This is a genomic window from Pseudanabaena sp. FACHB-1998, from assembly GCF_014696355.1.
Lineage (GTDB): Bacteria > Cyanobacteriota > Cyanobacteriia > Pseudanabaenales > Pseudanabaenaceae > Pseudanabaena.
On the sequence record NZ_JACJQA010000045.1, the window covers coordinates 1 to 57,671 of the forward strand.

Annotated in this window: 50 protein-coding genes and 1 pseudogene (1 of these 51 running past the window's edge); 33 read left to right on the plus strand and 18 right to left on the minus strand. The window is 42.3% G+C overall.

Annotated features, from left to right (window positions below; genetic code table 11):
• Positions 1–88 precede the first annotated feature (88 nt).
• Complete coding sequence (locus H6F42_RS22365) at positions 89–244, plus strand: YdeI/OmpD-associated family protein (RefSeq protein WP_347272329.1); 156 nt, start codon at positions 89–91, stop codon at positions 242–244.
• A 93-nt stretch (positions 245–337) separates the two neighbouring features.
• A complete protein-coding gene (locus H6F42_RS17750; RefSeq protein ID WP_190400872.1) occupies positions 338–661 on the plus strand; it encodes a hypothetical protein in 324 nt (107 codons plus the stop codon).
• Positions 662–694: 33 nt separating this feature from the next.
• Here H6F42_RS17750 and H6F42_RS17755 read toward each other — a convergent pair whose 3' ends face one another.
• Together H6F42_RS17755 and H6F42_RS17760 are read right to left on the minus strand one after the other, a co-directional pair.
• Positions 695–1,114, minus strand: coding sequence for an HNH endonuclease signature motif containing protein (locus H6F42_RS17755; protein WP_190400709.1), 420 nt, complete (start codon positions 1,112–1,114; stop codon positions 695–697).
• Positions 1,111–1,467, minus strand: a complete 357-nt coding sequence (locus tag H6F42_RS17760) for a hypothetical protein (protein ID WP_190400710.1) — start codon at positions 1,465–1,467, stop codon at positions 1,111–1,113. The genes H6F42_RS17755 and H6F42_RS17760 overlap by 4 nt, the downstream gene beginning before the upstream one ends.
• A gap of 227 nt (positions 1,468–1,694) precedes the next feature.
• Between H6F42_RS17760 and H6F42_RS17765 the strand changes: the two genes are divergently transcribed.
• The gene (locus H6F42_RS17765; protein ID WP_190400711.1) at positions 1,695–5,186 is read left to right on the plus strand and encodes a tetratricopeptide repeat protein; all 3,492 of its coding nucleotides are present in this window, start codon (positions 1,695–1,697) and stop codon (positions 5,184–5,186) included.
• Between the two features lie 284 nt (positions 5,187–5,470).
• Here H6F42_RS17765 and H6F42_RS17770 read toward each other — a convergent pair whose 3' ends face one another.
• From H6F42_RS17770 to H6F42_RS17780, 3 genes are all read right to left on the minus strand, one after another.
• Complete coding sequence (locus H6F42_RS17770; protein ID WP_199289142.1) at positions 5,471–7,123, minus strand: 5'-nucleotidase C-terminal domain-containing protein; 1,653 nt, start codon at positions 7,121–7,123, stop codon at positions 5,471–5,473.
• A 134-nt stretch (positions 7,124–7,257) separates the two neighbouring features.
• A complete protein-coding gene (locus H6F42_RS17775) occupies positions 7,258–8,490 on the minus strand; it encodes an LL-diaminopimelate aminotransferase (RefSeq protein ID WP_190400713.1) in 1,233 nt (410 codons plus the stop codon).
• Between the two features lie 417 nt (positions 8,491–8,907).
• Positions 8,908–9,441, minus strand: a complete 534-nt coding sequence (locus tag H6F42_RS17780; protein WP_190400714.1) for a DUF2808 domain-containing protein — start codon at positions 9,439–9,441, stop codon at positions 8,908–8,910.
• A 203-nt stretch (positions 9,442–9,644) separates the two neighbouring features.
• Here H6F42_RS17780 and H6F42_RS17785 point away from each other — a divergent pair, with 203 nt between their 5' ends.
• The 3 genes from H6F42_RS17785 (at position 9,645) to H6F42_RS17795 (ending at position 12,826) form a co-directional block, all read left to right on the plus strand.
• A complete protein-coding gene (locus H6F42_RS17785) occupies positions 9,645–10,496 on the plus strand; it encodes a helix-turn-helix domain-containing protein (protein WP_190400715.1) in 852 nt (283 codons plus the stop codon).
• 71 nt (positions 10,497–10,567) lie between these two features.
• A complete protein-coding gene (locus H6F42_RS17790) occupies positions 10,568–11,404 on the plus strand; it encodes a tetratricopeptide repeat protein (protein WP_347272327.1) in 837 nt (278 codons plus the stop codon).
• A 543-nt stretch (positions 11,405–11,947) separates the two neighbouring features.
• Complete coding sequence (locus H6F42_RS17795) at positions 11,948–12,826, plus strand: hypothetical protein (RefSeq protein WP_190400716.1); 879 nt, start codon at positions 11,948–11,950, stop codon at positions 12,824–12,826.
• 53 nt (positions 12,827–12,879) lie between these two features.
• Here the strand turns inward: H6F42_RS17795 and H6F42_RS17800 are convergent, their stop codons facing one another.
• From H6F42_RS17800 to H6F42_RS17810, 3 genes are all read right to left on the minus strand, one after another.
• Positions 12,880–13,782 carry an alpha/beta fold hydrolase gene (locus H6F42_RS17800; protein ID WP_190400717.1) on the minus strand — a complete coding sequence of 301 codons (903 nt, stop codon included), beginning with the start codon at positions 13,780–13,782 and terminating at the stop codon, positions 12,880–12,882.
• 9 nt (positions 13,783–13,791) lie between these two features.
• The gene (locus tag H6F42_RS17805) at positions 13,792–14,403 is read right to left on the minus strand and encodes a hypothetical protein (protein WP_190400718.1); all 612 of its coding nucleotides are present in this window, start codon (positions 14,401–14,403) and stop codon (positions 13,792–13,794) included.
• Between the two features lie 131 nt (positions 14,404–14,534).
• Positions 14,535–15,101, minus strand: a complete 567-nt coding sequence (locus H6F42_RS17810; protein WP_190400719.1) for a peroxiredoxin — start codon at positions 15,099–15,101, stop codon at positions 14,535–14,537.
• A 159-nt stretch (positions 15,102–15,260) separates the two neighbouring features.
• Here H6F42_RS17810 and H6F42_RS17815 point away from each other — a divergent pair, with 159 nt between their 5' ends.
• From H6F42_RS17815 to H6F42_RS17875, 13 genes are all read left to right on the plus strand, one after another.
• Positions 15,261–15,677, plus strand: coding sequence for a phosphomannose isomerase type II C-terminal cupin domain (locus H6F42_RS17815; RefSeq protein ID WP_190400720.1), 417 nt, complete (start codon positions 15,261–15,263; stop codon positions 15,675–15,677).
• 190 nt (positions 15,678–15,867) lie between these two features.
• Positions 15,868–16,980 carry an aminotransferase class I/II-fold pyridoxal phosphate-dependent enzyme gene (locus tag H6F42_RS17820; RefSeq protein WP_190400721.1) on the plus strand — a complete coding sequence of 371 codons (1,113 nt, stop codon included), beginning with the start codon at positions 15,868–15,870 and terminating at the stop codon, positions 16,978–16,980.
• Between the two features lie 78 nt (positions 16,981–17,058).
• Positions 17,059–19,008, plus strand: a complete 1,950-nt coding sequence (locus H6F42_RS17825; protein ID WP_190400722.1) for a cation transporting ATPase C-terminal domain-containing protein — start codon at positions 17,059–17,061, stop codon at positions 19,006–19,008.
• 297 nt (positions 19,009–19,305) lie between these two features.
• Positions 19,306–20,181, plus strand: a complete 876-nt coding sequence (locus tag H6F42_RS17830; protein WP_190400723.1) for an RnfABCDGE type electron transport complex subunit D — start codon at positions 19,306–19,308, stop codon at positions 20,179–20,181.
• A gap of 39 nt (positions 20,182–20,220) precedes the next feature.
• Positions 20,221–21,606 (plus strand): DUF2330 domain-containing protein, encoded by a 1,386-nt coding sequence (locus H6F42_RS17835; RefSeq protein ID WP_190400724.1) that lies wholly within the window; start codon positions 20,221–20,223, stop codon positions 21,604–21,606.
• 210 nt (positions 21,607–21,816) lie between these two features.
• Positions 21,817–23,175: a ribosome biogenesis GTPase Der gene (gene der / locus H6F42_RS17840; protein WP_190400725.1), complete on the plus strand. Its 1,359-nt coding sequence runs from the start codon at positions 21,817–21,819 to the stop codon at positions 23,173–23,175.
• A 151-nt stretch (positions 23,176–23,326) separates the two neighbouring features.
• Entirely contained in the window at positions 23,327–24,769 is a 1,443-nt protein-coding gene (locus H6F42_RS17845; protein ID WP_190400726.1) for an adenylate/guanylate cyclase domain-containing protein, read from the plus strand.
• A 59-nt stretch (positions 24,770–24,828) separates the two neighbouring features.
• Positions 24,829–25,194 (plus strand): hypothetical protein, encoded by a 366-nt coding sequence (locus tag H6F42_RS17850; RefSeq protein WP_242018505.1) that lies wholly within the window; start codon positions 24,829–24,831, stop codon positions 25,192–25,194.
• A gap of 30 nt (positions 25,195–25,224) precedes the next feature.
• A complete protein-coding gene (locus tag H6F42_RS17855) occupies positions 25,225–25,680 on the plus strand; it encodes a DUF29 domain-containing protein (RefSeq protein ID WP_190400728.1) in 456 nt (151 codons plus the stop codon).
• Positions 25,681–25,960: 280 nt separating this feature from the next.
• Complete coding sequence (locus H6F42_RS17860; RefSeq protein WP_190400729.1) at positions 25,961–27,325, plus strand: NAD-dependent succinate-semialdehyde dehydrogenase; 1,365 nt, start codon at positions 25,961–25,963, stop codon at positions 27,323–27,325.
• A gap of 232 nt (positions 27,326–27,557) precedes the next feature.
• Positions 27,558–29,198, plus strand: a complete 1,641-nt coding sequence (locus tag H6F42_RS17865) for an acetolactate synthase large subunit (protein WP_190400730.1) — start codon at positions 27,558–27,560, stop codon at positions 29,196–29,198.
• A gap of 22 nt (positions 29,199–29,220) precedes the next feature.
• Positions 29,221–30,135, plus strand: a complete 915-nt coding sequence (locus H6F42_RS17870; RefSeq protein WP_190400731.1) for a pentapeptide repeat-containing protein — start codon at positions 29,221–29,223, stop codon at positions 30,133–30,135.
• Positions 30,136–30,216: 81 nt separating this feature from the next.
• The gene (locus H6F42_RS17875) at positions 30,217–30,984 is read left to right on the plus strand and encodes a sterol desaturase family protein (protein WP_190400732.1); all 768 of its coding nucleotides are present in this window, start codon (positions 30,217–30,219) and stop codon (positions 30,982–30,984) included.
• Positions 30,985–31,058: 74 nt separating this feature from the next.
• On the opposite strand, the gene H6F42_RS17880 is transcribed toward H6F42_RS17875, so the two are convergent.
• Positions 31,059–31,751: a HEAT repeat domain-containing protein gene (locus H6F42_RS17880; protein ID WP_190400733.1), complete on the minus strand. Its 693-nt coding sequence runs from the start codon at positions 31,749–31,751 to the stop codon at positions 31,059–31,061.
• A gap of 347 nt (positions 31,752–32,098) precedes the next feature.
• On the opposite strand from H6F42_RS17880, the gene H6F42_RS17885 reads away from it, so the two are divergent.
• Entirely contained in the window at positions 32,099–33,712 is a 1,614-nt protein-coding gene (locus H6F42_RS17885) for an iron uptake porin (RefSeq protein ID WP_190400734.1), read from the plus strand.
• A 54-nt stretch (positions 33,713–33,766) separates the two neighbouring features.
• Here H6F42_RS17885 and H6F42_RS17890 read toward each other — a convergent pair whose 3' ends face one another.
• On the minus strand, positions 33,767–34,177 hold the full coding sequence (locus H6F42_RS17890) for a hypothetical protein (protein WP_242018506.1): 411 nt from the start codon (positions 34,175–34,177) through the stop codon (positions 33,767–33,769).
• Positions 34,178–34,414: 237 nt separating this feature from the next.
• Between H6F42_RS17890 and H6F42_RS17895 the strand changes: the two genes are divergently transcribed.
• On the plus strand, positions 34,415–39,979 hold the full coding sequence (locus tag H6F42_RS17895; RefSeq protein ID WP_190400735.1) for a hypothetical protein: 5,565 nt from the start codon (positions 34,415–34,417) through the stop codon (positions 39,977–39,979).
• A gap of 158 nt (positions 39,980–40,137) precedes the next feature.
• On the opposite strand, the gene H6F42_RS17900 is transcribed toward H6F42_RS17895, so the two are convergent.
• The 5 genes from H6F42_RS17900 to H6F42_RS17920 all read right to left on the minus strand — a co-directional run bounded on the left by H6F42_RS17900 (position 40,138) and on the right by H6F42_RS17920 (position 44,074).
• Entirely contained in the window at positions 40,138–41,484 is a 1,347-nt protein-coding gene (locus H6F42_RS17900; protein ID WP_190400736.1) for a cytosine deaminase, read from the minus strand.
• A gap of 168 nt (positions 41,485–41,652) precedes the next feature.
• Positions 41,653–42,084 carry a type II 3-dehydroquinate dehydratase gene (gene aroQ / locus H6F42_RS17905; RefSeq protein WP_190400737.1) on the minus strand — a complete coding sequence of 144 codons (432 nt, stop codon included), beginning with the start codon at positions 42,082–42,084 and terminating at the stop codon, positions 41,653–41,655.
• A gap of 121 nt (positions 42,085–42,205) precedes the next feature.
• Positions 42,206–42,532, minus strand: a complete 327-nt coding sequence (locus H6F42_RS17910) for a carbon dioxide-concentrating mechanism protein CcmK (protein ID WP_190400738.1) — start codon at positions 42,530–42,532, stop codon at positions 42,206–42,208.
• A gap of 294 nt (positions 42,533–42,826) precedes the next feature.
• A complete protein-coding gene (locus H6F42_RS17915; protein ID WP_347272330.1) occupies positions 42,827–43,225 on the minus strand; it encodes a DUF1499 domain-containing protein in 399 nt (132 codons plus the stop codon).
• Between the two features lie 441 nt (positions 43,226–43,666).
• Positions 43,667–44,074: an MAPEG family protein gene (locus H6F42_RS17920; RefSeq protein ID WP_190400740.1), complete on the minus strand. Its 408-nt coding sequence runs from the start codon at positions 44,072–44,074 to the stop codon at positions 43,667–43,669.
• Between the two features lie 45 nt (positions 44,075–44,119).
• Between H6F42_RS17920 and H6F42_RS17925 the strand changes: the two genes are divergently transcribed.
• A complete protein-coding gene (locus H6F42_RS17925) occupies positions 44,120–44,989 on the plus strand; it encodes a hypothetical protein (protein ID WP_190400741.1) in 870 nt (289 codons plus the stop codon).
• A 35-nt stretch (positions 44,990–45,024) separates the two neighbouring features.
• On the opposite strand, the gene H6F42_RS17930 is transcribed toward H6F42_RS17925, so the two are convergent.
• The 3 genes from H6F42_RS17930 to H6F42_RS17940 all read right to left on the minus strand — a co-directional run bounded on the left by H6F42_RS17930 (position 45,025) and on the right by H6F42_RS17940 (position 48,629).
• Positions 45,025–45,579: a glutathione S-transferase family protein gene (locus tag H6F42_RS17930; protein ID WP_190400742.1), complete on the minus strand. Its 555-nt coding sequence runs from the start codon at positions 45,577–45,579 to the stop codon at positions 45,025–45,027.
• Between the two features lie 143 nt (positions 45,580–45,722).
• Positions 45,723–47,180 carry a Rieske 2Fe-2S domain-containing protein gene (locus H6F42_RS17935; protein ID WP_190400743.1) on the minus strand — a complete coding sequence of 486 codons (1,458 nt, stop codon included), beginning with the start codon at positions 47,178–47,180 and terminating at the stop codon, positions 45,723–45,725.
• A 117-nt stretch (positions 47,181–47,297) separates the two neighbouring features.
• The gene (locus tag H6F42_RS17940; RefSeq protein WP_190400744.1) at positions 47,298–48,629 is read right to left on the minus strand and encodes an FAD-binding oxidoreductase; all 1,332 of its coding nucleotides are present in this window, start codon (positions 48,627–48,629) and stop codon (positions 47,298–47,300) included.
• Between the two features lie 270 nt (positions 48,630–48,899).
• Here H6F42_RS17940 and H6F42_RS21985 point away from each other — a divergent pair.
• The 11 genes and pseudogenes from H6F42_RS21985 to H6F42_RS18000 all read left to right on the plus strand — a co-directional run.
• Positions 48,900–49,279 (plus strand): annotated as a pseudogene (locus tag H6F42_RS21985) (DUF29 domain-containing protein).
• 19 nt (positions 49,280–49,298) lie between these two features.
• Complete coding sequence (locus tag H6F42_RS17955; protein WP_242018507.1) at positions 49,299–49,622, plus strand: nucleotidyltransferase domain-containing protein; 324 nt, start codon at positions 49,299–49,301, stop codon at positions 49,620–49,622.
• Positions 49,615–50,016, plus strand: coding sequence for a HEPN domain-containing protein (locus tag H6F42_RS17960; protein WP_190400746.1), 402 nt, complete (start codon positions 49,615–49,617; stop codon positions 50,014–50,016). The genes H6F42_RS17955 and H6F42_RS17960 overlap by 8 nt, the downstream gene beginning before the upstream one ends.
• A 6-nt stretch (positions 50,017–50,022) precedes the next feature.
• Complete coding sequence (locus H6F42_RS17965; RefSeq protein WP_199289144.1) at positions 50,023–51,297, plus strand: ABC transporter ATP-binding protein; 1,275 nt, start codon at positions 50,023–50,025, stop codon at positions 51,295–51,297.
• A 5-nt stretch (positions 51,298–51,302) separates the two neighbouring features.
• Positions 51,303–52,397 carry a DegT/DnrJ/EryC1/StrS aminotransferase family protein gene (locus tag H6F42_RS17970; protein WP_190400747.1) on the plus strand — a complete coding sequence of 365 codons (1,095 nt, stop codon included), beginning with the start codon at positions 51,303–51,305 and terminating at the stop codon, positions 52,395–52,397.
• Complete coding sequence (locus tag H6F42_RS17975; RefSeq protein ID WP_190400748.1) at positions 52,397–53,011, plus strand: acyltransferase; 615 nt, start codon at positions 52,397–52,399, stop codon at positions 53,009–53,011. The genes H6F42_RS17970 and H6F42_RS17975 overlap by 1 nt, the downstream gene beginning before the upstream one ends.
• A gap of 12 nt (positions 53,012–53,023) precedes the next feature.
• Positions 53,024–54,217, plus strand: a complete 1,194-nt coding sequence (locus H6F42_RS17980) for a glycosyltransferase family 1 protein (protein ID WP_190400749.1) — start codon at positions 53,024–53,026, stop codon at positions 54,215–54,217.
• A 166-nt stretch (positions 54,218–54,383) separates the two neighbouring features.
• Positions 54,384–55,214 carry a glycosyltransferase gene (locus H6F42_RS17985; RefSeq protein WP_190400750.1) on the plus strand — a complete coding sequence of 277 codons (831 nt, stop codon included), beginning with the start codon at positions 54,384–54,386 and terminating at the stop codon, positions 55,212–55,214.
• A gap of 24 nt (positions 55,215–55,238) precedes the next feature.
• On the plus strand, positions 55,239–56,471 hold the full coding sequence (locus H6F42_RS17990) for a glycosyltransferase (RefSeq protein ID WP_190400751.1): 1,233 nt from the start codon (positions 55,239–55,241) through the stop codon (positions 56,469–56,471).
• An 87-nt stretch (positions 56,472–56,558) separates the two neighbouring features.
• Positions 56,559–57,425: an SDR family oxidoreductase gene (locus H6F42_RS17995; RefSeq protein ID WP_190400752.1), complete on the plus strand. Its 867-nt coding sequence runs from the start codon at positions 56,559–56,561 to the stop codon at positions 57,423–57,425.
• A gap of 25 nt (positions 57,426–57,450) precedes the next feature.
• Positions 57,451–57,671: the beginning of a polysaccharide biosynthesis protein gene (locus H6F42_RS18000; RefSeq protein ID WP_190400753.1), read on the plus strand. The gene runs 838 nt beyond the window's last position; the window shows 221 of its 1,059 coding nt (coding positions 1–221); the start codon lies at positions 57,451–57,453; its stop codon lies off the right edge, out of view.

Consider the following 57,671-nt stretch of genomic DNA (forward strand, 5'->3'; position numbering starts at 1 on the left):
AAACTACTGATTAGGTAATCTGAGTATAGGTCTAAGAACTTTCTGTCCATACCTTTCAACCTCTGTCGGAGTCTATCTTTACTCTACTCTGTTTTCCTTCCACGTAACATCAGATTTAAGTCGAACTGACAAGCGCAATCTTTTGCAATGGATAACCTTGGCGAAAAGGGAAGAGACGAGGCAAAAACGCATTAGAGAAATTGTATTTTCCGCAGAAAATAAAAGAAAGCCCAAGCAGTTTTGAGAGTAAACACCAGTAAAATATCACTTGTGTATCAAACATAGCCTAAAATTTTAATCACATTCGCAATTGGTTATCTCGCTCATGTCAGAAATCATTTCAGAAATTAAATTCGCGATCGAAGGTGATGGCGCGATCGCAGCGACAGAAGAATTATTAGCAATGGAGGGAATTGAAGGTTCCTATAATGTGGATGAAGAGATTCAGCGCGAAGGTGTATTGGCGGTAATCGCTTCGATTGTCGGGATTGCGTCTGGAGCTTTGGCGATTGCTGAACAAATCCGTAAGTGGTATCAGGAATATAAACAGGGTAAGTCGGGCAAGAAAATCGCGAAGGTTTTGATTGTCGGGCGTAATGGCGATCGCCTCTTGTTAGAAAATGCGACAATCGAACAAATACGTAAGGTTTTGGAGAGTTAACTTTATGGCTCACAGTGTTGAGATTGCATTGACTCAAAGATTTTGGGAATAGCGAGCAAAAAGTTGACGTGAATGTAAAGATGCTAATCGATTCATTCGCAATAAATTCACGGTGACGCGCCCGATCTCTGACAATGGTTGAATTGCACCACTTTCCGAGTCAAGATAAAAATGTTCTTGCCAGATATCTTGTCTAGGGTTGTAAAGCCTCACGGTATAACCAGTCTCAGGATCGATGGAGGCAATATCGCTACCTTTTGCTTGATTGCAGAGTGAGCAGGAGAGAGCCAGATTTTCCTCTATAGTTTTCCCGCCATGCTTTTCAGCAATTACATGATCAACTTGATGGGAAACTAACACTAATATTTCTGGAATCAAGCAATATTCACAACAATTTTTAGCCCGATCGCTAACTATTCGACGCAAATTTGTCGAAATATAAGTTCTACTCATGCACTTTGTTGGAGTTTGAGTAGAGCCTGTGCCTTGGCAATGCGGACTAGATGTTCGACAAATTCATAGTGTTGCCATAGACGGCGATCTCTTTCATTAAGTCCTTCGGTGCGGTTTTTATCTAAAAGATTTTCAATCTCAGTTTGGAGGTTAGGAGCAGGGCGGAGGGCAAGAATTTCTTGAGGGGATGGCAGTTTTGCAAAAAATTCTAAGACTTCGGTGAGTCCAGAAAAGCCTGTGGTAGGGTTAGCTGTGATTTCTTGTAAGCCTAGAGCCAGAATTTGCGGAAGTTTGTCTTTGAGAGGTTCTAAACGCTGGGCGATATCATCGGGTATTTCTACAGTAATTTGCATGGTTCAGCACTATTTTTAACTGTATTGTATCCATAATTAATTAAATATAGCTTGTTCTACCCTGTCGCCTTCTGCTCGACAATCGAACAAATCCGTAAGGTCTTAGAGATTTAGTTGTAGGGTGCTGTTAGCGATAGCGTAACTCACCAATAGGTAAGGTTTGAATGCGTTACGCTGGCGCTAACACATCCTACGAAAAAATTTTGTAATCAACTTGGGAGTAGTTTGTGCAAATCCTGTATGTCGAGTTACATCCTCGCAGTGAGACTAAGGTTGAGTTGCGATATCAAAAGCTGAATGGTCAGGGCTATGAAAAGCAGATCTTGCAGATTAGCGCGATCGCTGATCTGATCGCTTTGGCGGAAAGGGATATTTATGTATCTATGCCTGATCCTGTGGCGATGGGGAAGAAATTATTTGGCTGGTTGGATGGGGATGGGCGCTGGTTGAGTCGTGCTTTGGCGGATTGTCAGGGGGAGTTATTGGTATTGGCGATCGCCAATCTTGCGAAGCTACCGCATTTGCCTTGGGAGGTACTGCACGATCGCGAGGGATTTTTGATCGATCGCACTTTTCCTAAAGTTGTGCCTGTGCGCTGGACTAAGGGAGAAGTGGCAGCAAGTGAGCCAGCCGATCGCCCTTTGCGGGTGATGTTTATGGCTACCGATCCTGAAGGGGTAGAGCCACGCTTGAATTTTGAGGGGGAAGAGGGGCGGATCTTGGATGCGACTCGTGGGGTGGCGCTGACTTTGCGGGTGGAGGAGAGTGGCTGTGTGAGTGAGTTAAAAAAGACTTGGCGGCGCTATGGGGCTAATCATTTTGATGTGTTTCATTTGACGGGTCATGCTTCGATAAATGATAAGGGCGAGCCGTTTTTTATTACGGAAACGGAGACGGGCGATCGCTTTGATGCGAAGGCGGGTGAGATTGTTGATGCTTTGCGGTATCGATTCCCGCGTTTAGTATTTTTGTCGGGCTGTCGCACGGGTCAGGCGGGATCGCAGGGAGCAACGCCATCGATGGCGGAGGCTTTGTTAAATTTGGGACTGGCGGCGGTGTTGGGTTGGGGTCGTCCGATTGGGGATAATGTGGCGACTCAGGCGGCGGCTTGTTTGTATGAATCGTTGGCAACGGGTTCAAATCTGGTAGAGGCGATCGCGGCGACCTATCAGAAATTGCGAGAGGAAAATATTCCCAATTGGTATTTGTTGCGGTTGTATGGGCGCGGCAAGTTGGATGTGAGTTTGGCGGCGTTGGTGTTGCCGATGGGCGATCGCCTGTTGCCCTTGAGTTCGGAGATCGAGCAGTTATTTCTCGATCCTGATGATGCGACTACGCCGAGGGTGGTGCGGCGCGAGGATTTTGTGGGACGGCGGCGGATCTTGCAATCAAGTTTGCGGCGATTGCAGGGGAGCGATCTGGGTGTGTTGTTGCATGGGATGGGTGGTTTGGGTAAGACGACGGTGGCGAAGCGGTTGTTGGAACGGATGGCTGATCCGCAAAACTCGAACTATGACACGATTTTTAATTACAAGCAGTTTGATGAAGGGAAGCTGTTGCAGGATTTGGCGAGAAATTGCATTTCTGAGGCGGGGCATGAGGTTCTTAATGGTAAGTTACCGCTCATGCAGAAGTTGACGAAGTTTCTCAAGGAGGGTATGAACGATAAGGATCGCTGTTTGATGTTTGTGTTGGATGATTTTGAGGAGAATCTGGAAGAGAATGCGTTTGGGGCATGGGTGCTGAAGTATGAGGTGGTGGAGCCTTTGATGGCTTTAGTGAGTGCGATCGCCCGTTCTGGTTTGCGCCATCGGTTGATTGTGACCTGTCGCTATGATTTTAATTTGCCAGACGTTGCCCTAAATGCAAGGCTGTTTCGTGTCCCGTTGTTTTCGTTGCGGGGTGTGGATCTCAAGAAGAAGTGCGAGCGCCTTGCGGGGTTTAAGTTGCCAATGTTGTCGCGTGAGGATGCGGAGCCTTTGGTGGCGTTGCAAAAACAGGCGATCGCGGTGGCGGATGGGAATCCGAGGTTGTTGGAGTGGTTGGCGGCGATTTTGCCGAATGATGTGTTGACGGAGGCACAAAAGCAGGAAGTTTTGGATCGGATGATAGCGAAGCAAATTGAGTTTCGCGAACATATTCTCGCGGAGACGTTACTGGCTCAGCAAAGTCCAGATTTGCGGGAAATGTTAAGGCTGGGTTTGGTGTTCGATTTGCCTGTGCCTGAGTTGGTGTTTGGGAAGGTATGTGAGGGAGTTGAGAATCTCAAGGTGCATCAAGTTCGGGCAAAGGCGATCGGTTTGTTAGAAGTAAATGGCGATCTTTATCGTGTGCCGAAGATTTTGGTGGAGTTGTTAAGTCCAGAGTTTACGCAGGAGATTTATGCGACAGCAGCAAGGGAACTCTATCGAGTTTGGTGGGAAGAATCTAAGTCTTCTACTGAGGAGCAAAGATTAGAAATTCATCGGTTGGCTTTGTTGGGTGATGAGAAAGAGATAGCGGTTACTATCAATCAATCTTTAGCACCTAATTGGAATGATAAAAGTCGTTATCGAGAAGTTGTAAATATCTGCAAATCAACCCTTTCCATTACAGAAAATTATCAAACATTACACAGCATTGCTATAGCTGAAGATCCTCTTGGCATTATGGAAGATTGTCTTCAGCACTATCAAAGAGCTTTGGAATTATGTCCTGAAGAAGATGAAGAAAAAGCGACAATCCTTCATAACTTGGCAACTGTGAAAGCAAAACAAGGTCAAGTTGAAGAAGCACTCGACCTTTACACACAAGCAAAAGAAATTTACAAAGGAACTGGAAATACTGGATTCAAAGCCGCGACCTTACATCAAATGGCGGTTATCTATGCCCAACAGGGACAGGTAGAGCAAGCGATCGCCCTCTATCAGCAGTCCTTGGAAATCAAAGAACGCATCGGTGACGTGCAGGGCAAAGCCGCGACCTTGCATTGTATGGCGGGTATCTATGCCCAAAAGGGACAGGTAGAGCAAGCGATCGCCCTCTATCAGCAAGTCGCAGAAATCGATGAACGCACTGGCAACGTGCAGGGCAAAGCCACGACCTTGCATCAAATGGCGGGTATCTATGCCCAAAAGGGACAGGTAGAGCAAGCGATCGTCCTCTATCAGCAGTCCTTAGAAATCACAGATCGCATCGGTGATGTGCAGACCAAAGCCGCGACCTTGCATTGTATGGCGGGTATCTACGCCCAACAGGGACAGGTAGAGCAAGCGATCGCCCTCTATCAGCAGTCTTTAGAAATCAAAGAAAGCATCGGCAACGTGCAGGGCAAAGCCGCCACTTTGCATCAAATGGCAGGAATCTATGCCGATCAGGGACAGGTAGAGCAAGCGATCGCCCTCTATCAGCAGTCCTTTGAAATCCAAGAACGCATCGGCAACGCGCAGGGCAAAGCCGCGACCTTGCATCAAATAGCGGTTATCTATGCCCAACATGGACAGGTAGACCAAGCGATCAATCTCTTTAATCAGTCTTTGGAAATACAAGAACGTATAGGAGATGTTCATGGTAAAGCAATGACGCTCTGGTGGTTAGGCGGTCTTGCAAACGAGCAAGGAGATTTTCAAACGGCGATTTCCTATCTCCAAGAATCTCTCACCATCCTGCAACACCTCAAATCCCCCGATGCAGCCAAAGTTCAGAGTTTGTTAGAACAAGTGAGAGCGATGGCGGGGTAAGGAAAAAGGAAAAAATTCTGGTAGGGGCAAAGCATTCCCGCAGAGATTTATAAAATTTGCAATTCCCTCAATACGGGAATGCTCTGCCCTAAACCTTGTCATCCGCCCCAATCCCCAAACCGCAGGGATAATTTATTGGTAAAAGCACAGAGGGCGCAGCATTTGCGTATATAGATTTCTGTGATGGGTTTAAAAATTGTCGCGCAAATGCAACGCCCCTACGAGCCATTTGCGATCGCTTGCTGCGAACTCAAAATATGGCTCTTGCGATCATTGGGTTACATTTACTGACGCACAATGCGATTCTCGATTTTTATCTGCAACGGCGAACTAGCACTGATATATTCAGCGATCGCATCCGATAGAAGATAGCCAGTTTCCAACAGATTTTTGCCTTCAGCAAAAACGCGATAACCGTCACCACCAGAGGCAAGAAAGTTATTTGTTGCTACCTTGTAAACTTGATTAGAATTTAACAATTGGAACTTGCCTGAAGCGTCTTTTACTTCTACTTTCGTAACGCGCTTACCTGCGGGAAGTTTGCTATCCCAGACAAAGCGAATTCCTGCCACTTGCGGAAATCTCCCTTCCCCTTGCTCTGCCATACTCACACCACTCTCTAAGGCTTCTGTTAACTGCTTGCCAGTTAACTCCACCCGCGTAATCGTATTGCCGAAGGGAAGCGCTTCTAACACATTCCCCATCGTGATATCACCTAAAGGGAATCCATTGCGAATGCCACCTGCATTAATTAGAACGACTTGAACTTGATCCACCTTTGTTTTTGCCAAGATTGCATCGGCAATCAAGTTACCTAGAGCCGTTTCGCTAGTTCGTAGTTTAACGCGATCGCCATCTAGAGCTACCAAAGATTTTCCGATAATCTTCTGGCGCAATGCTTCAATTGGTGCGGCATAGGCTTTGAGCTTATCCGCAAATTCTTGATTGGGTTTGATACTTGCATCAAGGACATGGGGTTTTCCTGCCCAAGCAATTAACTTACCTGTGCGATCAAAGCTCACGGACAAATCACCCAAATATTTACCCCATTCCCAATCTGTTACTACTAGCACAGGTTCCTTGGTTCCATTCTTCTCCACTAATGGATAGGGATGATTAGCATTGGGAATATTGCCGACAGATGTATGGCTATGACCACCGATGATGATATCAATGTCAGGGACTTTTCGCGCTAGGGTGACATCATTCTCAAAGCCAATGTGGGTTAGCGCTACAATTTTATTAATTCCCTGTTGCTTGAGAGCCGATACTGAGGCTTTTGCTGCTGCGATCGGGTCAGTAAACTTCACACCATCACCAACGCTAGCTAAAATTGCGGTATCGGGAGTCGTCAAACCAAACATCCCAATCTTTTCGCCTTGCATATCCAGCACCTGCCAAGGACGAACTTTGCCATAGAGAGGAGATTCGGGCGCAATGTCGATATTTGCAGAAATGATGGGGAATTTGGCTTTAGTGATGAAGTCGGCGAGTACCTGCTGACCGCGATCAAACTCATGATTACCAATCGTACTAGCATCGTAGTTAAGGGCGTTATAAAAATCCAGATCCGCTTGTCCCAGATATTGATTGAAATAGAGAGTCCCTTGAAAAATATCCCCTGCATCCAATAGCAGCAAAGGTTCCTGATTAGCCTTGTTCTCTGCACGAATTTGATCGATGAGCGTGCGGCGACGGGCTATTCCACCCAGCAAGCGATCGCCATATTTGGTAGGTTCCAAATGGGCGTGATGATCGTTGGTATGCAAAATCCTTAGTGAGAAGCGACTTTCCTGTGCGACGACATTTAACAGCGCGGGAGAAACGGCGAGCAGAAATGTAACTATGAAAGCTATGAATATCTGAAAAGACCGCAAAATCTGAGGTTTCAGTTTTAAGTAATTGGCGATCGCTTTAAAATTATTCTTCGCTTTCACAATCATCACCCTCAAATTCACAGGTTTTTCTATGACAGTTTAACGCTTGGTTTTAGCAATAGTCTACTTGCTCAATTGATTGTCACATTTGCGATCGGTAAACAAAAAAGCGGCACGAAGTGCCGCTTTTTTGTTTACTTGAACTTGTCGAGAATGCGGCGCATTGCTTCATTCACGTTATCGCGACTGTTGAAAGCCGAAATACGGAAGTAACCTTCACCTGCTGCACCAAAACCAGAGCCGGGGGTTCCCACGACATTACAGGTTTGCAAGAGCTTATCAAAGAAATCCCAACTGGTTAGCCCTGCGGGAGTCTGCACCCATACATAGGGAGCATTCTCACCACCATAAACTGCTAAACCAGCTTCGGTTAGCTTCTCACGAATGATCTTGGCATTTTCCATGTAGAAGTCAATCAAGGCTCTAGTTTGCGCTTTTCCTTCTTCAGAATAGACTGCCTCTGCACCACGTTGAACGATGTAGGAAACACCATTAAACTTGGTAGACTGACGACGATTCCATAGCTTCCATAATTCTACATCAGAGCCATCTTTCGCCTTGCCAATCAAGTTCTTAGGAACTACGGTTAACGCGCAACGAGTACCTGTAAATCCTGCATTCTTCGAGAAAGAACGGAACTCGATCGCACATTCCTTAGCGCCTTCGATTTCATAAATAGAATGAGGAAGACTCGGATCGGTGATAAATGCTTCGTAGGCGGCATCAAAGAAGATGATCGAACCATTGGCACGGGCATAATCGACCCATGCTTGCAGATGTTCCTTGGTAGCAGTTGCGCCTGTGGGATTGTTGGGGAAGCAGAGATAAATCAGATCGACTTTTTGAGTAGGAATCTCGGCTGTGAAGTTGTTTTCCGCAGTCACAGGCAAATAAACTAAGCCCTCGTATTCGCCTTTCTCGTTGATGTCGCCTGTGTGTCCTGCCATCACGTTAGTATCCACATACACGGGATAGACAGGATCGGTGACAGCAATAATATTATCATCGCCAAAAATATCGAGAATGTTGCCGCAGTCGCACTTGGAGCCATCAGAAATAAAAATCTCGGAAGCGTCAATATCGCAGCCTCTCGCTTGAAAATCATTTGCCGCAATCTTTTCACGCAACCATGCGTAGCCTTGTTCGGGGCCATATCCCTTAAATGAATTGCGATCGCCCATATCTTCAACGGCTTTGATCATGGCATCACGACAGGCTTGGGGCAAGGGTTCGGTGACATCGCCAATGCCAAGACGGATCACTTTTGAGTCAGGGTTTGCCTCGATAAAGGCGTTTACCCGTCTTGCAATTTCGGGAAACAGGTAGCCTGCCTTGAGTTTGAGATAGTTGTCGTTAACGGTAGCCATGATGGATGAGTTAATCTTTTTTGATTTTTGTATAGTTTTATATTATGCCTTGGTGAAGTTGCTAAAGCGACCAATCAATATGCGACAAGTTTGATTATTGTCAAATGTAATAATTTATAGCAAAGCAAGAATTAGCCAGTACAAACCAAAACCCAAAAAGCGAGTGGCGGCGCTTCGCGCCGCCACTCGCTTTTTGGGTTTTATGTCCTAAGCAAAACTTACATTGCTATCTATATTGAGCTTTAGAGGTATAGCTAAGTACTTGTGCAAAATAAATTACCAAAAGCCATAAAGTTGCGCCCCTACGGAGCGAAACTTTATGGCTTTTGGTTTGTAATTTTAAAAGTTTGGCTGCAATGGCTAAACCTGATGCTAATCCCTTCCCAAGGATTAGTGGGAAGGGATTAAGAAAAATATTTAGTTAATATTTACTAGCCACTGACCAATAAATTGAAATAAGGGATTCGCCTCAGTACCAAGCGCTTGCAAATCAATGCGATACATCCCTGACTGCGAAGGATTGCTTACACCTGAGGAAATAATTTCGATTTCCCGATTGTTGCTAGAGGGAATCGGCTCCTTAAACAGAAATCGCACCGTACCCACCTCGCGATCGATGGAAGCTTCTTTAATTTCGACTTCCTTCCGATTATTGCGATCGATGACTCTGATATTGTCTGGACTAAAAACATTGCCAAAGCCTTGAGGATACTGAATTTGTATTTCCGCGATCGCCTTACTTTTAGGCAGCTTTACAAAAAAATTAATCGTATTTAAACGGGCATTAGCCCGATTAGTGCGAATTGTGTAACCAAGTGCCGCTTCTTTCCCCGAACCTAATAAAACAAAATTATTCTGAGATTTTACTGATTGTGGCGCAAAAGTAATACTGCCTAAAAATGCCATAGGCAACAAAGATAACAGCACCGCCGAAAAGTAGTTAGTTCTCATAGAATTCTGATAAATATTTAGCAGTATAGCTCTCAAACCGAGATCCCCATAAATTCTTTGAAAGTGCGGCAAAGTAGCACCTTCAAAAAACTGATTTTAGCTAGCGCCAAGCGCCTCAGTCGCTAAAATAAATTCTAACCCATACGTTCAAGCGTTAAGATATTGATTGGTTCGTAGATGCGGTTTCGGGGTATCCCAAATCAATGGCTGTTAAACTTGCGCTGGATGATAAACAAGAAATACTTCGCCTATATCGTGAGTCGGATGCGACCACGACCCAACTGGCTAAGCAGTTTGGCATTAGTACGAGTACAGTTTTACGACTGCTACAAGAACTAATACCTGTTGAGGAATATCGACAACTGGTAATCCAAAAACAGGCTAAGGGTAAACGAGGCTCCAAAAATAATGACGTTGGCAACTATCAAATAAATCAGCTTGCGCTGATTGCTGATGATTTGTCATTGTCTGTTGCTAGTAATAGTTTTGATGAAGGTGAAGAAACGGCGATCGCAATGGATGACAATCTAAATACTTTGGGCAATAGCATTGAAGAAGAAGATATCGAACTAGAGGATCTTGCCGAAGATCTTGATGACGATAGCCTCGATGACGAGGATGAGGACGATCTTGTTGACGAAGATAACCTTGAACTAGATGAAGATGAATTAGATTTTGTTGATGAAGATCTAGATTCTAGTTTGTCTATATTTGCCGATCTCCATAGCGGTCATGCGGCAAGCGATCGCCTTGAGATATTGCCCCTAAACGATGCAGAATTGCCATCGATCTGTTATATCGTTGTTGATCGCATTGCCGAAATCATCACTCGCCCGCTTAAAGATTTTAAAGATCTCGGAGTCATCCCTCCCGAAGAGTTGCTATCCAAAACCATTCCCATTTTTGATAACCACCGAGTGGCGCGACGGTTTTCTCACCACAACCAACGAGTTATCAAGTTCCCCAGTGACTTAATCCATGTCACTCGTCCTAACCTAGTCCAGAAGGGGATTACGCGCATTCTTTTTAGCGGACAGGTATATACATTAAACTAAAAGAATGGGGCGGCGCTTAGCGCCGCCCCATTCTTACCTATTTAGCACTACCAAAATTAATCAGGACTATTGTGTTAAGTCTTTCTCCAGCGAGACAAAAATTCTGGCAAGTTGCTCATACACCCGATTCTAAAATGTCCATCGACCATTTAATTGAAGGTACTTTGGCGATCGCATGGGAGGAATATCCCCGCATGGATCTTGGGTATTACCGTGAAATGTTAGATCGGATGGTAAGCGATTTACAACCACGCCTTGCCCAAATTAACTATCCCCTCAAGATCGTGCAGGAGATCAATCAATATTTATTTGTGGAACAAGGTTTTATCGGCAATGACAATGACTACTACGATCCTCGCAATAGCTTCATTAACGATGTTTTAGAACGTCGCTTAGGCATCCCTTTATCCCTATCCATAATTTATATGGCGATTGGCGATCGCCTTAAATTTCCCATTGAAGGCATTAGTTTTCCGGGGCATTTTATTGTGCGCCCCCAACACCCTGATATAGAAATTTTTATCGATCCTTATAACAAAGGAGAAATCCTATTTCCTGAAGACTGCGCCGCCAAATTAGCGCAACTATACGGTCGGGAAGTCCCTCTCCAAAAAGAATATCTCCAACCTGTTGGGGTGCGTCGCATTTTAGATCGCCTACTAACTAATTTAAAGCTGATTTATTTGCGTCGCCGCGAACCCACCAAAGCTCTAGCCGCAATCGAGCGATCGCTAATGCTCAATCCTGATGTGCCAACCCAATGGCGCGATCGCGGCTTAATTTGCTATCAACTAGATCGCCACACCGAGGCAAGAATCGATCTCGAAAATTATTTACAGCAACTTCCCTATGCCGATGACACCCAAATTATCAAGCAATTAATAGCAGAAATGGGGGAACCAATATAGCTTTTCCCCGTCTACGATAATTCTGGGCCTTGTGAATGAACCCATAATCTTCCTGTAACCATATGATCAAGGAGATTAAGCCATCTGTCTCTATCTAAGTAGATCAAGAGTTGTCATTTATATCACTGTCTAGAGAAAGTAAGATAATAGCCTTGTAATAAATTACAAATCGCAGGCTTAAATCACTTTAATCGGAAAGCTTTATATGTTAGTTTCTCTAAGATCTACCCAGATTTTCAGAATGCCACAGTTCATTATATAGAGTAATACTTAATCTTCAATTACTCTAAAAATCTAAAGTCATCAAACTTATTTGCTCATATCAATATGAGTATGTTATAAGTCTTTGTATTGTTGTACTTTAATCATCTTTACACCTTAAGCAAATGATGGGCAATGCTTAATTAGATACGTCTCTTAGCGAGAGTCAGATTATACATTTATCAAACTTACTTCCCCTTCTAAATCAAAATGAAAATTTCATCTATATCTTTAAAAAATGTAAGTCTGCTAAGTCTGCCGATTCTAATAGCATCTAATACATTGTCTATCGGATCAGCTAGGGCTTTTTCTCTCATCAATCCTAGTTTTGAGGCAAACAGTGTTACAAACTTACCCTCTACAAGTCCTGGTAATTCAAGTTTTGAATCAGCACCTCCCCCAAGACCTAATCCAGGATTTGTGATTACTGCCGAAACTAACGTTAATGGGTGGACAACCACTGACGTAGGTATTGAGCTTTGGCAATCTGGTTTTAACGGTGTTCAAAGCGCAAATGTAGACAATGGTAACCAATTTGCGGAAGTTAATGCAACTCAGAATAAAGGCATATTTCAAGACATAACTTTGGGAGCAACTGCAAATACACCGCTATATTTTAATTTTTGGCATCGGGCTAGAGAAAATGGCAATGGTCAAGGGGCAGGGTCAATTCAGGTCAATGCAATTACAGTAACAATTACTGATTCAGTTGATGGCATTTTTGGCAATGGCAACGACAATAACGTATTCAGTGCAGTATTTGCCACCCAATTGAATCCTGCTGCTCTTGGTAGCAATAATGGGTGGGTCAATTACTCCTCTTTGGCTTCAGGGCTAAATATTCCTCTCAATACTGGTGCTACTGCTGGGGATAGATTGTTCCGTTATGGCTTTATCGCAACTCAGCTAACTGCTACTACTCCTAATTATTATGGGACAAGTGCAGCAGGTGTTACTACGCCTATAGCAGTTACTACTACTAATACGGATATTTCCTTTGGCAATTTCTTAGACAACGCTAATTTTGGTGATGACCCTACATTTAGCACACCAGTTCCATTTGATTTTGAGGCAAATGTAGGGATTGGTATTTTAGGTGCTTTATATTTCGGGCGTAAAGCATTCAAGTCTTGGAAAAACAAGAAAGACAACTCAAATTAGTGATCATCCCCAAATAAATGAGTGGCAACAATTAACCTTACCACTCATTTATTTTAGGTAAGGTATTCGGCTAATTTTTTCCGATCGCGCCATCCCGCATAAGCACTATATATACATTTATCTTGGTATTTATCGCTGATGCTAACGAATACATGAGTTATTTGTAATGCGCTTTGCCATTGCCAGAGTTTGACTTGATCGGGATAGGTTTTAATGAGTTTCGCTTTGGAAAAGTTTTGAAAATCGGTTTCTGTAAGATCTAGCGATCGCAGTTTAGCGATTAGTTGAGAAGCCGTATCGGTTTGGCGGGGAGCAATTTGAGGATTTTGCCAAAAGCTTTGAATAGTTGTGGCGACTCTAGGATGATTTTTTAAGGTGGGGTGACGCAAACCATCTAGGCAAAAGAAGTTGGCATGGGCGAACTGAGAGCATCCGATTGGTACAGTGCCATCAGTATTGTTGCCAATGTCGCCAACTATCGAAGCTGTGGGAATCTGGGCAGCGATCGCCTCGGCAATGGGACGGCGATTTGTGCCGAGGTCGCGTGCAATCAGAGGAAACCAACCGAAAGGATCGAATAACCTCCCTAAATCTGAGCCACCAAGCGGTGAGCCAACCAAAACTAAACTATGGACTTTGGTTAGCCATTCGGGATGCCGATTTAATACTTCTAACCAAATTAGTCCCCCCATTGAATGTCCCACGATGCGTAGCGGTAAATCAGGATAGGCAGCGATCGCCTCTAAAGCAATTTTTTCGACTTTATCGATCAGTGGGGCGATCGTCAGCCAAGTATTAGTCCATCCAAGGTCTGGCGTATAGACAATAGTTTGTTCGCTAGCTAGAGCCTTAGCTAAGTACGCAATATCATGATAGGTATCAGCCCAACCATGCTGAGCAAATAAGATAAAGTTATGTTCCTGCGATGCAGGCTGAAGTGTTGACGAATTAGACATATAAAAATTTTAGCGTCTAACCCTTACACCTCGATACATCACAACGTTATCTCCATCAGATTTTGTATCGGCTCTGTTACTTTGAGTTTTATTTTTCGTAGTTGATTCTGATTTCTTTTCTAAGGCTTGAGTATTGCCTTCATTAGTGAGCTTGTTAGATGTACTGGATAAGCTTTGAGCGATTTTTTCTAGGGGTTGAGAAATTAATGAACAACCGATCAGAGCTGTTACTCTCGCAACTTCCGCCATTAGATTTTCCCGTGAGAGCCTTGGTAGCACGTCAGAAGCCCCCCTTCTTAACGCCCAACTATGCTCAATGTCTTTAATCCGATCTTGTCGGGGATTAAATAAAACGACCTTTGTGGGTACTTGTTGTTTACCTACCCATTGGCAAACCGATGAGGATTGCAAGGTTTCCGAGTTAGGGCTTTTTACAGCCATGTCTAACAGTAAAAGAGCAGGTAGATTTTGGCGATCGCAATTTCCTAGATACTGCACTAGATCTAAGGATAAACTTTCCCAAACTACGTTTAGTTGCTGAGTTTCCAAAGCTGATTGCCACAATTGCCCTTGCTCTTGGTCGATGTGAATCATTAAGACAGCTTTTTTTTGCTCAGCCATATGCTTCTTTTTTCTTCCCCATCAAGATGAGTTACAAACTTTAAGTTCTGATTAAGACAAATTAACTTATCTAAAGAGAGGATTTTGTACTGTAGTTAACCAAATATAAACAAAGATTTGCAGCTATTCTCTTACTGGGTTTTGATTGTTGGCATTCCTTCTTGCCAGTCAATGGGACAGACTTCATTTTCATGGACTTGAGTATGCTGAATCGCTTTGAGAGTGCGAAGAGTTTCGTCAATGCTGCGACCAAAAGCTAGGTTATTGATGGTTGCGTGCTGGACGATTCCTGATTTATCGATAATAAATAAGCCTCGTAAGGCGATACCTGCGATTGGGTCGAGGACGTTGAAGTCGGTAGCGATCGCTTTGGTAATATCGGAAACAAGCGGACATTTAATATCGCCACCAAGCCCACCATCAGCTAATGAAGTCTGAATCCATGCAAGGTGAGCATATTTACTATCCACCGAAATACCAATGACTTCGGTATTTAATTTGGCAAACTCATCATAGCGATCGCTAAAGGCGAGAACTTCCGTAGGACAGACAAAGGTGAAATCGAGGGGATAAAAAAATAAAACTAGATATTTTTGATGTTTATAGCTCGAAAGTTTAATTTTTATAAATTCTTGATCGAATACAGCATCAGCCTCAAAGTCTGGAGCAGGATTGCCCACCCGTAAGAATTCCGCCATAGTACATTTCACCTAATTTGTTATGAAGTGAATAACTGAGTGGTGCGCGACATCACCGCGCACCACTCAGTTATTAGTAAAAGCACAAAATGGCTACGCCATTTTGCGCTTTGGTATTAATGCTATTCTAAGGAGCAATTAGCTTTCTAAATAGCAGTTATGTCACCAGTAAAAGAAGTTTCTGCGGCGATCGCAACTATAGCTAGCCCGAATGGAAATTCGGCTCATGCAACTGTAGAACGTCCTTGGGGATCATTTACCACTTTGGAAGAAGGGCGCGGTTATAAAATTAAGCGCATCGAAGTCAAACCCGGACATCGCCTCAGCCTGCAAATGCATCACCATCGCAGTGAACATTGGATTGTGGTGTCGGGGACAGCCAAGGTTACCTGTGGTGACAAGGAAACCATGATCAGCACGAATCAATCCACCTATGTACCTAAATGTACATCCCATCGTCTGGAAAACCCCGGAATCATTCCCTTGATTCTGATTGAAGTCCAAAATGGCGAATATTTAGGTGAAGATGACATTATTCGCTTTCAAGATGACTATTCGCGCCACGAAAAAAAATAATTGCCATTAAAATCCCAAAAGCAGTGGCGCACCCGCAGGGTGCGCCACTGCTTTTGGGCGGATTTGAGCAGTCTAGAAAGATTTTGGAAAGCGCCGCAAAGCGGTATTTTCCAAAATCTTTCTGGGTTTTAAGTCGGCGCAAAGCGCTGTAACGTTTAAAATGGTTGAGACAATCTAGCATCGTTTCAACGTGAATAAAATTCCTCCCTTTGATGTATCGCAGCAGTATCAACAAATTGGCGATCGCTTAAATCAAGCTGCTTTAGACGTGTTGGCATCGGGGCAGTACATTGGCGGACAAACTGTAAGTCAGTTTGAGAGTGAGTTTGCTCAATATATTGGCTCGAAGCATGGTATCGCTTGCAACTCTGGTACTGATGCGCTGTATTTAGCCATGCGAGCTTTAGATATCGGGGAGGGTGATGAGGTCATTACTTCACCATTTACATTTTTTGCTAGTGCCGAAACGATTAGCCTGACGGTTGCGAAGCCTGTATTTGTAGATATTGAAGCCCATAGTTTTAATATCAATCTGGATTTACTGGAAGCGGCGATTACCGATCGCACTAAGGCGATTATGCCAGTGCATTTGTTTGGTCGTCCTGTGGATATGCCGAAGTTAATGGCGATCGCTAAAAAGCATGATCTCTATGTGATCGAAGATTGCGCTCAGGCGACGGGAGCAGTTTCTAACGGTGAGAAGGTGGGTAATATTGGCGATGTTGGTTGTTTTAGCTTTTATCCCACCAAAAATCTCGGAGGCTGTGGCGATGGCGGGATGATGACAACTAACGATGCGGCGCTGGATGAAAAATTAAGAATTTTGCGTGAGCATGGTAGCCCTAAGCGTTATTACCACGAGTACATTGGTATGAATTCGCGGCTTGATTCCCTACAGGCGGCTTTATTGCAAGTGAAGCTTCCCTATCTCGATAAGTGGAATGCTCAACGTCGCGAAATTAGCGATCGCTATAGCAATTTACTCAAAGCTGCTAATATTCCGCATGTGGTCACACCTCACCATTGTCCGGGAAGTGTATGGAATCAATATACTGTTTGCGTTGGCGAAGGCAAGCGTAATGATGTGCAAGCTAAATTGCGCGAACAGAATATCATCACGATGATTTACTATCCTTTGCCGCTACATCTGCAATCGGTGTACAGCAATTTAGGACATCAAAAGGGTTCTTTTCCTGTAACTGAAGATATTTGCGATCGCGTCCTCTCCTTGCCAATGTTCCCCGAACTAAGCATCGAACAGCAGGAAAGAGTGGTGAGTACTTTGCAAGATATTTTGCAATAAATTTTTGACATAAATTTTTAAGGCAGCGCTGAGCGCTGCCTTAAAAATTTATTTAGTCGTTATCGTTCACATAGAATCATGACCAAATTTGAATTTCTATCGGATACCCAAAAACCTTGGCATCACATGAATGTTGAGGAAGTATTAACGGCTTTGGAATCTTCGGTAGAAGGTTTATCCTATGTGAATGCCAGACAAAGATTACGCCATTTGGGAGCCAACAAACCACCGCGATCGCGTCCCATTGGCAAGATCTTTTTACAGCCTTGGCTAAATCCTTTAACCTACCTGCTATTGTTAGTCGCAATTTATCTTCAAGCCAATGGAGCGGAAGGCTGGGCTTTAATCTTAGTGGCAATTTTGCATGGGGGGAGTGGCTTAGTGATTTCCCTATGGTCGATGAAAACTCGCGAGAAGGTTAGTCGCGATCGCCCTCAACGCCGCCAAAATGAACCTTCTAATTCAGTGATGGTGTTACGCGATCGCGATGAAATGGAACTTCCTTCACGGGATCTGGTATTAGGCGATGTGTTAATTCTCAAGGAAGGTGATCGCCCGAATGTCGATTTGCGCCTCATCGAAGTATCGGAAGACTTTGTAGTTAATCAATCAAACTTAGGAGGTGAAGCGATTTGCCCTAAGAAAGCAGATTTGACCTTTGAAGAAAAAGTGTCTCCCCTTGATTGCAGCAATATGGTTTACGCAGGTACAGAAGTCGCTGCTGGGAACGCCAAAGGTATTGTGGTCGCAACAGGGCGCTTCACCCAAGAACAGGCGGCGATCATTAAAGAAAAACCTCTATCCGTAATTCATGCAGAACTGCGTCAATTACGACGATTTTGGCTAGGACTGTCTATTTTTGTTACGGTAGTAGCGATCGCCTTCGCGTGGCAGCGAGGGATCATCATCAATGCGATGACGGCGGCGGCTTTAATCGTGAGTACCTATCCGCAAAATTTGCTCCGCATCGCTACCCAAGTACAACTACTGGGCATGGGCGATCTCGCCAGACAAAGGATCTGGGCAAGATTTCCGTCGGTTTTAGATGCCCTAGCGAGGGTCACCACCATCGTGCCAATTCTGGAATCCGATGTGGTGCTTAGTTTTGATAACTTGAGTCGCGCAGGTATTGAATGGCGCGGATTAATCCGTACTTCTGAGGAAGATGCCCAAGCCTTTGGTCAGGTAATTGGCATCGAGACCCATAGTTATTTTGATGCACCTCAAGAAAGGATTCGAGAATGGCAAGGAAATCGTCCCAAGTCTACACAAGCTGTTGCAGTAATCGGTAATGATGTGGAAGATATTTCCCTATTGCGCCTAGCGGATGTGGGAATTAGCGATCGCACTTGCCGTAAAGAACTACAGGATAGTTCAGGATTGATTTTGCCAAAGGAAGACTTCCATTATCTGCCGATCGCCATTCTCGAAGGACGCGCCATCTTTGATCGGCTGCAACGGACTGCCATGCTTACAGCCTCTAGTTCCTTTACCTTGGCGACAATCACCCTCATGGATACGGCCGCAGGGTTTTCTATGCCGCCATTGCAGTTAATTTGGATCGGCGCGATCGCCACACCTTTAGTTTCTCTACCTTTAGTTTTTGAGCCTACTCACGAAATCCTCTTAGCTCAACCTGCGCGACGTTTTCAGACGATCCTCCGCTCTAGCAATTATCTACGAATCTTGCTCGCGGTAATCGCCTCCGTTACGGCTGTAGCTGCGGTATTTTGGCTTAAATATCAAGGACAAACAGCTATGTTTTCGCAAGCTAGGTCAATGGCGTTTGTGACCCTTGGCTTTAGCCAAATTTTTCATGCCTGTGCGATCGCACGTCAAAGTATATTTCACAATTTACCTTTGTTGATCGGCATATCTTTGATTGCGGTTTGCCAAATTATCTTTGTGCAATTACCTTGGTTCGGAGAGCTAATGGCAACGGTTCCTTTGAGTGGTATTGAGTGGGCGATCGCCATTCTGAGTGCTACAGCCGTATTTTGGGTACAAGAGCTAATTAAAACTAGCTAATAGCAGCATTCGCTGCCCTTACCCAAGAATTGTGATGCGGCGCGAAGCGCCACTAATTCTTGGATAGTGAAGAGAGTCTCTATAGCAAAGCAAGAGTTAGCTAGTACAAACCAAAACCCAAAAAGCGAGTTGCGGCGCTTCGCGGCGCAACTCGCTTTTTGGGTTTTATGTCCTAAGCAAAACTTACATTGCTATAGTTTTGATCGTTACAAAAAATGCAACAAGTATCATTTCTAAAATTTTGGCGGCTATACTAAACCGAAAATTAAAACTTAAACCTAGGTTTGTCAGAAAGCTATGCAGTCTCTAAAATTGCCTTTCACGATTAGCCCCATTTTCAAAGATGCCCGCGATTATCAAATTCTTTTTTTATCAGTCTTTTTATTACTTGGTGTAAGTACCCGTGACTGGTCATTAAATCCGATCGCGATCGCGATTACCTTCATAATCTGTTGGCTTACGCAAATAGTAATGATCAGCTTATTTCCAAATCCGTCTACTCCAAAAGCTGAACGGTGGCTATCTCTTAAAAGTGCCACGATTACCGCCTTAGGCTTGAGTTTGCTATTGCGTTCCGATAGCTATGGCGCGATCGCCTGTGCGGCTTTTTTGGCGATCGCTAGCAAATTTATCTTTCGGACTAATGGCAAACATTGGTTCAATCCTGCCAACTTCGGCATAGTTGTCGTTCTATTACTAGATAATCTCTGGAATAACCACGCATGGGTATCGAATGGACAATGGGGCGAGGATAGTCTCTATGCTTTAGTATTTCTAGGTTTAGGTGGCATCGTTCTCAAAAAAGTAGGACGTTGGGATACTAGTTTTATGTTTTTAGCTGCTTACGCAGTCCTCGAAGGAATCCGCAATCTCTGGCTAGGCTGGACTTGGGATGTGCTAATTCATCGGCTGACCAGTGGTTCGCTCCTGCTATTTGCGCTATTTATGATTACCGATCCGCGTTCCATTCCCAATGCCAAGATAGCGCGATTAATTTGGGCAGTAGCGATCGCTCTCTTAACTTTTATCTTTCGGAATATGTTCTTTAACTCGGATGCGGTGTTTTATGCCCTGTTCCTGCTATCGCCGCTAACAGTGCTAGGCGATCGCCTATGGAATGCGCCACGTTTCCAATGGCTAAACCGTCGCCATCAATCCCTACCCTCTAGCTAATATCTGAATTTCTCTAAAAACCTTGCTCAGAACTTCCCTATGAAATACTTTCAGAATTGGATGCGAGTAATCCTTAATACGGCTCTAGCTTGTCTAGTCGTCTTTGCCTATTCTCCTGCGGTCTTTGCTTTTTGTGGTTTTTATGTCTCCCAAGCCGATGCTAGCCTCTTTAACAAAGCCTCACAAGTAGTCATCGCCCGCGATGGCAAACGCACGGTTCTCACCATGGCAAATGACTATCAAGGCGATGTCAAAGACTTTGCCCTTGTTGTACCTGTGCCAGTTCTTCTCAAAAAAGAACAAGTTCGCATCGGTGAGCAGAAAATTATCGATCGCCTCGATTCCTTTAGCGCTCCTCGCCTAGTGGAATATTTTGACTCTGATCCTTGCGCCAGATATGAAGCCTATGATCGAGTAATGACAACAGCAGGAGCTACCAGAAGTGCGGCTCCATTAATGGAAGCCAAGGCAAGGCGCGACAATTATCAAGTCACCATCGAAGCCAAATTTTCTGTTGGTGAGTATGACATTCTCGTCTTAAGCGCCAAAGAGTCCGATGGATTAGAGGCTTGGCTGATTGATAATGATTACAAAATTCCTCAAGGCGCAAAGGATTTACTTCAGCCCTATATTCGCCAAAACATGAAGTTCTTTGTGGCAAAGGTGAATATCACGGAACTCAACAAAACTGGCTCTCAAGTTCTCAGACCGCTAATGATGGCGTATGAATCTCCTAAGTTTATGCTGCCCATTCGCTTAGGAATGTTAAACGCTAATGGTGATCAGGATTTGCTAGTTTACATTCTCTCACCAAAGGGAAGATCGGAAGTTGCGAACTACCGCACTATTAAGGTTCCATCGGATGCGGATATTCCTGTTTATGTCAAAAATGAGTTTGGCGATTTCTACAAATCCATGTTCCAAACTTCCTATACTAAGGAAGGTCGCAAAGTTGCTTTCTTAGAGTATGCATGGGATATGTCAAATTGTGATCCCTGCTCAGCAGAACCTCTCTCCCAAGAAGAACTGCGTAAAGCAGGAGTATTTTGGCTAAATTCGTCCAATCCAACAGGATCATCGCGATGGATTCTCCCTCGTCCCAGTCCTAACAATGGGCGAGTATTCATCACGCGCCTACATATTCGCTACAATCGCGATAAGTTCCCTGAGGATCTCACCTTTAAGGAAACTTCTAACCAAGAGCTATTCCAAGGACGCTATGTGTTAAGACATGCCTTTACGGGTGAAGCAAATTGTGATGCTGGAAAAGAATATCGGCGATCGCTACGTCCCCGTTTTGAGAAGGAAGCCCAAACGCTATCCAAATTAACGGGTTGGAATATTGCCGATATTCGCCGCAAGATGAATATTTCGAGTCTACCTGATCCCGTAGAAACGCCTTTCTGGCAAAATATTTGGAAATAACTTCAGTGGCTAGTCGCTGTTAAATATAAAACTCCAAAAAAACTGTAGCGCACGCGGCGCGTGCGCTACAGTTTTTGATCTTTAGCCCCAGAAAGAAGTGTCAGAGCAAAGCGCCGCCACTTCTTTCTGGGGTTTTATGCTTAAAAGTATTGACTATTACACAAAAACAAAGCTATATTAGTTAGTTCGGAATTTTAAAACTGTAAAGCCATGCCGCTACCGATTGTTGCCATTGTCGGTCGCCCCAATGTGGGCAAATCTACTCTCGTAAACCGCCTCTCAGGTGAACAATATGCCATCGTCTATGATGAACCCGGTGTAACGCGCGATCGCGTTTATCGTGAATGTTTCTGGGGCGCACATGAATTTCAAGTCGTTGATACAGGTGGGTTAGTTTTTGACGACGAAACTGAATTTTTACCTATGATTCGCGAACAGGCGGAAATCGCCATCCGTGAATCAGTTGCCGTTATTTTTGTCGTAGATGGATTAGCAGGAATTACCGATGCCGATGAGCAGTTGGGCGGCTGGCTAAGAAGACAAAATATTCCTGTGCTATTAGCTGTTAATAAATGCGAAGGCTCTAAATATGGACTGTCGTTAGCCGCCGAATTTTGGAATCTTGGCTTAGGTGAGCCAATCCCCCTATCAGGAATTCATGGTAATGGTACTGGTGAATTGCTAGATGAATTAATTAAGCATTTACCATCACCCGAAGAAGTAATTAAAGAAAGCGATGAAATCAAAGTCGCAATTATTGGTCGTCCAAATGTCGGCAAATCCAGCTTACTGAATTCCTTCATCGGCGAAAATCGCAGTATTGTTAGTCCAATTTCTGGTACAACTCGCGATGCGATCGATATGTCCGTGGAGCGGGATGGCAAGAAATATCGCCTGATCGATACTGCGGGTGTGCGCCGCAAAAAAAATATTGATTACGGCATTGAATTTTTTAGTATTAACCGAGCCTTTAAAGCGATCGGGCGTTCCGATGTAGTTTTGCTAGTCATCGATGCCCTTGATGGAGTGACTGACCAAGATCAAAAGCTGGCAGGTCGGATCAATGACGAAGGCAAAGCTTGCGTAATTGTGGTCAATAAATGGGATGCGATCGAAAAAGATTCTTACACCATCTACGACTACACTGCCGAAGTTAAAAGCCGCCTCATGTTTGTGGAATATGCGCCAATTATTTTTGTAAGTGCGCTGACAGGTCAGCGTGTGACCCAAATCCTCGATCGCGTTGATATTGCTGCCGAACAACACAAACGCCGCGTCCCCACAGCCATCTTAAATGAAGCTCTCACCGAAGCGGTCACATGGCACTCACCGCCTACCAGTCGTGGCGGGAAACAGGGCAAGGTTTATTACTGCACCCAAATTTCAGATAGTCCACCTACGATCATTTTATTTGTGAACGATCCGCATCGCTTTAACGACAATTACAAGCGTTATATCGAAAATCAGTTTCGTAAAACTCTAGGTTTTGAAGGCACGCCCCTCCGATTTATCTGGCGCGGCAAGAAGGATCGCGAAGTCGAAAAATCAAAGAATTCAGCCCTTCGATAAACAAAAATGGCGTAAAGCGCTATTTTTCTAAAAAGATGAGTTGCAGCGCTTCGCGCCGCAACTCATCTTTTTAGTTTTCGTGTTAAGCACTATGACGGTTGCTATGATAACGTTGCTACGATTCAATAAGTATCAGTAGCAGGGAGAACTCATGGAAGAGCGATCGCAAGCACTGCTGAGCTTAGCCAAAGCTAGATTATCAAGACGGATAGCTTTTTGGATTTTTGTCAGTATTGTTGTGATTGAGGCAATTATTCTAGTTCCGTCTTACTTTCGGCGCGAGCAGGAATTGCTGGAACAAACTGAAAATGTCTCAGCCATTCAAGCAAGATTTTTTTTGCAATCGGCTCAATCGATGAAATCGGAGCCACAGCTTTTAGATCTAGCCAAATCTATTAAACGGGATACCAACATTGCAGGCTGGGCGATCGAAGATAATACGGGACGACGCATCATGCAAATGGGAGAAGTATCTACCCTTACTGCTGCCGATGTTCGGGACAAAAATATAGTTCGTCACCGTAGTGATAAGGGCGATCGCTATGATGTCGCATGGAATGGCAATCAATTCGGCAGTGAGTATGTCTTAATTGTTCGCCATAATGTGGAGTTTATTAAACAAGAATTAGTTGCCTATGTTTGGCGAATTATTGGATTAGTGGCGATTATTTCCCTGTTTGTGACGGCTAGTACTTTGGTGATTTTGGGGGCGATCGTCATTTTGCCAATTTTAAAACTGCGTGAAGATCTGGAACTTGTAGCCGATTCGATCAGTCAAGAGCAGATGAATTTGCAATTTCACTCAATGCTAACCTTGAGAAAAGATGAAGTGGGGGAAGTGATGGCTGCCTTTAATCAGATGTATGCCCGCATCATTAAAGAAATTTCTGAACGTAAAAGAGCAGAAGCCATTATTCAAAAGGAAAAGGATACTTCGGAGCATTTATTGCTTAATATCTTGCCTAGCGCGATCGCTGATCGCCTAAAAATGGGAGAAAAAATTATTGCTGATGGCTTTAATGAAGCGACGGTCTTATTTGCCGACATTGTAAATTTCACTGAACTGTCGTCTAAAGTTGCACCAGTCAAATTAGTATGCTTGCTGAATGAAATTTTTTCTGAATTTGATTATTTAGCCGAGAAGTACGGGTTAGAAAAAATCAAAACTATTGGTGATGCCTACATGGTAGTTGGGGGACTACCGACCTATCGCCCCAATCATGCCGAGGCGATCGCGGACATGGCTCTAGATATGCAAAAAGTAATTAACAATTTTGCTAGCGATCTAGGAGAGCCTTTTACGATTCGGATTGGGATTAATACGGGACCAGTGGTGGCTGGGGTCATCGGGATCAAGAAATTTATTTATGATTTGTGGGGAGATACGGTTAACGTAGCTAGTCGGATGGAGTCTCACGGCTTAGCAGGGAATATTCAAGTTTCCGACTCAACTTATGGCATTTTGCAGAAAAAATATAATTTTGCTGATCGCGGCAAGATTATGATTAAGGGCAAAGGAGAGATGCAAACCTATTTTTTAATTGATAAGATCCCTGAAACTATTAATCACGCAAATACTCACTCCAAAAGTTAATTTTTATGCGCTCAGACTTGATTATTTAAAATGCTATGAGCGATTCTGCCAGAATTACTATGACAGACTTAGAAGAACGATCATTTGAATCCTATACCCTTGGAGCCGCAACCTTTGATTTGAGCGGTTTACCTAAGGAATATTACACTCTTGTTGATGGCAGCAAAAGTATCATTTGGGTTCAACCGATTTTTCAAGCACTGGGTCTAAAGTCTTTATTAGCCGCCTCTTTGCCTGTGGAAAATTTTACCCATGCGGTGATTCACGGTAAGGACTATACGGCGGTAGTAATTAAGCAACAGGGTAATTATTTGGCGTTGCTGATCGAACCTAATACCGAAATTATTAATAATAAGTTTTTATTCTGGGCGCAATCTTTTGATGCCACTTCTCTAAAAAACAATCCTAAATTTCAAGTAATTTAAAGCGCCAAAAGAATAGACAAGGAGCAGTAAATGACTCAATCCATCGTTCGTAAATCTCTATATGAGTCCGATTTCTTGCTATGGACTCAAGATACTGTAGCTAAACTAAAGGCTAAGGATTTTGATCATGTGGATTTAGAAAATTTAATAGAGGAGATTGAGAGCTTGGGTAGTTCCTACCGTGATGAGTTAGAAAGTCGTTTAGAAACTTTGTTGGCTCATTGCCTCAAACGGGTTTATGTAGACCTGCCCTACTGTTTTAATGGCTGGCAGAACACAATTAAAGAGCAACGCCGACGGATCGCTCTGAGACTCAGAAAAACTCCTAGCCTTAGGGCAGTTTGGAATGAAATTTTTGATGATGCTTGGGATCTAGCTTTAGGCTCCGTTCGCGACCATTATGAGCCTAAAGGATATCAATTTCCTGATACATGGCAGTTTGGGCGCGACATCGATACGATGCTCAATGCTAATTTTTGGGAATGATGATTAAAGATGGGCGACGCAAAGCGTCGCCCATCTTTAGCTTTTTTAAGCCTCTTTTTGAACAAGTTAAAAGAAAGCTCGCTTCGCGAGCTTTCTTTTAACTTGTCTGGGTTTTAAGCAAGCGCAAAGCGCTGTAATTGTCCAAATAATAAAGTAACTTGAACTATTAGGTTGTTTGTTAATGGCAAAGCTTATGATCTTGAATAGTAAGTGGTTTGTGATTTTGTAAACGCAAAAAGCAAACTGCTAAAGCTATCTTCTCAGGAATGGAGAAAAGATCATGGCGATCGCCTCAGTAAATCCTGCAACAGGGGAATTGTTAAAGACCTTTACGCCTTTAACAGATCAGGAAATCGAACATAAATTAGCCCTTGCCGATCGCACCTTTGCGACCTATAGACATACAAGTTTTAGCGATCGCGCTCAATGGATGCATCAAGCTGCGGATATCCTTGAGGCGAAAAAAACTGAACTTGGGATCGTGATGACCCTCGAAATGGGAAAAACCTTAAAAAGTGCGATCTCCGAAATCGAAAAATGCGCGCATCTTTGTCGTTATTACGCCGAATCTGCCCCCCAATATTTAGCCGATACTCCCGCCCAAACCGATGCGAGTCGAACGATGATTCGCTATCAGCCCTTAGGAATTATTCTGGCGGTAATGCCGTGGAACTTTCCTTTTTGGCAAGTCTTTCGATTTGCCGTACCTGCTCTGATGGCAGGGAATGTGGGGCTACTAAAGCACGCTTCCAATGTGCCGCAATGTGCCTTGGCGATCGCCGAGATTTTTCATGCCGCAGGGATTCCTGAAGGCGCATTTCAAACTCTGCTCGTGGGGGCAGATAAGGTGGCAGGCTTAGTTGCTGACCATCGCATTAAGGCGGCAACCTTGACAGGCAGTGAACCTGCGGGACAGAGTCTGGCGGCGATCGCAGGACATCATCTCAAAAAAGTGGTTTTAGAATTAGGAGGAAGCGATCCCTTTATTGTTTTTAAAAGCGCAGATTTGGAATTAGCAGTCAATACAGCCGTGACCGCTAGGGTGATGAATAATGGTCAGACCTGTATCGCTGCGAAGCGCTTCATTATTGAAGAGGCGATCGCCGAGCAGTTTATTAATAAGTTTGTCGAAAAATTTAAAGCCTTAAAAGTGGGCGATCCCCTGCAACCTGAGACTGATGTGGGACCCCTTGCCACACCGCAAATTCTCAACGAACTCGATTCGCAGGTAAAAGCCTCTGTGGACTTAGGCGCAAAAATCCTTGTCGGTGGTTATCGCCTCAAGGACAAAGGCAATTTCTATGCACCCACAATTTTGGCAGATATTCCGCAAGGTGCGCCGCCTTATTATCAGGAGTTTTTTGGCCCCGTTGCTTCCATATTTCGAGTTAAGAGCTTAGCTGAGGCGATTGCCTTGGCAAACAGCACAGACTTTGGACTGGGGGCAAGCTTTTGGAGTAATGATGAGCAAGAAATTGAGCAGGCGATCGAACAAATTGAGGCTGGGGCAGTCTTTGTAAATGGGATGGTCAAATCCGATCCGCGGGTTCCCTTTGGTGGGATTAAGCGATCAGGCTTTGGTCGAGAATTAGGCTGCGAAGGCATCCGCGAATTTGTCAATATCAAAACTATTTGGATCAAATAAGTGCTTGTCCAAAATAAATTACCCAAACCTGTAAAGTTCCGCCCCGTAGGGGCGCAACTCTAGCTACTTAAAGTCTGTAAAAGGGCGCGAAGCGCCCTTTTACAGACTTTAGGATTAAATAAAAATCACTTTATAGGTGTGATTTACACAATTGCGAAGACTTAAAGATTAAACGACAATCACTTTACAACTGCATAAAGCTCAGTTGTAAAGATTTTAGGAATTAACAACTATGAATACCGCCGAATTATTAGTCAAATGTTTAGAAAACGAGGGAGTGGAATATATTTTCGGTCTTCCGGGGGAAGAAAATATGGCAGTTCTCAACGCTCTAGAGAACTCATCAATAAAATTTATTACGACGCGTCATGAACAAGGTGCAGCCTTTATGGCGGATGTCTATGGAAGGCTCACGGGTAAAGCGGGCGTATGCCTCTCCACTTTAGGACCAGGAGCAACGAATTTAATGACAGGGGTTGCGGATGCCAATTTGGACTGTGCGCCCTTAATTGCGATCACTGGACAGGTGGGAACTGACCGAATGCATACCAATTCCCATCAATATCTCGATCTAGTCGCTATGTTTGAGCCAGTCACGAAATGGAATGCCCAAATAGTCCGTCCTAGCATTACCCCAGAAATTGTCCGCAAAGCATTTAAATTAGCCACCTCCGAAAAGCCGGGCGCAGTGCATATTGACTTGCCTGAAAACATTGCCGATATGGAAGTCACAGGCAACCCTTTATCCACTAAAGGCGATCGCCAACCGATGTTTGCATCCTATCGCAGTCTGTCGGAAGCCGCCCTATTAATTGCCAAAGCCAAAAATCCCTTAGTCTTAGTCGGCAATGGAGCAATTCGCTCCCATGCCAGCCAAGCCGTCACCGATTTTGCCACTCGCTTAAATATTCCCGTGGCTAATACTTTTATGGGTAAAGGTGTCATCCCTTACCGCCATCCTTTAGCCCTTTGGTCATTGGGATTGCAGCAACGGGACATCATTAATTGTGCCTTTGATGAAACGGATTTAGTAATTGCCATTGGCTATGACCTCATCGAATATTCCCCAAAGAAATGGAATCCTAAAGCCACAATCCCCATTATTCATATTGGTGAATTGCCCGCAGAAGTCGATAGTAGCTATATGCCACAGGTGGAAATAGTGGGCGATATTTCTGATTCATTAGTGGAAATTATGCATCGTTGCGATCGCACAGGCAGATCTGAACCTCATGCGATCGCCCTACGTCATAAAATCCTTGCCACCTATGAGCAGTACGCCCATGACGAAGGCTACCCCATTAAGCCCCAAAAAATTATCTACGACCTCCGCCAAGTCATGGGGGATGAGGATGTAGTCATTTCCGATGTGGGCGCACATAAAATGTGGATGGCAAGACATTATCACTGCGATCGCCCCAATACCTGCATTATTGCCAATGGCTTCGCCGCAATGGGTATTGCGATTCCGGGGGCGATCGCCGCAAAATTAATTAATCCTCAGCGCAAGATTGTTGCTGTCACAGGTGATGGCGGCTTCATGATGAATATGCAAGAACTCGAAACGGCGACTCGCATCGGTACACCCTTTGTAACTCTCATCTTTAATGATGGCGGCTACGGACTGATCGAGTGGAAACAAAATATTCACTATGGCAGATCGGCTTTTGTCAAATTTGGGAATCCTGATTTTGTAAAGCTAGCCGAAAGCATGGGACTCAAAGGCTATCGGATCACCTCAGCGATCGACCTAATTCCTACCCTCAAAGACGCTCTAGAACAGAATATCCCAGCCGTTATCGATTGCCCCGTAGACTACAGCGAGAATATGAAGTTTTCTCGCAAAGTTGGTGAATTAACCTGCCCTTTATAATACTTACTCGGGAGATGGCTCTATGCAAGATAAAAACTACCGCTATCAAGATTTTTACAATCAATCCTTTCAAGAAGAATTGCGGATAGAAAATCCAGCTACCGTTGACTTTACGGGTGCGAGACTAACAGGCTGCGATTTTCAGAATACAAATCTTACGGGTGCTGATTTCTCAAAAACAGAAATCAAGCATGATTATAAAAAAATACAATCTGAAATTAGTCAAATAGCTTTACATATCCTTTGGGGTATTCCGCTCGGCTGGTTATCATGGCAGCTTAACTATGTCTCTTTTGGATGTGGCATGAGTGATAACTTACCTAACCTCTATGGATGGTTCACCAATCCTCTCTGGATTGTGGGCTTTGGAGCAGCGACAGTTGTTTCCTCTCGGTGGATGTTTCTAACATTTCTGGGACTTATTAGCCTATTGGTCATTACCTCAATTATTCTTAGCCCTGCTGTCCCCGTAATGGGCATTATTATTATGGTAGCCGCCTTTGTCGCCGCCTTATTTGGCATCTACCTTGGCTATCGCAAAGGCTCGATCTCTATAGGAATGATCTGGATTGCAGTGGGAGTATCTTCAGCAATTTCATCGGGCTACAGTTGGCTCCGTTACCAAGAGATTCATTTTGCCCTTCTATTTGCCGCATTAGCAATTTTACCCGCCGCTCTAGCAACTCAAGCATTTACAAAGCACTTGCGTAAAGTTAAATCCGCACTGATCACTTCCTTTGATGGGGCGGATTTAACTAAGGCAAGATTTATCAATGCTGACCTTGAAAATTGTGATTTTACAAAGGCAAATCTTACAGATGTTGATTGGCATGGCGCAACTTTTAAAAATTGCAAATTTCCTAAAAACTGGGCTAAGGATGACCACCAAGCGATCGCATCACCGTCAGAGTATGCTCTGGTATTAGAAAAGCTATAAATTTGTGAATTAAAAATTAAACCCAGTAAGGATTTTAAAATCACAAAATGACTATGCATTTTGTGATTTTGGATAACTCTAATGCTAGAAATACCCGATGTTTTTAAAGGTCTATTAATACTTATTTGTGTGTTTGTCCCCATTGAAAAAATATGGTCAATGCACAAACAAAATTTATGGCGTGATGGCACAATTACCGATCTTTGCTATTACTTTGCAGGGTTTTTTATTGGTAAAGGGACAACTCAATTATTGATTATCGTTGCATTGTTGAGTCAAGGATCGATGCCGATATTGACAAGTTTTACTTCACAGCAGCCCTTGATTTTGCAAGTTCCCGTAGCAATTTTTATCGGTGATTTAAGCTTTTATATTTTGCATCGGTTGATGCATACTGTGCCTTGGCTGTGGAAGTTTCACGTAATTCATCACAGTTCCGAGCAGATTGATTGGCTATCTACTGTACGGGTGCATCCTTTCGAGCAGATTTTAACCAAAGCCTGTCAAATGATTCCCCTTTATTGGTTAGGCTTTTCGACACAAGCGTTAGCAATTTATGCAATTTTCTCTAGTGCGATCGCCTTTTTTATCCATGCCAATATTCAGATAAAAATACCGATTATTAAATGGATTATTGCTACGCCCGAATTTCATCGTTGGCATCATGCCAGCAGTCCCGAATTATCCAATAAAAATCTTGCCGTTCAGCTACCAATCATTGATTATTTATTTGGGACTTTTCATCTATCTTCAGAAAAATCACCTTCAAAGTATGGGTCTAAACTTAAAACCAAAACTAGCTATTTTAAGCATTTATCCTATCCATTTATAGAAATCCTCAAAATTTGAACTTAAAAGGGGCTGAAGCACCTTTTAAGTTCAAATACTAAGAAAGCCTTTAAAAGCGTTGCTTTGCAGCGCTTTTAAAGGCTTTCTTGATTGGGTGCTAAGCGCTCCAGAGCATATCTCGCGGCTGAGGCAACCTGCGGATGAGCATCCTTAACTAGATAATTTAAAGCGGACAAACTTTTGTCACAATTCAAATTTCCTAAGGCTTCCGCCAAACGTTGTCTGGTCAGCCAATCATCAGACTGAGCAAAACGTAAAATTGCATCCACACATCGGATATCGCCAACTTCTCCTAGAGCCGCGATCGCCGCCTGATGCAACATGGTTTCCTTGCTATCTAAGGCTTGCATCAGCGCATCATAGGCTCGTAAGTCTCCCAGATTTCCCAAAGAAACAGCCGCACTAAATCGTACCAGCCATTCCGTATCTTCATAAAAAGCTCGCAAAAGCGGTTCTACAGCCCGATTATCTTGCAAATAACCCATCGCCCCCGCCGCATCGGCTCGAATTCCATAATCATTCTCCGTCTCTAAAATCTTGGCTAGGACAGGAAAACAATCTTCCGTATGCTTTAGCCCCAAGGCAAATACCGCCATCGACCTAATCTGCAAATTTTCATCGTCAATTACCTTCAAAATTAAAGGCACAGCCTCCTCTGGAGCCAAATCTCGCAAAGACACCAACGCCCGTAGGCGATCGCGAGAATTTTCACTCTCTAGTTGTTCAGCAATATTGCTTATATTTAGATTTGGATCAGGTAAAGACATAAAAATTTCTATAAATTTATAAAGTTTTAACCAATGGTAACGCTCCAGAACTTAATAAAAACTAAAATTGTTCCGTCGCGCGAAGATTTCAGACCAAACAATTTGTAGCGATACTTCCAATAAAATTTTAAGATGCCCCGATAGAATGAATTAACATCAAAACTAGGTATGCTAGGATACAAACGCAGTCTGTACTTATGTAGCGAACTTATCAGTATACAGAGGCATGAAAGCTTATTTTATATAAGCCTAGTCTAATAAGACTGTCTTAATCGTTTTGTTAATCTTATAAATCAAATCGATTAATCTGCACAAAACCCTAAATTTACTCTCGTGAGGAGTGGAATATGAAAAAAGTATCTTTGAATTTGGCTGGTAGCCTAGGCTTGCTTGGAGTTTTTGGCGCGGTAGCGGCGGCTCCAATGTTCGCCGAAACCACCACAGGCGTTTCGGAAATTAGCCAAGCTATTAGCAGCGATCCAGTAGCCCAAAACGTTACCTCCGTATCTCAGCTAAGTGATGTCAAGCCTACTGACTGGGCTTTCACCGCACTACAATCCTTAGTAGAACGTTACGGTTGTATCGCTGGTTATCCTGATCGCACCTTCCGTGGAAAGCAAGCAACTAGCCGCTATGAATTTGCTGCGGGTTTAAACGCTTGCTTAGACAAAATCAACGAAATTATCTCTGCTGGTCTAGCTGACAAAGTAAGCAAAGAAGATCTTGCCACCTTGCAAAAGCTTCAAGAAGAGTTTGCTTCTGAATTGGCAACCCTTCGTGGTCGTGTAGATGCCCTTGATGCTAAGACCGCTAAGCTCGAAGCTCAACAATTCTCTACCACCACTAAGCTTTCTGGCGAAGCCATCATGGCAGTTACAGGCGGTAGTGGCAACACACTCGCTCCTACTAACACCAATGTTTTCGTTACTAGCCGTGTTCGTCTCGACCTCAACACCAGCTTCACTGGCAGTGACTTGTTGAAAACCAGACTCGAAGTTGGTAACTCGAGCGGCTCTGTACCCGGTACATTTGGTGCAGCAGCTCCCTTTGGTGTTGGTACTGATAGCAATATCGGTTTTGATACCTACGGTCAAGACTATGCAGGTGCAAGCAACAACTTCACCCTTGCTAAACTTCGTTATGACTTCAATGTTGGCGATCAAGTACGTGTATCCTTGGGCCCTGTAATGCACGCCTACGATCACATTGATACCAACAGCTTTGCAAACAACGAAGCCGTAGACTTTTCTTCCACATTCTTCATCAATAACCCTCTCCAAGTTTTGATTAATAGTCAAACAGGTGGAGCTGGTGCATTTATTGATTGGAATATCAACAAGACAGCTTTTAGCCTCCGTGCGTTGTACTTAGCTGGTAATGCATCACAGCCTACAGCCGCCGCAACCAATCGTGGTTTGTTTGGCGATCCTTACCAAGGTACTGTTGAACTTGAATATGCGCCTAAAGCAGCCGACGAATCTAAACCTTTTGCTCTCAAGCTTCAATTCACCAGAGGTGCAGTCGCTAATGCTGATGTCACTTCAGGTGGCGTAAACTTTGAATGGGCATTTTCCAAGAAAATTGCAGCATTCGGACGTTACGGTTTTGGAACCATTGACAATCGTGGTACAGCAGTTGGTACGGCAGGTTCGTTTGCAAGTACTCTTGGCGTAAATGCTGGGGTAACTTCCAACAGCCTGAGCCCTCAAACTTGGATGTTTGGATTTGCTTTCCCTGACTTGTTTAAGGAAGGAGCAATGGCAGGTATTGCTGTTGGTCAGCCTTTCATCGAAAGCAAGATTGGCAACGCAACCCAAACTAACTTGGAATTGTTCTACAACTTCCCAGTGTCTAGCAATATCAGAATCACTCCTGATGTTCAATTCATCTTCAACCCCAACAACAGCAGCGCTAACAGCACTATCTTTGTTGGTACTTTGAGAACTGTATTCTCCTTCTAAGGCTGAATAAAAAATAAAAATAAAAAAGAGGTCACATCGTGACCTCTTTTTTATTTATCTAATACCCATGAGCGCTTTAGCCATCGGGAAATAGGTAGCCCATACTTTGGGATCGGGACGACTAGCCCATTCATCACGAGAAACAATCAACTGCAAAATAATCGCTGCTTGATCTTGACTTTGGGCGGTAACTTTTACTGCTACATCCGACACAAGCACCTCGCGATCAAAAGTGCGTTGGGCTGCCGATCGCGCCAATATTTCCGCTCTACGGGTCATAACCGTAAAGCCTTCATCTTGATTGACAGGCAAACGAATATCCACCTCACGACGCTCAGCTAAGGCACTGCTGGCGATCGCTAAAGTTGATAAAGTGGCGATCGCTGACACCATTAAGCAATTAGTCACTCCCCGAAGATATCTAGCAATAGAAATTATCGAAGAAACATGCGAGTTATTTTTCATAGTCATATTCGCCAGAAACTCACAAAAAAATTTATAGAAAAATCGCCAAGATATTAGCAAAAAACTGGGAAAGATGTGTGCTATTGTCTGCTAACAAATTTGGCTTTAAAGTTTAGCTCATCTAAGCTCTTATTTGTCAGCCATTTTTGGGAAATCTAGGATTTATGATGTTCTGCACTCTAAATTCTCGAAACCCGTCTATATATTTATCGTCATGGAGGTCATCTAGGGGGCGTTATGTCAAAAGTTCTGATTAGTAGTTTGATTGATGAAATCAATGCATTGTTGAGCCGCCCTGTAGGATCGGTATCGAGGAAAGCATCCCAAGATACAATTCACCAAAGAGAGCAGCTCAAACAGTTGCGATCGCATCTTGAAACCCTAACAGACGATGCTCATCTGGGTAACTTAGAGCAGCAATATCAAGCTTTGGTAACGCGCTTACAAAGACCAGCCTATCCCCATAGTGAAGAGCCTTATGAAATTACCGTAAATGCTCAGATTAATACAGAGCGCACAACAGAAAAATCTAAAACAGATAAACTAGAAACATTGCCACCCCTATTAGTTAGCCCAGTAATTAGCAACTTATTTGGCGCTGAATCTGACTTAGTAATGGAGACTAGCACCATGACAAATGGCACACCCGAACCTAATTCTACGTTTGTCAACGATCGCATGATTGCTGCTCTCCAGCAAGCGATTCAACAAACGCTGCAACAAGTAGTTAAGGAGTCTGTCCAGCTATCGGTACAGGAAGTAGTCAGCCAAACTCTCGCCGTCGAAAGGGCGCTTATGGTGGGTGAAATTTCTGCTAGTCTCAATAAAATGGTGGAAGCTCAGCAGCAATCACAAATTAATCAAGAATTAATCAACTTAAATCAGCAAAAACAAAAGCTTAGTGCCGAAATATCGCAACTAGAAGGCGATCGGGCAAATTGGATGCAGCAGTTTCAAGCTTTTCAAAGCGCCCATCAAGAATCCTTAGATCGCTCATTGCAATCAGTTAATAACTATTTGCGAGATCAAATAACCGATACAGTGCAACAGACAATGGCAGGAACAGTAGCGAGTACTGTAAACCAGACTGTGGCTCAGACCTTACAAGATAATTTAATAAATCTATCATCCCCAACTGCCGACCCCATAGAGCCTAGCTCCGTCTCACCGCAGGAAGCTGAATTTGTCAACAAAGTCCAAGAGCAAACCGATCGCTTTTTATTACATCTAGACGAAATGTTTAATTCCACATTTCGATCGCTAGAGCAGGATATTCAAAGCTATCAAAGCTCGATCGCGGCAAAACTAGATCACATTGAAACCCTTGAGCAAAAGGGAGAAGCCTTAATCAACGCCTTAGTTGATCGCATTAGCCAACAGTCGGAACAACAAGTTCCTAGTCCTAGAGTTATAACTAGCCCAGAGATCGTAACCTCTTTGCCTGAGTTACCCGATGATATTCCTATTCACTATCTCGAAACCGTAACTGAGCCTGCTGACGAAAATCTCATTAGTGCCTTATTAGCGGGTAATGAGTTTGGAGAACCTATTAGTGAAGTATCTGAAGTTAACGAGCTAGAGAATGATCTCCAGAATTTGGAATCACTTGCCGAAGTGGGTTTCATCGAAATTGAACCCTTAGATATTGCCATGCCTTCCGAAGTGGGTTTTATCGAAATTGAACCCTCAGACATTTCCATATCTTCCGAAGTGGGTTTGGATGAATTTAGAGAAGATAGCGCCTCGGATGAGGTAGTTAGCTATCGTGAAGATATTGCAGAACTGGAATCTTTGATAGCCGCAGTCAACCCTAGGGAAGACAAGATCGAGCCTAATGTAACTGAATTTGAAAGCTTACTAGGAGCATCTCCAGACACTCTCTTTGAGAAGTCTATCGAAAAAGATACTGCCCCCAACCCTTTAATTGATATTTCGCTAGATGGTCAGATTATTGAAGACCGTCAAAGCGCTTTGGCAGCAAGGGAGCTAAATCCAGACTTTGATGTAGAAGCCGCAACCCAAATAGTTGAAATGTTCGATATGCGTAGAACTGATAGGGAAGAATCCCTCTTCAGGGAATATGATCAAGATTTACAGCAAATGGATATGGGTGATATCACTGAGCCTGTCACCCCTGAGCTTATGTTGTGGTTAGACGAGCGCAGTGAACAAACTCCCATTAATATAGTAGAAGTCTCACCAGATGAAGATTTAATGTCTTGGATAGGCAGTGAAAATCTGGATATGGGCGAAAACTTTGCTCAAGAGAACTCTCAAGAACCTATTTTTAATCCTTCATCGGAGCTATTTATTAAGGGTAATAAAGATCGAAAAACTTTAAACAAAGAAAGTAATCAAAATATAGCCGTAGTTCAGGAAAGCTCAGACTATAAAATTACGGAACCAATTGAGCAATTTCTAAACCGATCTCTCAGCGATCAAGCGGAAGATTCAGAGGAATCGCTGATTCTACTGACTAATAAATCTAATGACAATGCTAATGATTTTCCAGAATGGGAAGATTCGTTAGTTAATGAACTCAGTTCTGACCTCGAACGTCTTGAATCTGGGATTGGGGGCGATCCATTGATTGCGGCTAATCTTGATCAGTTTATTCGCAATACACCCTATGCTTTCACTAGCTGGGATGCGGAAGAATCTGAGTCCTATCCCACGATCATTGATATCTCTGTGGGAGAACCGAATAAAGAGGTTACCCCCCAACCATCGTCTCTAGAGTCTTCAGATATACCACAAATCATTGAGAATCCGAATGCTCTATTTATAGAGCAGTTTGCGGACTCATTTACCAATTCTTCTGACGATACTTCACTTATTTTTCAATCCAGAGAACAATTAGAAGTTGATAATCCAGACTCTCTAGGATCACCCTTTGATACGGAATCTAAGGAAATACCTGAAATATTTGATAATCCTGATTCATTATTCGATTCCAATGCCGACGAAAGAGAAAATACTAGAACGGAAGCTGCATCTAGTGATGATATGGATGCGATTTTTGCTGAGGTAATAGCTGAAAATGCTGCCAAACATACATCACCACCCACACCCTTTGACAGTGATGATGAACTTGACCAGTTATTTGTGCGATCGCCTGAAGTCGCTGAAGTCCCTGAAGTCTCTGAAGCTAATATATTTTCGTCAAATCTTGAACAAGACTATCTCAATGATCTTTCTAGCAACACTCTCCAATCTGAATCCGTAGACAAAACAAACACAAATTCCCTTGAAAATGAGAATAATTTTAATACTCTTTTATTTGGGTTTGATCCTGTAACTGAAAGTGAACATGTATTCAATCAGTTTGATACTTCCGAAACTCATCGCCGCGAAGATATTGATACCGTAATGCAATCATTGTCACCAGATAGGAGCGAAGGTATTGATTTTGGTGCAGAGACAATACAGGATTCGATAACTTTTTCAGAACCAATTGAAATTATTGAAGAGTTAGATACAATTCTGCAAGGATTTGCGTCTACTGAAATGACAAGTAGTGCTTCAGACGCAACCAGTTTTATTGCCATTGAAGATGCGCCAACCGTTTTAGAAGACCCTACAGAAAATCTCATTCAAGACAATGATTGGAGTAGTGTTTTAGAGCAAATAGAGGCAACTCTAGTCCAGCCAATTTCTAAGGAGAAATCTGAGAATAAGCCTAGTGAAAGTGCGGCAGAGCTTTCAGCAGATGAGTTTTTCGCATCTTTAGAATATGAAAAGCTGAATAGTTTCGCCGATTCTGTAGACAAGCCTAAATCGGTTGCTTCTTCTTTAACTTCCTCAACTTCCTCAAATATAGCGATCGCCAACATTGATGAGGCAAACTTTAATGATTTAGATGGTGACCTCGATAATTTCGGTAGTGATAATGATGAGGATGAAGACTTATTGCTCAATGAGTTTGCGGATTCCCAAAACAATAAATTTGATAATGAGTGGGATAACCTGCTTAACGATCTCAATTCTTTTAATTTTAAAGAACCACTACTGGATGAGCATCGCGAGCAACTTGGGCTATCTTCCGTCGCACCTATTACAGACTCCTTAGATAATGTTCTTGACATTGATTCATTGGTATTAGAATCTCGTAGTCAATCCTTAATTCCCGCACCACCAGAGAAAGAAGTTTATAGCCTTAATGACAATTGGATTTTAGGTGTAGATTTTGGTAGCACTGCCATTCGGGTTAGTCTACTCAATGCGAATACAGGTAAAGTATATCCGCTCTATCTAGATGAAGCTGATGAAATGCCCTGTAAGTTAGTGTGGGATTCCGATCATAGCCTTGACGATCCCATAAATAAAGAGATTCGAGTGCTTGTTAAAAAGAATCAAAGTTCTAGTTTAGAAGAAGGAGAAATGGCTTTAGTCCATTTCAAGCAATTCTTAAAATTAGGGCTTCCCTATCGAGGAGTCAGTACTTGGCAGCCAATACTTCAATGGACAGACAATTGCCAAGTCAGTCTTCGGTGGTTAATTGCGGGACTAAAAAATCTATTGGAACAAATTCAAACTCGTTCCAATCATCCCAAATTACCTGATGTTGGTTTAATTCTCTTAAAGCTAAGTGGAGTTGTCTTTGGTTATCCCTCAAATTGGTCGGACACCTATATCTTAAATGTCCGCGAAGCAATTCTGAAGGCGGGCTTAGTCGCGCAACCAGAGCAGGTAATGTCGGTCGAACAGGCGATCGCCCCCGTTGTGTCTTTACTGCACGATCAGAAACTCTCTCAAGAAATTACGCTGTTAATTGATGCAGGTGCTGTTACGACCAGTCTTTGCTTAACTAAAGGGATAAATAAACAAGCAATAGATCGCTCTAAGATTCATGTACGCAGTCTGGACTATGCAGGGCTAAGTATTAGTCAAGATATTATTGTGCAGTTGTTCTATCCCCATTGGCAATTAATCACTAATCCTAATCGTCATCTTTTCAAATTCGATCATCTAAGCATTCCAGAGATTGGCGTATCTGCACCCCAGCAACGTAGCCTCCTTCAGCAGTATCTATTGAGTTCTCAAATTGGACAACAAATGATGGATCTTGCCGATCGCGTCAAAGCTACATTTGGTAGAGATAGCAATCTTGAGACATGGAATGAAGAAATCTTGGGGCAGCCTATTGTGGTGCTACGTCGTGAATTGGAAAACTTGATTTTGCAACCATTTATTCAACGACTTAACCGAGAACTTAACTTTATTCTCAGTAATGCGGGGATTTTAGGAGAAGATGTGCATCAAGTATTATTACTTGGTAGTACGGTAAATATCCCGCTTCTATCGCGTTGGCTGTCTCAAAAACTCCCCAATGCAGTTATTGATCCTGTATCTACTTCGATAGTTGCCACAGGCTTAGCAGTTTCTCCACTCTATCCTAATTTCCACGATGTGGCTCGTCAGCAATATTCTGACTATTTCCTGTTACAAGAAATTTGTCGCTTAAATCTAACTAAATCCATTAATCCCACTCAACTCCTAAAGAATTTACAAATGCGTGGCATTAATATCAAATCCTGTCGCGATCGCATTCTCACCATTTTGCAAGGAGATTTGCCTGAAGGACTTTTCCCTTGGCAAGAAGTGGAACAGGGCGTGGTACTGGAAGATCCGACTCTCAGTAGTGAGCTATTTTCTGGACGATTATTTGAGTTGGAGACTGATGGCACATATCAGCCTAATATCGCTAAGTTCCAACAACTGCGTGTTTATTTACAAGCGATCGTTGGCAATATGAGCCAAACTCTGAGCGAACCGCTTGTTTTTCCTGAGGTTAATGTATAGCTGTTGCCATTCTTAATTAGGACACAAAACCCAAGAAAGGAGTTGCGGCGCGAATCGCCGCAACTCCTTTCTTGGGTTTTGAACAGCTTCTCCACTTTGAGCAGTACTAATCACTTCCCAGAGCAATAGCGGTGCGGCGCACCGCTATTGCTCCTAAGCTAAAAATTGATTAAATCATCTAACTCAGCATAATCAGGTAGAGTCGTATCAATCTTCATTCCATTTCTAAATACAAGGCGATCGCTTTGAGGGCGAGATAGCAACTCGTTATAACTACGCGCCTTAAATAGCGAAAAATCCGCAGCTTGCCCGACCGAAATATTCCCAGTGGGTAAGCCCATTAGAGAGGCGGGGCGCGTCGTCACCGACTCAATCCAATTTCCATAGGGAGTATCAAGATGCGAAATCTTCGTTCCCATCGTAAAAACTTGCAGCATGTCATGATCGCCAAATCCATAGAAAGGATCGCGACAGTTATCACTAGAAATCGCCACGTTTACTCCAGCCGCATCCAATTCGCGCACTAAGGTTACCCCACGCCAGCGCGGAGTTCTCTCAGCAACCCGATCTTGTAAATACAAATTGCACATAGGCAAGCTGACAATACCCACATTTGCCGCCTTTACAAGGGCGATCGTTTCATTCGCTGTTTCCTCATCCTGCACCGCCAGACTACAACAGTGACCGCAGACAATTTGCGATTTAAAATCGTGCTTCAAAGCTGCCGCCGCCACTCGATACAAGGTGCGAGATTCAGGATCGTTATTTTCATCGGTATGAAAATCTAGGCAAAGATTTCTTTCTATCGCTAAGGTCATAATCCTTGCTAAGAACTGATCGAATTCAGGAACCATATGGGCAATTCCGCCAATGATGCCACCAAGATCAGCGATCGCATCAGCAAACTTTTCACCCTCAGGGGTTACAAAAAAAGAAAGTGGTACTAAAGAAACAGCCTGTAAGGTAATTTTTTCTTTCCATTTCTCTCGTAACTCCCTAAATACTTGGAAAGTAGTTTCAAACTGATGCGGAGGACAATCTAAGTGCGTGCGAATTGCTCTGGTTCCATGAGCATAGCTACATTTCAGCCCAAACTCCATGCGGCGATAAAGATCATCATAGCTCCAGTTACCCTGCTCTGTGCAATCGCGATAAATCCCTTTAAGCGCCCCTTGAAAAGTTCCATCCAAGTTAGGACTGCGTTCCCAAATATGTCCCTTATCGAGATGAGTATGGAGATCGCTAAAGCAAGGAATCAGCATTCCTTGCTTTGCATCAATAATTGGCAAGCTTTCCAGAGCAATGCTGTTGGCGATCGAATCTGGAGAGTTGGCGATAACCTTGGCAATCTGACCATCACGGATTTCGAGGTGACAAGGAAAAAGGCGATCGCGCTGTAATGTAGGAATGAGAGGAAGATCTAAATTTTGCTCTCGAAATGAGCTATCAATCAAACAATCTGGAATCCGAACATTAACGATCCAATAATGCGAAGGTTCTGGCATGAGGCTGATTTATTTAACGCACGAGCTAGTAGGGAAAACTTACAGTACATATTACTGTGAAATCTGGCTTAGAAAAGACAAGCAAACTACCTTCTCCCAAACCCAATAAGATAAAGGCAGCGCATTGCGCTGCCTTTATCTTATTGGGTTTGGTTTTTAATTCACCAATTAGCTTAAGTGTGTGACTAAAGCTCGTAAGCCTAAGCGATAGCTTTCTGCGCCGAAGCCGCTAATTTGCCCGATCGCGATGGGGGCGATAAAAGAATGATGGCGAAATTCTTCGCGTTTGTGAATATTGCTGAGATGGACTTCTACGGTGGGGATATTTACTGAGGCGATCGCATCTCTTAGCGCCACACTTGTATGGGTTAAGCCCCCGGGATTGATTAATAGACCTTGTTGTACTTGAAAGGCGGCATGGATAGCATCAATTAGGACACCTTCGTGATTCGATTGCAAAAAGCTCAATTCTGCGCCCAACTCGGTTGCGTCTTGGGTTAGGCGATCGTTGATTTGGGCTAAGGTGGTGCTGCCATATATCTCTGGCTCGCGTAAGCCGAGCATATTGAGGTTTGGTCCATGCAGTACCAAGATTTTCATTGTGCTTATTTTTTGCTGTGTATCTCGTGATTAAGAGTATAGGCGGCGCATTGGGTCGCCTATACTCTATTTTTTTGGTAGTGAGCAATGCAGCGATCGCGCGGCACATATTATTGATTGTTTATCGGAATTGCTCAAGTGCTGAGCTAAAGCGCATCGTCTTAGTAATCGCTTCGACGTTCTCGTGGGGACGGGGAATTATAGTCGCCGAAAGAAATAGAGCCTTATCTTTGGAACTTAAGACTTCAATTTTTTTGGCGGCTTCTACGCCTGCTTCTACGGCTCTTTTGACATCGCCAACTGACCCCCGAATGATGATGGTTAGGCGAGCGCCGCTAACTTTTTCGTAGCCAACAAAGGTAACTTTGGCGGCTTTAACCATTGTGTCAGCGACGGAAAGTGCTGGAGGATGTCCTAGCACCTCAACCAAACCAACTGCCATTCCCATAAAATCTCCTTGCGCTTAATAAAACAGCTAATAAATCAATAAGTAACGATAATTATCTTAAATTTTTTGTTTTTAATACTTTATGGAGACTTGGCTCCTAAAAATATCTTGTAGCTAGTTATAAGGTTGCCTTTGACAGGTTTCTTAATAACTTAGGCTTAGTTTTTTAACAGTCTCCATCATAAATCTCAATGGTATCGATTGAATGATATGCATCGTTTATTAAGGCTATAAACAAATGTAAATAATAAAAAGCAAAAAAAAAGAGGTGCTATGCACCTCTTTTTTTTTGCTTTATGCAAACTTGCTACGAATCGACTCAATGCGATCGCGGTTTACACCAAGATCGGATTTGCCTAAACGGGATGCAGAGCGAACTTCAATGATTGACTTATCGGTATTTAGATAAAACTCCACGTCATCGACATAACCCATAAAAGCGCTAGTAAACTCAGCGTAGATATAGTTACCGTCAGCAGTGATGATTTTGGTGCGAGGCAAACTTTTAATTAAAGCTTGGAGATCGGCTAGAGCCTTGGCGGGATCACCTGTGTAGGTTAAGGGGGCAATCTGATGCTCTGGATCGCTGCTTTGGCTAGAAACACAGTTAGGGGAGTCGGGGCAAGCGAGCAGTTTGTTATCAGTAACGCCTAAGTTAGCGGGACGTGTGCCAGAAAAAGAAAAAAGTGCCATAGGTGTTGCGATCGCAGAATTTAAAGAATGGGTAAGAGAATTTGCGGAAGCGGTGGGAGCAAAGCCAAAATAGGCAAGGGTAACAAAATAAATGCTTGCGGCGATCGCGACAAGTTTAGACATAGTTGCTAGTTACTAGTTTTGTTGAATTGCTGAGTATTTATACGCAATTGATTATGCCATTTAGTTTCTGGTTAGTTCTATATGTCTATAGGAACGGATTGCATTGAGGGAGTGCGCCAAGCACTCCCTCAACCTATTTAAGATTGGCTAAAGAGTTAGGCTTTGAAGTAAGTAGCTATGCATAATTAAAAACCCCAAAACCTGTGGCGCACGCGCAGCGTGCGCCACAGGTTTTGGGGTTGGGTTTATATTTAATTTTGCTTAGATAAGTAATAGCAAATTAAGAAATGGCGTAGCCATTTCTTAATTTGCTATTACTTATGCGGGGAATAACACGCCGCGCACGAGATTGTAGAGTGTGCCAAAGATTAACACCATCGTGACTAAAGAGCCGATCGCAAATCCTGCGGCTCTCTTGCTAGCTTCGATGTAGTAGCCCCAAGCATAGGCGATGCGTCCGACAATCCACACCGCACCCAAAACTGCTCCCAAATTTGGGTTTACAAAAATACTAAATAGCCACAGACTGGGCAGAAATAGCACAATTTGCTCAAGGGTGTTTTGATGGGCGCGATAGACTCTTTCAAAGTCTTCATTACCTGTGGTTTGGGGAACAGGAACTTTATATTTGGCACGGGCTACACCGACCGCTATCCCCAAGCCGAAATACACAATTAACGCGCCGAGAGAAGCGATCGCAGGAAATATTAGAGTTTTGATGTCCATTGCTTGTCCCTTTATGATGATGAGTGCTAGATCTCGTTTTATGTTATGCCAAAGTTTTCCATCTATATCGGAATTGCCGCGATCGCAGGTTTGTTTATGGGCTGTCAGCCGACTCCATCCCCCAGCCCTACCCCAACAGCAGCAAATAAAGTCATTAATAATAAAGCTATTGATTATTTGCGATCGCAACTGAGTCTATCGCCAAGCTTAGCGATCGTGGCGGAGTCTCAAAAATCGCAAGCTGCCAATATTAATGATTTGTGTCAAACAGCTACACCGACCCAAGAGGGTTGGGAAATCGCCCTAGTTGCTGAAGATACTCGTTATATTTTGCAAACTAATCAAGATGCTAGCAAAATCGAAATTTGTCGCTCTGAAGATGCTCAGCCCGCCACCACAGGTAAATATACGGGCGCAGGTTATCTATTGCGCTATCCTGCGACATGGAAGGCGATCGACCTCGGTTTAGAACCTTCAGGAGCCAGTGCCGTAATTTTTACGCCAAGTCCTGAGCTTAATTTGACAGGTGAAAATAATTTAGAGAAGTTAAGACAACAGCTTTACCAGAGCCAACAGGCTTATGCCTTAGTCCTCAGACAGCCCATCGGTGGTAAGGCGATCGCCGCCTCGGATGATTCCTCTCAAGCAAAGGATGTGGTGACGGTTCCCTTTGATGCGAAAGTTAAAGGTGCGAAATCTGGCTCTAAAAAAGAATTTACGATCGCGATCGCGAATACTTCGCCGAATGACTCTAGCGAAGCTATTCCTTGGCAAGTAAAAGTTTTAACCCTAGAAACGGATCGGTTTATTTACACTGTCAGCTATTACCAACCTAAATCTAGTATTGCCGCGAATAGTTCAGCAAAAATCTTTGAGCAGTTTGCCAATAGTTTTGCGCTAGTTCAATCACCATAAAGAGCGTTGCTTCGCAACGCTCTTTATGGTGATATTTACGAAACTCCTAAAATTGCTTTCTGGTAAGCTGGGCGATCGCTAATGCGTTTGATGTAAGCATCAACGGCAGGATAATCGGCATAGGACATTTTCAGCATCATAATCGCATAGCCGAGAATTGTGGCTACGGCGACATCCGACACAGTGAAGTTTTCACCTGTGATGTAGGTTTGATTTTCGAGAACCTTATTGAGTCCACTGAGTAAACGAGGAGATTCCTTTTCTCGCGACTCGGCAACAAATAAACCAGTGCCAAGAGTAGAGTTAGCGAATAAGACCCATTGAGAGGCGATCGCTTTTTCTTCTATGGTTTTGACTTCGCCAAATTTTTCTGCTAGGTAGAGCAAGATTGCACCTGATTCCCATAATTGAAAGTCGCCATCAGCGATCGCTGGCACTTTGCCGAAGGGATTGATCGCTAAGAAATCAGGTTGTAAATGCTCACCTGCGGACATATCTAGAAGTTGAAACTCGTAGGGAGCTTGCAATTCTTCTAAATACCACTTAACGATTGAGGCACGACTTCGCGCACCACCATAGAGCTTAATCATAGTTTGAGGCTAGTCTAAATATTGAACTTTTTGATCATACAGTCTCATACGAAAACTAAAAATGGCGCTGCCATTTTTAGTTTTAAAAAACTACACCAAACAGAGAAGGGAGTCGCTTCGCGACTCCCTTCTCTGTTTGGGTTTTAAAGATTGCGTAATGGAGTTTCTTGTCCGTAGATGAGTTTACGTTCGAGATTGCTGCACAATAGCCAAATAGCTACAGCGATCGCGGCGGGAACTGCACTGAACAAAATGGCTAATAAATTAGCGGGAGCGAAGAAAAAGGCAAGTAAAGGGCTAGCCGTCCAAGCAATGGCGGCGATCGCTAAGCTAATGGTTTTTAGCTTCCGCACAGTTCGCAAAGCCTGACTACAACTGGCACATTTAGATGTATGGGAATGATAGCGATCGAGCAGAACTTCTTTACTTAAGGGCTTCGCTAAGCGTTGACCAGCAAAGGGATCGGCTTGATAGCGAACAACCCATTTTCGCAATTCAGAAACATAGGTATCGGCAGCAGTCGCTAAATAGAAGGCTTTGGCATAGTTACCATCAACCTCTGGCTTTGCTAAAGCTTGAGTTAAGTAGCGTTCCTGATAGTGTAGGAAAATTTGGTCATCTTCTAAGATTCCATTTTGTCCAATGTGGGAATACCAACGGGGCGTAATGCCGATAAAAAATCTCGGTATTGCGGAATTAAATTGAAAAGGGAATCGCGCAAACATTCGACATTCACCTTTGCGAGTGGGCGTAGCATATACCACGGTCATTGTCCGCCCAAACTGCTTTGAGGTAAGGTCATGCCACATCAGCGAAGGCGCAATGAAAGTGGTGTCCTGTTGTCCGAGTTTGCCACGACGAGGTCCCTCAGCCCACGTGCCTTGGAATCCATTTTTATTGGTTTCGAGAACTTCCAATACCATTGGCGCAGCATTGACACGATTACCAACGGATTTATGATGGGTAAAAGGCAGATGACTGGCATCTAATACATTTTCTAAGAGCGTAATCGCATCGTAAGGTAAATCGCGGAAGGTTCCAAATAGAGTCCATTTTTCTGTATCGGTTTCTAGAGGCTCAATAATAGGGATTTTGACAAGGGGCGCATTTTCGGGCTTACCTGCGTAGATGAATAACATTCCTTGACGCTCAGCAGTGGGTAAGGATTCTACACAGGCGCGTTTTGATTGGTGGGCGTTGCCGCCTTCGGGCTGTTGGGGAATACGATCGCAGCTACCATCACCCTTAAACGCCCAACCATGATAGGGACATTCCAATAAACCATTTTCAGCAATGCGACCTTCCGATAGAGGCACAAGTCGATGGGGACAGCGATCGTCAAAGGCTTTCCATGCATTACTCAGGCGATCCCACCAAATTACTAAGTCTCGCTCGATTAGCGTAAATTTAGCTAGCTTCGCCTTATCTAAATCTTCCAGATAAAAGACGGGATACCATGCCTCTTGCCAATCAAAGCGATCGCGATCCTCTCCACCCGCAGGTAAAACTTGCGCTTCTTGAGTTGTTATTTGACTATTCTGACGATCAGGAGGAGTAAACTCTTCGTTTGGATTATCTTTCAGCAAAGTATTTGCAGTCATAGCCGCTACGTTGATCGCATTGTAAAGTTATGTAAATAGTGTAGCTTGCGATTTGAGCTATTGCCAATCTAGCCAAATAGATAAAGTCGGCGCATCGCCCTGCCTTTATCTAGGGATTTATTGCCATCCGCGCATTTTGTCAGGATTCATCAGCCCATAGGGATCGACCATGCGCTTGAAATTAAGCTGATCACGATCGATTTCCTTCATTCCTCCATCTTCGAGAATGTAAGTATGGGGATTAGCGATAAATACGCCTTGGGATTCGTGATATTCAATGATTTCATTGAGGCGATCGCTAGTTGTAAAGCGCACTACCTGAATCGCCGCAGGAATCACAGTGCCATTGACCTTAATAAATTCGAGGTGCATCATCACTTCATCGCCAAAATACTCATACATACGCTGTACAAGGGTTAATTGCGGATCGTTGAGAAATAGACTTTGGAGATAGGTGAGGCTGGAATCAGCAGCACGGGCATGGAGGGTGGTGTGATTCCAAGAAAACTCCACGAGACTGATACCTTTACTGGCTTCTTGAGGAGTCTTCTCATAGCAAACCTCACCATTAAATACCTTTACCAGACTTAGAAATGGCTCGCGATCGCTTTCGGCAACTAGCACCAAAGCACAATGGGAATCCTTAGGAATATAGCTTTGTAAAGCCGTGAAATAATTAGTAATGGGAGCCGCATGAACGCTAATCATCTTTTTGATGATGCCATCACTATTACCAAGCGCTTGTCCAAACCTTGAAGCCGCCACAAAATCGGTAAAACTAACTATAAATTCTGACCACCCATAGGCTGGAGCTAAGGGAACTTCTAATTCGGTAATGATGCCGTTGGTTCCATAGGCATGAGCAACCTTCTTAACATCATCACCCCGCAATTCTATAATTCTTGGCTCATCTTCGAGGGTGACCACTCGCACGGCTCTCAAATTACCGCGATCGCGCAATTGTCCATACAAAATCGAACCAATTCCACCACTTCCTCCCGCAATAAATCCCCCCACCGTAGCACTTTTGACAGTAGAAGGAACCATACGCGATTCCCAACCAATTTCCTGAGCTTTGCGATCGAGGGTTATCATCTTTACGCCTGTTTCTACGCAAGCGAGCCCCTCTTTAACCCATTTAATCGCTTGCAAACGCGAAGTTTCTAAAATTACACCTCCTCGCATGGGCGTACATTGCCCATAGTTACCTGTTCCACTTCCGCGCACGGTCAAAGGGATTTTATGTTTAACACAGATTTGAGCGACTCTCAGAACTTCGCTTTCGTCACTAGGTCGAACGACAATATCACCAACTTTCCCAGCTAATAATGGTACGAGTATGGGACTAAAGTGAGAATAATCTTCGGAAAGTTTGGCAATTTGGGCAGGATTAGTAATTGATTCTATGCCAGATAGTTCTTCTAAAAGGTTTTCTAAGGATATTTGCATATTTGCCCATTTTTGCTACTGCTTTATTTTAATTTATCTATCCTCTGAGATATATAGCAATCCTATTTCATTTGTGAGAAAGACAAGGGGCTTAAGCCCTTTGTTATAGCACCATGAGGATTTTTGTAGCGTGGCTGTGCATCGCCACGCTACAAAAATCTTGTTCCTTGGTCTGGGAAGGGAGTAAAATACAAGATTAGATTCACCTTTTTATAGAAGCTTGTAAGTCATGAGCAAAACTTTGTACGAACAGGACTTTGGGCTGAGCAAATGGCAGATCTGATCGAGGCAGGACGCTTTGCAGAGCTAGATATCGAAAATTTAGTTGAAGAGGTGCGGGACTTATCTAAACGTGAGCGCGATCGCCTATTGAGTAGCCTCCGTTTAATCGGGCATCATTTGCTAAAGTGGGATTATTAACCACAAAAAAGATCACGAAGTTGGCAGGGAACTATTGAAATAGAAAGACTACATATTAATGATTATTTACAAGATAGTCCAAGCTTAAAATGCTATTTAACGGATGAATATTTGTATAAAATTATGAAATTGCTAGATTAGACGCGATCGCAGAGACAGAGACAGATATGCCTGTTGATTGTGGCTATACTATCGCGAATGTATTGGAACGCGATGTTAATTTGACTTAGTTAGTTATACAGTGATTTGATGATGCAACAAGTAACCACTGAGTTATTAGAGCAGATTACCCAAAAATTAGCGGCAACTCTGAACCCAGAGCAAATAATCTTGTTTGGTTCCTATGCCTATGGTGAACCTAATGAGGATAGCGATATTGACTTGATGGTAATCGTATCTCACTCTGATGAACCTCGTTATCGGCGATCGCGTCCAGCTTATAGGGCTTTGCGTGGAATTGGTATAGCTAAAGATATTATTGTGATGACTCGCGCAGAGGTTGAACGTAAGGCTAATGTCCGAAGCTCACTAGTTTATCAAGTGCTGAATCAGGGTAAGGTTTTATATGGATAGTCCCCAATATGAAGAGGTTCAGCAATGGATTAACAAAAGTCAAAGAGATCTTAAAGTTGCTTGGGTGCTAATTAATCAGGAAGAGTCTCTGCTAGATGCTGTTGTCTATCATTGTCAACAATCTGCTGAAAAATCTTTGAAGGCTTATTTGACGTATCAAAATGTAGCATTTAGAAAAAACCATGATCTTGATGTTTTAGTGGATTTATGCGCTTTGTCTGAACCTAGTTTCCAAGACTTGAAGAGTAGTGCAGATAGTCTAACGCCCTATGCAACAGAGTTTCGATACCCTAGTGATACTATGGAGCCTGAGATATATGAGGCTGAAGAAGCGTTAGATATAGCGGGTTCGATTTTAAATTTTGTGATTAAGTTATTACCAGATAATTTCTAGTTAAATATGTCGGATACTGTGATCAAGGTCGAAAATCTGAGTAAGCGCTATGTGATTGGGCATCAGGCGCAGAATGGGAATGTGACATTGCGGGATGTGATCGCTAATAGTGCAAGGTCATTAAAACAAAAAATTTTTAACTCTAATCAAAAGTTTGAAGATCCCGCCCATGAGGAGTTTTGGGCGCTTAAGGACGTGTCTTTTGAAATTAAGCAAGGCGATCGCGTTGGCATCATCGGACGAAATGGGGCGGGAAAGTCCACTTTATTAAAAATCCTGAGCCGCATCACCGAACCAACTTCAGGAAGGATTTCGATTAAGGGAAGGGTGGCGAGTTTATTGGAAGTGGGGACAGGTTTTCATGCTGAGCTAACGGGACGGGAAAATATTTTTTTAAATGGCGCGATCTTGGGGATGAGTCGGGCGGAGATCAATAAAAAGTTTGATGAGATTGTAGATTTTGCTGAGGTAGAGAAGTTTCTAGATACACCTGTAAAGCATTATTCTTCAGGGATGTATGTGCGGTTGGCGTTTGCAGTGGCGGCACATTTGGAGCCTGAGATTTTGATTGTGGATGAGGTGTTGGCAGTTGGGGATTCGTCATTTCAGAAGAAGTGTTTGGGGAAGATGGAGAATTTTTCCGATAAGGAAGGAAGAACAGTTTTATTCGTCAGCCATAATATGGCAACTATATCGACACTTTGCCACAGAGCTATTTGGCTAGTTGATGGTCAAGTCAAGTTACAAGGAAGTGTAGAGAAAGTAACTAGCAAATATTTAAACCTCGGTATTGAACAATCGGGAGAAGTAGTTATTAGTGAGACACATCAAAAGAATCAACGATTCTGTTTTCTAAAAGTGTCTTTAATTGATGTATATGGAAATATTAACTCTGTCTTTGATGTTAGACATCCCATTAAAATACGCCTAATCTACCAAGTTAAACACAGCTTTAAAGTATTAGAAATTGGATTTAAAATTATTAACTCTGCGGGAATCTCTGTTTTTACAGTTGACAGATCATTTCATTTGTCTTCTGAAGTCGCTGTAGGCATCTATCAAGCAGAGGTTGAGATACCCCCTCTGTTTTTAGCCCCTAACTATTATAGTGTCAACGTGGGAGCGCATATACCCAATGTTGAAATTATATCTCTTTATCAATCTCTTATTAGTTTTGAAATTGAAGAAACAGGTAGCAATATGTCTGCTTATAAAGGTGCCGATATTGGAATTGTGCTTGTTGATTTTCCTTGGCAAGAATTAGTAGTTTCAATAAAATAATCGATATGTTTAAAATTCCAATTTATCAACCATCACTTGTAGGAAATGAAAAAAAATATGTTAATGATTGTCTTGACTCTAATTGGATTTCTTCAAAAGGGAAATATGTTTCTCTATTTGAGAAAGAATTTTCCAGATATGTGAATGTCAATTATGCTACTGGAGTATGTAATGGGACAGTAGCTTTGCACTTAGCTTTACTAGCTTTAGGGATTTCTCAAGGTGATGAAGTTATTGTGCCAACTTTAACTTATATTGCCTCAGTAAATTCAATTTCTTATACAGGAGCAACTCCTATCTTTGTGGATTCTCTTCCTGATACATGGCAAATAGATCCTGAAGAAGTTCGTAAAAGTATTACGCCAAAAACAAAAGCAATTATGGCTGTGCATTTGTACGGACATCCTTGCGAGATGTCAGCCCTTAAGGAAATAGCTAATGAATATCGAATATTCCTTATAGAAGATTGTGCTGAAGCTATAGGTTCTAAATATCAAGGTATTCATGTTGGTACTTTTGGAGACGTAGCAACTTTTAGTTTCTATGGTAACAAAACTATAACAACTGGTGAAGGTGGAATGGTAGTTACCAATGACCAGACTATCTTTGAACGTGTAGTTCATTTTAAGGGTCAGGGTTTGGCGAAATATCGTGAGTATTGGCACGATGTTATTGGATATAACTATCGCATGACGAATATTTGTGCGGCTATTGGATTAGCTCAATTAGAAAGAGTTAACGAAATATTAACTAAAAAACGGCAAGTTGCTGAATTATATAAAGAATTATTAAAGGAAACAGATTATAAAGTTCATCCAGAAGTTGGCAATGTCTTGCATTCCTATTGGATGATTTCTATACTAGTTGACAAAGCTATTCGACGCGATCATGTTAGAGATCATTTAGAAAAAGTTGGAATTGAAACTAGACCTGTTTTTTATCCCGTACATACTATGCCAATGTATTCTCTTAAGTTTCAAAAACATAAATTTGCTGAAGACATAGGATGGAGAGGAATTAATCTACCAAGTTATCCAGATTTGTCTAAAGAAGATATAGAATTCATTTGTCAAACCTTGAAAATTGCTGAGATATATTAATGTATGATTCCATTGTTTTTGGAGAAAAGGGACAGGATATAACCTTATATCCATACATAGTATTTGCTAACCCACAGAACATTTATTTAAAAAGCAACGTAATTATTAGCGAATTTTGTTGGTTACATGGAGGAATTAAGACTGTTATAGGGAATTTTATCCATATAGCATCACATTGTAGTATTTCAGGTGGTGGGCTTTGTATTCTAGAAGATTTTGTCGGACTAAGCGCAGGTGTTAGGCTTATTACTGGTTCAGAGATGCTTAAAGGAGAGGGTCTGACTAATCCAACTATTCCAGCGAAATATAGATCTGTTTATCGTTCATTTGTTCATTTACAGAAACACTCTTTTCTCTCTACTAATGTAGTGGTTCATCCTGGTATTACAATTGGAGAAGGGGCTGTTGTTGCCTCTAATTCAGTCGTTACAAAAGATGTTAAACCTTGGACAATAAATGCTGGGAATCCAACAAGAGTAATTGCTGAAAGAGAGTCGGAAAAAATTAGATTTTTTGAGAGATCTGTATATGTAGAGACAAATACTACTCCCCTAGATGTTAATGATTTTCTAGATTTAAAAATTAACCATGAATTTGTACCTAAATATTCTTGATCAATAAATTTTATGATTATAGGTTTTTGGCTAGGAGAAGCTTCATTAGAAAATGGAGGATCATCTCTCTATGCGTGGCGTGTTCTTGAAACTATATTAAATCAATCGCAATCGAATGAAATAGACTTACTGATATTATGCTCTACTAAAGTTCAAGACTCATGTATTAAGTTTCTCCAAAAACAGCAGTATCAAGCTAAGTTACTAGTTATTCCTGAATTATTTAAGCGCCCCCATTTTGTTAAACGCTTAATAAATAAGATTATACTTAAATTAAATATCATTCGTCCTGAATATCTTGATCCTTGTTTTTGTTGGTTTGATAGCTTAGATATTGATTTACTCCATGTACCTTATCAAGTAAGTCTTTACAACCAACTAAGATATCCACTTATTACTACAATGCATGATGTTCAGGAATTACATTATCCAGAGTTTTTTACACCTCAAGAAAGGGCAGCTAGGGCAGGATATTATTGGCAGTCATTAGAAAGTTCTAGTGCTGTAGTTGTCTCATTTGAGCATGTAAAAAAAGATCTCATAAAATATTTTCGTCTGCCCAGCGAAAAAATAAAAGTGTGTCCACCACCATACTCAAAAATCAAGCTATCTCCTCCTAATAAAGAGGAATACATCGTTTACCAGAATAAATACAATGAATGGCAAGACTTCGTGCTGTATCCAGCACAAACGTGGGAACATAAAAATCACTTGTCTCTTATAAGAGCGTTAGAACTGATTTTCTGTCAAACAGGAAAGACCGTTCACCTAATTTGCACGGGAAAAAAAAATTCAGATTTTTTTTCAAAAATAGAAAATTATTTAGAATCTTCTCCTATCTCAAAGTTGATACATTTCATGGATATTGTTCCTGAAAGTGAGCTTCACTGGCTTTATCAAAATTGTTCATTAGTGGTTATTCCCACATTGTATGAAGCTGGTAGTTTTCCTTTGTTGGAAGCAATGTCATTAGAAGTTCCTGTAATTTGTTCATCAGTAACCTCCTTGCCTGAAACAATTGCTGATACACGATTTGTCTTTGAGCCTTTAAATATAGAACAAATTGCGAATCTTATTCTTCAGCTTTTAAGCAATTCAGATTTACGTTATGCCAATATTGAAAATGGAAAGAAACAAATAAGTCGCTTAAAACAGATTGATAGTGCTAGATCATTTGTCGAGTTATGGAAATCTTTTCTTAATTAGTTATACCAAAAAATAATAATTGCTATGATATTTAAGAATATAATTGTGGTCGTTGAAGAATTAAATCATAAAATAAATTCAATCTTTATCGATGACTATAAATAGTATTTCATAAATTTATAGTCATCGAACCAAGAATTATCTTAAACCATACAAATATATAGAAATGTTGACTATTATAACTATTACTAAAAATGACTTGCAAGGTATTCAAAGAAATCTACAAAGTACCATTATGTTGAGACAGTTTTGTAATGTCAAACAAATTATTATCGATAGTAGTGATCAAGAAATATATCAACAATTAATACAAAAGACGACTAATGAGAATAATCTTGAAATTTACCATCAAGCTCCCCAAGGTATTTCTAAAGCTTTTAATTATGGAATTGAGCTAGCTGAAGATGCTTGGCTATGGTTTCTCAATGGAGGAGATGAAGTTCATCCTGAACTAGATATAGATTTGTTTATTAAAATTCTTGAAACATCAGTATCAGATCTCATGATATTTCCGATAGAGGTTTTTAATATTGAAAATAACCAATTACTATATAATACACGGCTACCTTCATTACTAGACTTATGGCCTCCAATTTATAACTGGGTCACCCATCCAGGTAATCTTATTCAAAAAAAATGTATAGTTAATTGTGGCAAATTTAAAGAAGAATTTAAAATTGCAATGGATGCAGATCTTTGGTTTCGTCTTTTTTTTAAGAATTACACAACGGACTTATTATCTATAAAAATTGCAAGATTTTATGCTGGTGGTGTATCAAGTAATGAAGAAGAAACATATAAAGAGATGGATTTAGTAATTAAAATATACTTTCTTTCTATTGTTAAAATATCTTTCAAAAAAATGATTGATGTTTTGAAAGTATGGTTATTTTATAAAAAATATTCAATCTTACCTAAGTTAAAACAAAAATTTCCATTTCTTCGTTCTATAAAGAATTTATTGATTAATAAAATCAAATTGCCAGTAAACAAATAATAACTAAAAAGACTAAAATGATTGATGATGAAAATACTACAAATAACAGCTTGGGATAACTTGGGTCAGCAGTTTAATGGATATCAAATTCATCAAGCATTATTGAAATCAGGTCAAAATTCAAATATGGCAGTCAGTAATCGTGGATTTTCTGAGCCAAATATTCATCAATTAGGAAACTCTTTGACCAGAAAAATTGATCGACGTTTAAGGAGGATTGAACAAAATTTATCTCTCCATGCGATTTTACCCCTATCAGCCTATAGTTTATACTTTTCAGACTATTACAAACAATCAGATTTAGTTCATTTACAGCTTATACATGCAGAATCTTTTTTTAGCCTATTGAATTTACCAATTATTAGTAAACAGAAAAAAACTGTTTGGACTTTACATGACCCTTGGCTATTGTCAGGGCATTGTGTATATTCATTAGAATGCGATCGCTGGTTATCAGGATGTGGTAAATGCCCTGATTTAACCCTCTCTTTCCCTATCAAAAATGATACAACTGCTTTGATATGGAAACTCAAATATTGGATTATGCATCATTCGCAAATCACCTTAGTAGTTGCTTCACAGTGGATGTATGAAAGAGTAAAAAAAAGTTCTATTCTTTCTCACTTACCTTGTCATATTATTCCCCTTGGATTAGATACAAACCTATTTCAACCTCGCGAAAAGGCAAAATGTCGCGATCGCTTTGGTATTCCCCAAAATGCACAAGTATTAGCTTTTCGATATCAAAGTGGAACAGGATCTTTTAAAGGTTGGCAATGGCTAGAAACAGCTTTAATGGATTTAGAAATTGATAAGCCAACTTATTTAGTTAGCTTTGACCAGAAAGGGGGAATGGAAAAACTAAAAGACAAATATCAAGTTATCGAACTAGGATGGGTTCACGATCAAGACTTACTTTGTGATGCGCTCAATGCCACGGATATTTTTTTGATGCCATCGATCGCTGAAGCCTTTGGCATGATGGCAGTAGAAGCTATGGCTTGTGGTACGCCAGTAATTGCTTTTGAAAATACGGCTCTAAGTGATGTGATTCAGGCTCCAAAGGCAGGAATTGCCGTCCCCTATAAAAATGCTCAAGCCTTAACTGAAGCGATCGCCAAGTTATTAAAAGATGCAGACTTAAGAGGAAAACTTTCAACCGAAGCTGTAAAGCTAGTTAGAGCAGAATATGATACAAAGCTTTATGTAAATCGACATATTAGTTTATACGAAAGCATAATAAGTAATCCGAGCTAGAAGAAGTGATGATGTGTCGCGCCATACGCGACACATCATCACTTCTTCTCTACTAACCATAATTGTAGTAATAAGGCAATAGAAGAAATGCGAGTTTTAATTCTTGGCGGGACAGGAATGTTAGGACATCAACTTTGGCAAACATGGCAAGAAAAGTTTGATGTCTATATCTCTCATCGAGGCGGAAGTGAACTCTTAAAAAAAAATCCTTTATTTACTCTATTTAATAATGGTGATCGCCTAATAACCTATGTTTCTACAGAAAACTTTGAAACTATAATTAGAGCATTAGAATTAGCCAATCCGTCAGTAGTTATTAACTGCATTGGCATTATTAAACAAATAGCGATCGCCAAAGATCCAATTTCTTCCATTACCGTCAACGCCCTATTTCCCCACCAACTCGCTCAGCTTTGCCAAAAACACAGCGCCAGACTAATCCAAATCAGTACTGATTGCGTATTTTCTGGAAATAAAGGCAATTACACCGAACAAGACAACCCTGATCCCATCGATCTCTATGGCAGAACCAAACTACTAGGTGAAGTGATCGCCCCCCACTGCCTCACCATCCGCACTTCCATCATCGGACGTGAACTCAATAGCCAAAATAGCCTCGTTGAATGGTTAATCTCACAGAAAGGAAAAACTGTTAAAGGTTATGACCGAGCCATTTATACAGGCTTTACCACTCCAGCTTTAGCCAAGATCCTTGAAAAAATTATCCTAGAATATCCCAATCTCGAAGGGGTTTGGCACATTTCGTCAGACCCAACCACAAAGTATCAATTGCTTAATATGATAAATCAAGCCTTCACCTTGGGTATTACTATTGAAAAGGATGAAAGCTTTATTTGCGATCGCAGCCTCAATAGCCAAAAATTCCGAGACCTTACAGGCTTTATTCCACCTTCATGGGAAGAGATGATCTCACAACTCGCCGCCGCAAAATAACTTAAGCAAAATATTAGGAAAACAAATGCTAACAGGCAAGAAAATTGTCGTCACAGGTGGAACAGGCTCGCTAGGACAAGTCCTGATCAGACGTTTGCTCTCAGGTGAGATGGGAAAGCCTGCAAAAATAATTGTCTTCTCCCGTGACGAAGCCAAACAGCATAATATGCGTGTCGAGTATATGCAAAAAAAAGTTGTCACCGATGAAGTAATCTATCGTAATTTTCAGCAGCTTCTCGAATTCCG

Coding starts and splice junctions, on each gene's coding strand:
- H6F42_RS17880 (WP_190400733.1), bottom strand. CDS start 31,751: ATGTCTTTACCTGATCCAAATCTAAATATAAGCAATATTGCTGAACAA.
- H6F42_RS17830 (WP_190400723.1), top strand. CDS start 19,306: ATGCAGTCTCTAAAATTGCCTTTCACGATTAGCCCCATTTTCAAAGAT.
- H6F42_RS17775 (WP_190400713.1), bottom strand. CDS start 8,490: ATGGCTACCGTTAACGACAACTATCTCAAACTCAAGGCAGGCTACCTG.
- H6F42_RS17895 (WP_190400735.1), top strand. CDS start 34,415: ATGTCAAAAGTTCTGATTAGTAGTTTGATTGATGAAATCAATGCATTG.
- aroQ (WP_190400737.1), bottom strand. CDS start 42,084: ATGAAAATCTTGGTACTGCATGGACCAAACCTCAATATGCTCGGCTTA.
- H6F42_RS17935 (WP_190400743.1), bottom strand. CDS start 47,180: ATGACTGCAAATACTTTGCTGAAAGATAATCCAAACGAAGAGTTTACT.
- H6F42_RS17755 (WP_190400709.1), bottom strand. CDS start 1,114: ATGAGTAGAACTTATATTTCGACAAATTTGCGTCGAATAGTTAGCGAT.
- H6F42_RS17785 (WP_190400715.1), top strand. CDS start 9,645: ATGGCTGTTAAACTTGCGCTGGATGATAAACAAGAAATACTTCGCCTA.
- H6F42_RS17970 (WP_190400747.1), top strand. CDS start 51,303: ATGTTTAAAATTCCAATTTATCAACCATCACTTGTAGGAAATGAAAAA.
- H6F42_RS17990 (WP_190400751.1), top strand. CDS start 55,239: ATGATGAAAATACTACAAATAACAGCTTGGGATAACTTGGGTCAGCAG.
- H6F42_RS17985 (WP_190400750.1), top strand. CDS start 54,384: ATGTTGACTATTATAACTATTACTAAAAATGACTTGCAAGGTATTCAA.
- H6F42_RS17940 (WP_190400744.1), bottom strand. CDS start 48,629: ATGCAAATATCCTTAGAAAACCTTTTAGAAGAACTATCTGGCATAGAA.
- H6F42_RS17920 (WP_190400740.1), bottom strand. CDS start 44,074: ATGGACATCAAAACTCTAATATTTCCTGCGATCGCTTCTCTCGGCGCG.
- H6F42_RS17805 (WP_190400718.1), bottom strand. CDS start 14,403: ATGGCTGAGCAAAAAAAAGCTGTCTTAATGATTCACATCGACCAAGAG.
- H6F42_RS17975 (WP_190400748.1), top strand. CDS start 52,397: ATGTATGATTCCATTGTTTTTGGAGAAAAGGGACAGGATATAACCTTA.
- H6F42_RS17910 (WP_190400738.1), bottom strand. CDS start 42,532: ATGGGAATGGCAGTTGGTTTGGTTGAGGTGCTAGGACATCCTCCAGCA.
- H6F42_RS17955 (WP_242018507.1), top strand. CDS start 49,299: ATGATGCAACAAGTAACCACTGAGTTATTAGAGCAGATTACCCAAAAA.
- der (WP_190400725.1), top strand. CDS start 21,817: ATGCCGCTACCGATTGTTGCCATTGTCGGTCGCCCCAATGTGGGCAAA.
- H6F42_RS17890 (WP_242018506.1), bottom strand. CDS start 34,177: ATGAAAAATAACTCGCATGTTTCTTCGATAATTTCTATTGCTAGATAT.
- H6F42_RS17875 (WP_190400732.1), top strand. CDS start 30,217: ATGCTAGAAATACCCGATGTTTTTAAAGGTCTATTAATACTTATTTGT.
- H6F42_RS17930 (WP_190400742.1), bottom strand. CDS start 45,579: ATGATTAAGCTCTATGGTGGTGCGCGAAGTCGTGCCTCAATCGTTAAG.
- H6F42_RS17885 (WP_190400734.1), top strand. CDS start 32,099: ATGAAAAAAGTATCTTTGAATTTGGCTGGTAGCCTAGGCTTGCTTGGA.
- H6F42_RS17855 (WP_190400728.1), top strand. CDS start 25,225: ATGACTCAATCCATCGTTCGTAAATCTCTATATGAGTCCGATTTCTTG.
- H6F42_RS17825 (WP_190400722.1), top strand. CDS start 17,059: ATGACCAAATTTGAATTTCTATCGGATACCCAAAAACCTTGGCATCAC.
- H6F42_RS17850 (WP_242018505.1), top strand. CDS start 24,829: ATGACAGACTTAGAAGAACGATCATTTGAATCCTATACCCTTGGAGCC.
- H6F42_RS17835 (WP_190400724.1), top strand. CDS start 20,221: ATGAAATACTTTCAGAATTGGATGCGAGTAATCCTTAATACGGCTCTA.
- H6F42_RS17980 (WP_190400749.1), top strand. CDS start 53,024: ATGATTATAGGTTTTTGGCTAGGAGAAGCTTCATTAGAAAATGGAGGA.
- H6F42_RS17780 (WP_190400714.1), bottom strand. CDS start 9,441: ATGAGAACTAACTACTTTTCGGCGGTGCTGTTATCTTTGTTGCCTATG.
- H6F42_RS17815 (WP_190400720.1), top strand. CDS start 15,261: ATGTCACCAGTAAAAGAAGTTTCTGCGGCGATCGCAACTATAGCTAGC.
- H6F42_RS17995 (WP_190400752.1), top strand. CDS start 56,559: ATGCGAGTTTTAATTCTTGGCGGGACAGGAATGTTAGGACATCAACTT.
- H6F42_RS17845 (WP_190400726.1), top strand. CDS start 23,327: ATGGAAGAGCGATCGCAAGCACTGCTGAGCTTAGCCAAAGCTAGATTA.
- H6F42_RS17810 (WP_190400719.1), bottom strand. CDS start 15,101: ATGGCGGAATTCTTACGGGTGGGCAATCCTGCTCCAGACTTTGAGGCT.
- H6F42_RS17925 (WP_190400741.1), top strand. CDS start 44,120: ATGCCAAAGTTTTCCATCTATATCGGAATTGCCGCGATCGCAGGTTTG.
- H6F42_RS17800 (WP_190400717.1), bottom strand. CDS start 13,782: ATGTCTAATTCGTCAACACTTCAGCCTGCATCGCAGGAACATAACTTT.
- H6F42_RS17870 (WP_190400731.1), top strand. CDS start 29,221: ATGCAAGATAAAAACTACCGCTATCAAGATTTTTACAATCAATCCTTT.
- H6F42_RS17965 (WP_199289144.1), top strand. CDS start 50,023: ATGTCGGATACTGTGATCAAGGTCGAAAATCTGAGTAAGCGCTATGTG.
- H6F42_RS17860 (WP_190400729.1), top strand. CDS start 25,961: ATGGCGATCGCCTCAGTAAATCCTGCAACAGGGGAATTGTTAAAGACC.
- H6F42_RS17865 (WP_190400730.1), top strand. CDS start 27,558: ATGAATACCGCCGAATTATTAGTCAAATGTTTAGAAAACGAGGGAGTG.
- H6F42_RS17760 (WP_190400710.1), bottom strand. CDS start 1,467: ATGCAAATTACTGTAGAAATACCCGATGATATCGCCCAGCGTTTAGAA.
- H6F42_RS17900 (WP_190400736.1), bottom strand. CDS start 41,484: ATGCCAGAACCTTCGCATTATTGGATCGTTAATGTTCGGATTCCAGAT.
- H6F42_RS17960 (WP_190400746.1), top strand. CDS start 49,615: ATGGATAGTCCCCAATATGAAGAGGTTCAGCAATGGATTAACAAAAGT.
- H6F42_RS17915 (WP_347272330.1), bottom strand. CDS start 43,225: ATGGCACTTTTTTCTTTTTCTGGCACACGTCCCGCTAACTTAGGCGTT.